The 56796-nt window shown below is 70.0% G+C and carries 57 protein-coding genes (2 of these 57 only partly in view); 19 read left to right on the plus strand and 38 right to left on the minus strand.

The window, feature by feature from the left end; genetic code table 11:
* A protein-coding gene (locus H4281_RS10985; protein WP_182890754.1) for a glycoside hydrolase family 18 protein crosses the window boundary here: on the minus strand, positions 1–49 show its 5' end (the start). Its footprint begins 1178 nt before the window's first position; the window shows 49 of its 1227 coding nt (coding positions 1–49); it begins with the start codon at positions 47–49; the stop codon falls past the left edge of the window.
* Between the two features lie 169 nt (positions 50–218).
* On the opposite strand from H4281_RS10985, the gene H4281_RS10990 reads away from it, so the two are divergent.
* Positions 219–521, plus strand: a complete 303-nt coding sequence (locus H4281_RS10990) for an ArsR/SmtB family transcription factor (RefSeq protein WP_182890918.1) — start codon at positions 219–221, stop codon at positions 519–521.
* A 10-nt stretch (positions 522–531) separates the two neighbouring features.
* Positions 532–1968 carry an aromatic amino acid ammonia-lyase gene (locus H4281_RS10995; protein ID WP_182890755.1) on the plus strand — a complete coding sequence of 479 codons (1437 nt, stop codon included), beginning with the start codon at positions 532–534 and terminating at the stop codon, positions 1966–1968.
* On the opposite strand, the gene H4281_RS11000 is transcribed toward H4281_RS10995, so the two are convergent.
* Together H4281_RS11000 and H4281_RS11005 are read right to left on the minus strand one after the other, a co-directional pair.
* Positions 1965–2528 carry a 3'-5' exonuclease gene (locus H4281_RS11000; protein WP_182890756.1) on the minus strand — a complete coding sequence of 188 codons (564 nt, stop codon included), beginning with the start codon at positions 2526–2528 and terminating at the stop codon, positions 1965–1967. The genes H4281_RS10995 and H4281_RS11000 overlap by 4 nt on opposite strands.
* Positions 2529–2606: 78 nt before the next feature.
* On the minus strand, positions 2607–5423 hold the full coding sequence (locus H4281_RS11005) for an ATP-binding protein (protein WP_182890757.1): 2817 nt from the start codon (positions 5421–5423) through the stop codon (positions 2607–2609).
* Between the two features lie 166 nt (positions 5424–5589).
* On the opposite strand from H4281_RS11005, the gene H4281_RS11010 reads away from it, so the two are divergent.
* Positions 5590–7335, plus strand: a complete 1746-nt coding sequence (locus H4281_RS11010; RefSeq protein WP_182890758.1) for a putative Ig domain-containing protein — start codon at positions 5590–5592, stop codon at positions 7333–7335.
* A gap of 48 nt (positions 7336–7383) precedes the next feature.
* On the opposite strand, the gene H4281_RS11015 is transcribed toward H4281_RS11010, so the two are convergent.
* From H4281_RS11015 to H4281_RS11025, 3 genes are all read right to left on the minus strand, one after another.
* Positions 7384–7818 carry a VOC family protein gene (locus tag H4281_RS11015; RefSeq protein WP_182890759.1) on the minus strand — a complete coding sequence of 145 codons (435 nt, stop codon included), beginning with the start codon at positions 7816–7818 and terminating at the stop codon, positions 7384–7386.
* A gap of 9 nt (positions 7819–7827) precedes the next feature.
* The gene (locus H4281_RS11020) at positions 7828–9102 is read right to left on the minus strand and encodes a S41 family peptidase (protein ID WP_312872089.1); all 1275 of its coding nucleotides are present in this window, start codon (positions 9100–9102) and stop codon (positions 7828–7830) included.
* A gap of 87 nt (positions 9103–9189) precedes the next feature.
* Positions 9190–10215, minus strand: a complete 1026-nt coding sequence (locus H4281_RS11025) for a 6-phosphofructokinase (RefSeq protein WP_182890760.1) — start codon at positions 10213–10215, stop codon at positions 9190–9192.
* Positions 10216–10506: 291 nt separating this feature from the next.
* Here H4281_RS11025 and H4281_RS11030 point away from each other — a divergent pair, with 291 nt between their 5' ends.
* Positions 10507–11601 carry a 3-deoxy-7-phosphoheptulonate synthase gene (locus tag H4281_RS11030; RefSeq protein ID WP_182890761.1) on the plus strand — a complete coding sequence of 365 codons (1095 nt, stop codon included), beginning with the start codon at positions 10507–10509 and terminating at the stop codon, positions 11599–11601.
* Positions 11602–11857: 256 nt separating this feature from the next.
* Here H4281_RS11030 and H4281_RS11035 read toward each other — a convergent pair whose 3' ends face one another.
* Positions 11858–12349, minus strand: a complete 492-nt coding sequence (locus tag H4281_RS11035) for a polyadenylate-specific 3'-exoribonuclease AS (RefSeq protein WP_182890762.1) — start codon at positions 12347–12349, stop codon at positions 11858–11860.
* Between the two features lie 20 nt (positions 12350–12369).
* Complete coding sequence (locus tag H4281_RS11040) at positions 12370–13131, minus strand: lysophospholipid acyltransferase family protein (protein WP_182890920.1); 762 nt, start codon at positions 13129–13131, stop codon at positions 12370–12372.
* Positions 13132–13349: 218 nt separating this feature from the next.
* Between H4281_RS11040 and H4281_RS11045 the strand changes: the two genes are divergently transcribed.
* The 4 genes from H4281_RS11045 to H4281_RS11060 are packed head-to-tail and all read left to right on the plus strand — an operon-like array spanning position 13350 to position 16298.
* Positions 13350–14117 carry an alpha/beta hydrolase gene (locus H4281_RS11045; RefSeq protein ID WP_182890763.1) on the plus strand — a complete coding sequence of 256 codons (768 nt, stop codon included), beginning with the start codon at positions 13350–13352 and terminating at the stop codon, positions 14115–14117.
* Positions 14114–14674 (plus strand): hypothetical protein, encoded by a 561-nt coding sequence (locus tag H4281_RS11050; RefSeq protein WP_182890764.1) that lies wholly within the window; start codon positions 14114–14116, stop codon positions 14672–14674. The genes H4281_RS11045 and H4281_RS11050 overlap by 4 nt, the downstream gene beginning before the upstream one ends.
* Positions 14675–14684: 10 nt before the next feature.
* Positions 14685–15824 carry a glutamate--cysteine ligase gene (locus H4281_RS11055; protein ID WP_182890765.1) on the plus strand — a complete coding sequence of 380 codons (1140 nt, stop codon included), beginning with the start codon at positions 14685–14687 and terminating at the stop codon, positions 15822–15824.
* A gap of 18 nt (positions 15825–15842) precedes the next feature.
* Positions 15843–16298 carry a YdeI/OmpD-associated family protein gene (locus H4281_RS11060; RefSeq protein ID WP_182890766.1) on the plus strand — a complete coding sequence of 152 codons (456 nt, stop codon included), beginning with the start codon at positions 15843–15845 and terminating at the stop codon, positions 16296–16298.
* On the opposite strand, the gene H4281_RS11065 is transcribed toward H4281_RS11060, so the two are convergent.
* Complete coding sequence (locus H4281_RS11065) at positions 16295–16861, minus strand: TetR/AcrR family transcriptional regulator (RefSeq protein ID WP_182890767.1); 567 nt, start codon at positions 16859–16861, stop codon at positions 16295–16297. The two genes, H4281_RS11060 and H4281_RS11065, sit on opposite strands and share 4 nt — an antisense overlap.
* A 106-nt stretch (positions 16862–16967) precedes the next feature.
* On the opposite strand from H4281_RS11065, the gene H4281_RS11070 reads away from it, so the two are divergent.
* Positions 16968–17756 (plus strand): SDR family oxidoreductase, encoded by a 789-nt coding sequence (locus H4281_RS11070; protein WP_182890768.1) that lies wholly within the window; start codon positions 16968–16970, stop codon positions 17754–17756.
* A gap of 430 nt (positions 17757–18186) precedes the next feature.
* On the opposite strand, the gene H4281_RS11075 is transcribed toward H4281_RS11070, so the two are convergent.
* From H4281_RS11075 to H4281_RS11105, 7 genes are all read right to left on the minus strand, one after another.
* Positions 18187–19056, minus strand: coding sequence for an NUDIX domain-containing protein (locus H4281_RS11075; RefSeq protein ID WP_182890769.1), 870 nt, complete (start codon positions 19054–19056; stop codon positions 18187–18189).
* A 61-nt stretch (positions 19057–19117) separates the two neighbouring features.
* Positions 19118–20044 carry an ROK family protein gene (locus H4281_RS11080; protein ID WP_182890921.1) on the minus strand — a complete coding sequence of 309 codons (927 nt, stop codon included), beginning with the start codon at positions 20042–20044 and terminating at the stop codon, positions 19118–19120.
* A gap of 15 nt (positions 20045–20059) precedes the next feature.
* Positions 20060–20524: a hypothetical protein gene (locus tag H4281_RS11085; RefSeq protein WP_182890770.1), complete on the minus strand. Its 465-nt coding sequence runs from the start codon at positions 20522–20524 to the stop codon at positions 20060–20062.
* Positions 20521–21678, minus strand: a complete 1158-nt coding sequence (locus H4281_RS11090) for an ArsA family ATPase (RefSeq protein WP_182890771.1) — start codon at positions 21676–21678, stop codon at positions 20521–20523. Before H4281_RS11090 ends, H4281_RS11085 begins: the two co-directional genes overlap by 4 nt.
* A complete protein-coding gene (locus tag H4281_RS11095; protein WP_182890772.1) occupies positions 21679–22116 on the minus strand; it encodes an SRPBCC family protein in 438 nt (145 codons plus the stop codon). It lies immediately after the preceding gene.
* A 27-nt stretch (positions 22117–22143) separates the two neighbouring features.
* Positions 22144–22938: a metallophosphoesterase family protein gene (locus H4281_RS11100; protein ID WP_182890773.1), complete on the minus strand. Its 795-nt coding sequence runs from the start codon at positions 22936–22938 to the stop codon at positions 22144–22146.
* Between the two features lie 9 nt (positions 22939–22947).
* Positions 22948–23358 (minus strand): hypothetical protein, encoded by a 411-nt coding sequence (locus tag H4281_RS11105; RefSeq protein WP_037809839.1) that lies wholly within the window; start codon positions 23356–23358, stop codon positions 22948–22950.
* Positions 23359–23470: 112 nt separating this feature from the next.
* Here H4281_RS11105 and H4281_RS11110 point away from each other — a divergent pair, with 112 nt between their 5' ends.
* On the plus strand, positions 23471–25267 hold the full coding sequence (locus H4281_RS11110; RefSeq protein ID WP_182890774.1) for an AMP-dependent synthetase/ligase: 1797 nt from the start codon (positions 23471–23473) through the stop codon (positions 25265–25267).
* A gap of 102 nt (positions 25268–25369) precedes the next feature.
* Here the strand turns inward: H4281_RS11110 and H4281_RS11115 are convergent, their stop codons facing one another.
* The 3 genes from H4281_RS11115 to H4281_RS11125 all read right to left on the minus strand — a co-directional run bounded on the left by H4281_RS11115 (position 25370) and on the right by H4281_RS11125 (position 28258).
* Positions 25370–25828: a YbjQ family protein gene (locus tag H4281_RS11115; RefSeq protein ID WP_182890775.1), complete on the minus strand. Its 459-nt coding sequence runs from the start codon at positions 25826–25828 to the stop codon at positions 25370–25372.
* A 27-nt stretch (positions 25829–25855) separates the two neighbouring features.
* Positions 25856–26950, minus strand: coding sequence for an FAD-dependent monooxygenase (locus H4281_RS11120; protein ID WP_182890776.1), 1095 nt, complete (start codon positions 26948–26950; stop codon positions 25856–25858).
* 69 nt (positions 26951–27019) lie between these two features.
* On the minus strand, positions 27020–28258 hold the full coding sequence (locus H4281_RS11125) for an aspartate aminotransferase type Ic (protein ID WP_182890777.1): 1239 nt from the start codon (positions 28256–28258) through the stop codon (positions 27020–27022).
* A gap of 71 nt (positions 28259–28329) precedes the next feature.
* Between H4281_RS11125 and H4281_RS11130 the strand changes: the two genes are divergently transcribed.
* From H4281_RS11130 to H4281_RS11140, 3 genes are read left to right on the plus strand one after another with little or no spacing between them, the layout of a single operon-like run.
* On the plus strand, positions 28330–28812 hold the full coding sequence (locus H4281_RS11130; protein WP_182890778.1) for a hypothetical protein: 483 nt from the start codon (positions 28330–28332) through the stop codon (positions 28810–28812).
* Positions 28813–28856: 44 nt separating this feature from the next.
* Positions 28857–30002, plus strand: coding sequence for a GDSL-type esterase/lipase family protein (locus H4281_RS11135; protein WP_182890779.1), 1146 nt, complete (start codon positions 28857–28859; stop codon positions 30000–30002).
* Positions 30003–30025: 23 nt separating this feature from the next.
* Positions 30026–30967, plus strand: coding sequence for a methylenetetrahydrofolate reductase (locus H4281_RS11140; RefSeq protein ID WP_182890780.1), 942 nt, complete (start codon positions 30026–30028; stop codon positions 30965–30967).
* On the opposite strand, the gene H4281_RS11145 is transcribed toward H4281_RS11140, so the two are convergent.
* The 13 genes from H4281_RS11145 to H4281_RS11205 all read right to left on the minus strand — a co-directional run bounded on the left by H4281_RS11145 (position 30945) and on the right by H4281_RS11205 (position 42776).
* On the minus strand, positions 30945–31433 hold the full coding sequence (locus H4281_RS11145; protein WP_237598683.1) for a hypothetical protein: 489 nt from the start codon (positions 31431–31433) through the stop codon (positions 30945–30947). The genes H4281_RS11140 and H4281_RS11145 overlap by 23 nt on opposite strands.
* Positions 31430–31960, minus strand: coding sequence for an Rv1363c family protein (locus H4281_RS11150; RefSeq protein WP_376771848.1), 531 nt, complete (start codon positions 31958–31960; stop codon positions 31430–31432). The genes H4281_RS11145 and H4281_RS11150 overlap by 4 nt, the downstream gene beginning before the upstream one ends.
* On the minus strand, positions 31960–33201 hold the full coding sequence (locus H4281_RS11155; RefSeq protein WP_182890781.1) for an MCE family protein: 1242 nt from the start codon (positions 33199–33201) through the stop codon (positions 31960–31962). The genes H4281_RS11150 and H4281_RS11155 overlap by 1 nt, the downstream gene beginning before the upstream one ends.
* On the minus strand, positions 33201–34391 hold the full coding sequence (locus H4281_RS11160; protein ID WP_182890782.1) for an MCE family protein: 1191 nt from the start codon (positions 34389–34391) through the stop codon (positions 33201–33203). Before H4281_RS11160 ends, H4281_RS11155 begins: the two co-directional genes overlap by 1 nt.
* On the minus strand, positions 34388–35584 hold the full coding sequence (locus H4281_RS11165; protein WP_182890783.1) for an MCE family protein: 1197 nt from the start codon (positions 35582–35584) through the stop codon (positions 34388–34390). The genes H4281_RS11160 and H4281_RS11165 overlap by 4 nt, the downstream gene beginning before the upstream one ends.
* Before the next feature lie 34 nt (positions 35585–35618).
* Positions 35619–36650 carry an MlaD family protein gene (locus H4281_RS11170; protein ID WP_182890784.1) on the minus strand — a complete coding sequence of 344 codons (1032 nt, stop codon included), beginning with the start codon at positions 36648–36650 and terminating at the stop codon, positions 35619–35621.
* The gene (locus H4281_RS11175; RefSeq protein ID WP_182890785.1) at positions 36647–37684 is read right to left on the minus strand and encodes an MCE family protein; all 1038 of its coding nucleotides are present in this window, start codon (positions 37682–37684) and stop codon (positions 36647–36649) included. Before H4281_RS11175 ends, H4281_RS11170 begins: the two co-directional genes overlap by 4 nt.
* Complete coding sequence (locus H4281_RS11180) at positions 37681–39036, minus strand: MCE family protein (RefSeq protein WP_182890786.1); 1356 nt, start codon at positions 39034–39036, stop codon at positions 37681–37683. Before H4281_RS11180 ends, H4281_RS11175 begins: the two co-directional genes overlap by 4 nt.
* Positions 39033–39893 (minus strand): MlaE family ABC transporter permease, encoded by an 861-nt coding sequence (locus H4281_RS11185; RefSeq protein ID WP_009075203.1) that lies wholly within the window; start codon positions 39891–39893, stop codon positions 39033–39035. The genes H4281_RS11180 and H4281_RS11185 overlap by 4 nt, the downstream gene beginning before the upstream one ends.
* Before the next feature lies 1 nt (position 39894).
* On the minus strand, positions 39895–40686 hold the full coding sequence (locus H4281_RS11190) for an MlaE family ABC transporter permease (RefSeq protein WP_037353718.1): 792 nt from the start codon (positions 40684–40686) through the stop codon (positions 39895–39897).
* 123 nt (positions 40687–40809) lie between these two features.
* A complete protein-coding gene (locus H4281_RS11195; protein WP_182890787.1) occupies positions 40810–41574 on the minus strand; it encodes a glucose 1-dehydrogenase in 765 nt (254 codons plus the stop codon).
* Positions 41575–41587: 13 nt separating this feature from the next.
* Positions 41588–42469, minus strand: coding sequence for a 3-oxoacyl-ACP reductase (locus tag H4281_RS11200; protein WP_182890788.1), 882 nt, complete (start codon positions 42467–42469; stop codon positions 41588–41590).
* 121 nt (positions 42470–42590) lie between these two features.
* Positions 42591–42776 (minus strand): ferredoxin, encoded by a 186-nt coding sequence (locus tag H4281_RS11205; protein WP_182890789.1) that lies wholly within the window; start codon positions 42774–42776, stop codon positions 42591–42593.
* Positions 42777–42879: 103 nt separating this feature from the next.
* Here H4281_RS11205 and H4281_RS11210 point away from each other — a divergent pair, with 103 nt between their 5' ends.
* Together H4281_RS11210 and H4281_RS11215 are read left to right on the plus strand one after the other, a co-directional pair.
* Positions 42880–44043, plus strand: a complete 1164-nt coding sequence (locus tag H4281_RS11210; RefSeq protein WP_182890790.1) for an acyl-CoA dehydrogenase family protein — start codon at positions 42880–42882, stop codon at positions 44041–44043.
* Between the two features lie 11 nt (positions 44044–44054).
* Positions 44055–45083, plus strand: a complete 1029-nt coding sequence (locus H4281_RS11215; RefSeq protein WP_182890791.1) for an acyl-CoA dehydrogenase family protein — start codon at positions 44055–44057, stop codon at positions 45081–45083.
* On the opposite strand, the gene H4281_RS11220 is transcribed toward H4281_RS11215, so the two are convergent.
* The 4 genes from H4281_RS11220 to H4281_RS11235 form a co-directional block, all read right to left on the minus strand.
* A complete protein-coding gene (locus tag H4281_RS11220; RefSeq protein ID WP_182890924.1) occupies positions 45067–47691 on the minus strand; it encodes a bifunctional acetate--CoA ligase family protein/GNAT family N-acetyltransferase in 2625 nt (874 codons plus the stop codon). The two genes, H4281_RS11215 and H4281_RS11220, sit on opposite strands and share 17 nt — an antisense overlap.
* Positions 47692–48155: 464 nt before the next feature.
* Entirely contained in the window at positions 48156–49328 is a 1173-nt protein-coding gene (locus H4281_RS11225; protein WP_182890792.1) for an acetoin utilization protein AcuC, read from the minus strand.
* Positions 49329–49385: 57 nt separating this feature from the next.
* Complete coding sequence (locus tag H4281_RS11230) at positions 49386–50087, minus strand: DJ-1/PfpI family protein (RefSeq protein ID WP_182890793.1); 702 nt, start codon at positions 50085–50087, stop codon at positions 49386–49388.
* A 72-nt stretch (positions 50088–50159) separates the two neighbouring features.
* The gene (locus H4281_RS11235) at positions 50160–50999 is read right to left on the minus strand and encodes a sulfurtransferase (RefSeq protein WP_182890794.1); all 840 of its coding nucleotides are present in this window, start codon (positions 50997–50999) and stop codon (positions 50160–50162) included.
* 110 nt (positions 51000–51109) lie between these two features.
* Between H4281_RS11235 and H4281_RS11240 the strand changes: the two genes are divergently transcribed.
* The 3 genes from H4281_RS11240 to galE all read left to right on the plus strand — a co-directional run bounded on the left by H4281_RS11240 (position 51110) and on the right by galE (position 54084).
* Positions 51110–51832, plus strand: coding sequence for an iron-dependent transcriptional repressor DtxR (locus H4281_RS11240; RefSeq protein WP_009075181.1), 723 nt, complete (start codon positions 51110–51112; stop codon positions 51830–51832).
* Positions 51829–53013: a galactokinase gene (gene galK / locus H4281_RS11245; RefSeq protein ID WP_182890795.1), complete on the plus strand. Its 1185-nt coding sequence runs from the start codon at positions 51829–51831 to the stop codon at positions 53011–53013. The genes H4281_RS11240 and galK overlap by 4 nt, the downstream gene beginning before the upstream one ends.
* 90 nt (positions 53014–53103) lie before the next feature.
* The gene (gene galE / locus H4281_RS11250) at positions 53104–54084 is read left to right on the plus strand and encodes a UDP-glucose 4-epimerase GalE (protein ID WP_182890796.1); all 981 of its coding nucleotides are present in this window, start codon (positions 53104–53106) and stop codon (positions 54082–54084) included.
* 312 nt (positions 54085–54396) lie between these two features.
* On the opposite strand, the gene H4281_RS11255 is transcribed toward galE, so the two are convergent.
* Both H4281_RS11255 and H4281_RS11260 read right to left on the minus strand, forming a co-directional pair.
* On the minus strand, positions 54397–55500 hold the full coding sequence (locus H4281_RS11255; protein WP_182890797.1) for a DUF4192 domain-containing protein: 1104 nt from the start codon (positions 55498–55500) through the stop codon (positions 54397–54399).
* A 202-nt stretch (positions 55501–55702) separates the two neighbouring features.
* Entirely contained in the window at positions 55703–56554 is an 852-nt protein-coding gene (locus tag H4281_RS11260) for a M23 family metallopeptidase (RefSeq protein WP_182890798.1), read from the minus strand.
* A gap of 91 nt (positions 56555–56645) precedes the next feature.
* On the opposite strand from H4281_RS11260, the gene H4281_RS11265 reads away from it, so the two are divergent.
* Positions 56646–56796 carry the start of a sensor histidine kinase gene (locus H4281_RS11265; protein WP_182890799.1) on the plus strand. 986 nt of this gene lie beyond the right edge of the window, so 151 of the gene's 1137 nt are visible here — the first part of the coding sequence; it begins with the start codon at positions 56646–56648; its stop codon lies off the right edge, out of view.

The raw sequence follows: 56796 nt of genomic DNA on the forward strand, positions 1-56796 counted from the left end.
TCGCCAGGCCGGCCAGTGCCAGCAGGCGTTTTCTGCGCAAGCGAAGCATCGTTGCTCCCTTCAGGAGTCACCGTCGGTGACGAAGCGGTAACGGTGGGGACGAATGCACCGTAAGTGGACTAGACCACCAGGTCAATGGTTTAGACCATAAAACGGACATTCGGCGGTACGCGCATTCCTTGACAGGCATATGCGCCGCGAGGCAGATTTCCGGGGTGATGCAGACCTTCGACGTGCTGGCCGAACCCCGCCGCCGCGCACTGCTCGACCTGCTGCTCGAGGGCGAGCGGTCGGTCGGCGAACTGGTGGCCGAACTGCGGCTCAGCCAGCCCGCCGTGTCCAAGCACCTGCGCGTCCTGCGCGAGGCCGGGCTGGTGACCGTGCGGGTGTCCGCGCAGCGCCGCTGCTACCGGCTGCGCGCCGAGCCGCTGGCCGAAGTGGACGCGTGGCTCGCGCCCTACCGGCAGTTCTGGGCGGACCGGCTCGACGCGCTCGAACAGCGGCTGGACGAAACCGAATGAGGAGCACGCCGTGATCCGAGTGGACGGCCGGACCCTGCGGTGCGCCGACGTGGTCACGGCGGCACACACCGACGGCCCGCTGGCGATCGACGTGTCCATCGCCGCGCTGCGCGCCGCCGAGCACTCGTGGAAGCTGGCCGAGGACCTGAGCACCCGGCGAGTGGTCTACGGCCGCACCACCGGCGTCGGCGCGAACAAGGACGACGCGGTGGACGAACCCGCCGAACACGGCCTTCGCTTGCTGCGCAGCCATGCGGGCGGGAGCGGCGACCTCCTGCCGGACGGCCAGATCCGCGCGATGCTGCTGATCCGGCTCAACCAGCTGCTGACCGGCCGGTCCGGAATCAGCCCGGAACTGATCGGCGCGCTCGCCGAAGCCGTGCGCACCGGAGCGCTGCCCGTAGTACACCGGCTGGGCGCGATCGGCACCGGCGACCTCGCTCCCCTCGCGGAAACCGCGCTCGCGTTGGCCGGGGAACGCGCGTGGTCGATCGGCTCGGTGCCACCGGTTCCGGTGCACGCGGGCGACGCGTTGGCGTTCATGAGCAGCAACGCCGCGACGCTCGCCGAAGCGACCCTCGCGGCGATGAGCCTGGACACGCTCACCCGCGCGAGCCACGCCGTCGCCGCGCTCACATACGTGGCCCTCGACGGCAACCCCGAGGCGTACGCGACGCCTGTGCACGAAGCACGTCCGCACGCCGGACAGGTGGCGTGCGCGGCTGAGATGCGTCGGCTGTTGGGCATGCACAGCACGCCAAGGCCGGGACGTCGGCTTCAGGATCCCTTCGGGCTGCGCGCTTTTCCTCAGGTGCAAGGTCCCGCCTTGGACGCGATCCACTATCTGCGCGACGTGCTCGCCGTGGAGATCAATGCCAGCACCGAAAACCCGATGATCTCCACGGTGCACGGCGATGCGTACCACCACGCGCACTTCCACACCGCGTACGTCTCGACCGCGCTCGACCAAGCCCGCGCGACGGTGCATCAGGTCGCGGAGCTGTCCGTGGCCCGGCTGGGGGACTTGGTGGAACCGGAATTCACCGGCTTGCGGCCGTTCCTCGCGGTCGGGCCGCCGGGGAGTTCCGGGGTGATGATCTTGGAGTACGTGGCACACGACGCGCTGACCGAACTGCGGCAGGCGGCATTGCCCGCGACGCTCGGGACCGCGGTGGTGTCGCGCGGGATCGAAGACCACGCGAGTTTCTCGACCCAGGCCGCACGGGCGGCTACCGCGGCCGCGGCCGCTTATCGGCAGGTACTCGCTTGCGAACTGGTGGCGGCGGTGCGGGCGTTGCGGATCCGGAAGGCGGAACTGGTGGATCTGCCGGTGCGGGCGGCGTTCGCGGCTGCGGTGGAGGTGTTGGATGAGCGGCTGGAGGACCGGCCGTTGACTGAGGACATCGCCAAGGCCGCTGGGGTGCTGGACGAATTGGCGCGGATCTAGGAACTCGGCCACGCTCCGCGCTTCGCGACGGCCAGCACCAGGGCGGCGATGTTCCACGAATCGTCGTCGCCACGATGGTGGCGACCCTCCAGCGGGAGGTCAGCGACGGCGAGTGCCTGTGCCATTCCAGGGCGACGACGCAGTTCGTAAGCCGCCGTGAAAGCGACCTTCGCGTTGGTATGCCGGCTGGTGAACGGGTACTCGGTTCCGGTGTGGCGGCATTGCCGGGCGAATTGGTTGCGGTCGTAGTCGCCCCAGCTGGCCCACGGCAACTCCGCGGTGCGGTGCCGCACCGCCAGCGTCCGGCAGGCGTCCCGGAACGACAGGCCGCCGGTCACCTCGGTCTGGGTCAGTCCGGTCAGCTCCGTGCAGAACGGGCTCACCTCGGACCGGGCCGGGCGAACCAGGATCCGGTGTTTCGCCACGCGCTCGCCCGCGCTCAGATCGACGACAGTGAGACCGATTTCGATGATTTCGCTGACCTGACCGGGCGGCGGCTGCTTCTCCCAGCAGGTCGCTTCGACATCGACCACGTTCAGGAGATCCGGGAAGCCGTCCATGTCCGAAAGTGTAAGAACCGAATGCTTCTGGAGCACCCCGTTTTCTCCGCGACTGAGCGTCCGGTGTGGACAGTCCGGTCAGTCCTCCGCCAAAGCGTCCCGCCGCAAAGCCGTGAACAGTTCCTCCGCTCGCTCCCGATCCCGTGCCGCGGCAACACTGTCGCCGCGGCATTCCGACAGACCAGCGTGCGCGGCGTGCACCCGGGCGAGCAAATACGGCGAAGCCATCCGTTCAGCCAACGCGTGCGCTTCCCCGAGGCTTTCCTCCGCCGAGGCAAGAGATCCGCGGCGCAGCGCGGCAAGGCCCTGCACCCGAAACGCATCTGTGCGGGCGAGGATATGGTCAATATGCTCAGTGCAGGCAACAGCTTCCGCAGCAGTCTCCCCGGCGGCAACCGGGTCCCCGGCCGCCAGTTGTGCTTCGGCGAGGAACGGCAGTGCGTCGGTCATCTGCCAGCTCCGCTCCCCTTGCAGCGCAAGCAACGGCAGCAACCGGCGCACCCCTTGCTCAGGTCGGCCCGCGCGTACGTCGTTCTCCGCCAGCTGAGCGGACGCGTTGCAGACGATATCGGCATTGTCGCTTTCTCGGCCCAGTCGAATCACTTGAGTCAGGTCGTCGGCTGCCGCGGCGAAGCGGCCACAGGCTGACCACAGGCCGCCTCGGCCGATCAGGGCCATCGCGCCGCACATCGGCGACCTGCCGTGCCCGGCCAGTTCCAGCGCCTGGCCGAATCGCCGCCGCGCGTCTCCCCAGCGGCCGACATAGATCGCGCTGGCTCCGACGTTGCAGACCGCCCGGCTGAGCAGTTCCCGGTCGCCGAGTTCCTCGGCCAGCCGGAGGATCCGCTCGAACTGCCGGTCCGCTCGGGCCAGTTCGCCGCGGTAGTGGTGCAGCACGGCGACCCCGGTCAGTGCGCGGACGACGATCTCCCGGTCGCCGCACAGTTCCGCGGTGGCCGCGGCGGTGTGCAGGTCGGCCAGTGCTTCCTCGTTGCGGCCGAGCAGGCGCAGCGCGAGTCCGCGGCGCAGATGCCCGCCCGCCAGTCCGTGCTCGTCCCCTGCCGACTCTGCCGCGACGATCGCGGCGGTGGAGACCTCGACGGATTCTCGGTAGCGGGTGCTCTGGTAGAGGTTCGCGGCACGTGCCAGCCGCAGCCGTACGGCCGATCCGCCGGGGCGGTCCTCGGTCAGCGTCGGCGCGATCCGGGCCAAGCCTTCGCGCGGGGTGCCGCGCTGGTAGTGCAGGTAGCCGATCCTGGCGATCACGAGGCGCTGCCGTTCCTCGTCGCCTTCCTTGCGGTACACCAAAAGCGCGCGTTCGGCGGCGGCGAGCGCGGCGTCGTACCGGCCGGCCGCGGCGAGCGCGTCCGCCCAGGCTTCAGCGGCTTCGGCGACGGCAGCCTGGGAACCGGTGCGGTCCAGCAGGTCGACCAGCGCGCCCAAGTGCTGAGCTGCCGTGTCGTGCGCGGCTTGTCTGCCGGCTTTTTCCGCGGCGTGCCGCAAAGTCTGCGCGGCGCGTTCAGTGTCCTGTGCGTGCGTGTAGTGGTAGGCCGCCGCCGCGCCGCCCAGAGCTTCGGCGAGTCTGCGGTGCAGCACATGCCGACGGCTCGGCGGCAGGTCTCCGTTCACTACTTCGGCGACCAGTTCGTGCGTGAGCCGGACGCCCTCGGCGTTCTCGTCCAGCAACCGCGCGGTGTGCGCGGGAGCCAGCACTTCGGACAATTCGGCCGGGTCCAGCCCGGCAGCCGCGGCCAGGACGTCGGGATCCATCCGCTGCTGCCCCACCGCCAGCAGGGTCAGCACTTCGGCCGTGCGTTCGGGCAGCGAACCGACCTGCCGCCGCACCGCGTGCGCGAGTCCCCAGGGCAGTTCCGCGGGCGGTTTGCCGGATCTGCCCAATACGTGCCCCAGTTGGACCAGGAACAACGGGAGTCCGCCGGCGAGCCGGAGCACCCGGTCGCGGGCGGACTGCCCGACCTCGGTTCCGGCGCTGTGGTGCAACAGCATCGTCGCGTCGTCGTCCGCCAGCGGGGCCAGCGAATGCTGTGTCACCAAGCCTTTCCGGTACAGGTCGAGCAGCGTGTCGGCCAACGGTTCGGCCGCGCCGATCTCGGTGTCGCGGTAGGCGGCGAGGAAGCGGACGCGGTCCGGCTGGACGTCCTGGACGAGCGACGCCAGCAGCGCGAGCCCGTCCGGACCGGCCCACTGCAGGTCGTCCAGGATCACGAGCACGCCGTGCCGCCGCGCCAGCGTGTCGAGAAACCGCGCTGCTTCGGCGAACATCAGCCAGCGGGCTGGAGCCGGTTCGGCGGTGCGTTGTTCGGGAAGCAGGAACGCCAGGCCGGATCCGGCGGAGTGCTCGGAAGAGTGCCGTGCGAACGCTTCGGAGAGCGGCGCGTACGGCTCTCCGCCATACCGCGAGCACGCCGTCGAAAGCACCACCGTTCCGCGGGATTCGGCCAGCGTCGCGGCTTCGGCGAGCAGGCGGGTCTTGCCGATTCCGGTTTGTCCCGCGAAGACCAGAAACGGCCTTCCTGTGCCGGAGATGTGTTTGTCCAGCAGGGCGTGTTCCTCGGTGCGGCCGATGAGGTCCGGCGCCGGACGAGGGGGCGGAACGGGGTGGTCCGGCGGACGTTGCCTGCCGCGCCGGGCGGCTGCGAGCAGTTCGGCCCGGCTGTCCTCGGGCAGCGCGAGACCGTCGGCGAGCAACTGCACGGTGACTCGCCGCGGATGTCGTTGCCCGCGTTCGAGATTCCCCACGCCGCGCGTGCTCAGCCCGCAGCGCTGCGCCAGTTGTTCCTGCGTCAGCCCGGCTGCCCGGCGCAACCGGACCAGCGTCCGGTCGAACGTTTCCGTCGCGCCGTCCGGCATGTCCCGCACCTCCCGCCAGTCCATCGTCGCTCGCCCCGGGGCGCGGGACATCCTCCGAAGGTCGGGTTCCTCCTCCCGGCACAACAGCCGGTTGTGCCGGTTGTTCCTGGTTCGGGCCGCCTCGGTGAAATCCAATGGCGGCACCGCTTTTCGCCCGTCTTCCGGGCAGCGGCGTACCAGGAAGGACGCGATGATGCGTGCAGGAATGACCTTGAGACGGCTGGCCGCCGCCGGTGCCGCGCTCGCTCTCGGAGCGGGGATGGCGGCGCTCAGCACCCCGATCGCCGACGCCAGCCCTCAGCTGAGCCCCGCGTCGTGCGCCAACGCACCCGCGGGCTACGCGAAATGCCAGGCCGTGCAACTGGTTTCGGCAGGTGCGCGACCGGCGAGCGCGATGAGCCCGGCCGACCTGCAGAAGGCCTACGGCGTCGCCGGGATGAAGAGCGGGGGCACCATCGTCGCGATCGTCGACGCCTTCGACGACCCGGGCATCGAGAAGGACCTGAACGACTACCGGTCGCACTGGAACCTCGGCTCCTGCACCAAGGCGAACGGCTGCCTGACCGTGGTCGGCCAGGACGGCACGAGCACGCTTCCGTCCAAGACCGACTCGGGCTGGGCGACCGAGATGGCCATCGACGTCGACGCGGTCAGCGCGCTCTGCCCGGACTGCAAGATCCTGCTGGTGGAGGGCAACAGCAACGAGGACAGCGACCTCGCGGCAGCGGTCGACAGCGCGGTCCGGCTCGGTGCGAAGATCGTGTCCAACAGCTACGCCGACCACGAAAGCGCGATCCCGTCGGACGCCGAGCAGCACTACAACCACCCCGGCGTCGCGATCCTCGGCGCCACCGGCGACTGGGGCAGCGAAAACGGTTCCCAGGCCGAATACCCGGCCACTTCGCCCGAGGTGGTCGCGGTCGGCGGCACCACGCTGACCGCGTCCGGCAGCGGCTACTCCGAAACCGCCTGGAGCAAGGCGGGCAGCGGCTGTTCGAGCAAGTTCAGCAAGCCCGCGTTCCAGAACGGGATCAGCACCGCGTGCGACAATCGGGCCACTTCGGACATTTCAGCCGACGCGGATCCCAACAGCGGCATCACGATCTACGTCAACGGCCAGCAGTCGCAGTACGGCGGCACCAGCCTCGCCACCCCGATCGTCGCCGGCATCTGGGCGCTCGCGGGCACGCCGAAGGACGGCGACAACGCGGCGACCTATCCGTACGCGCACACCGGCGACTTCAACGACGTCACCTCGGGCAGCAACGGCAGCTGCGGCACTGTCATTTGCAACGCGGGCACCGGCTGGGACGGCCCGACCGGCCTGGGCACCCCGCACGGCGTCACCGGCCTCACCCCCGGCGGCGGCACCAACGGCAAGCTGAGCGTCAGCAACCCGGGCAACCAGAACAGCGTGGTGGGCAAGGCGGTTTCGCTGAAGGTCACGGCCTCCGGCGGCACCTCGCCTTACACCTACTCGGCGGACGGCCTCCCGGCCGGGCTGGCCATCGACGGCAAGACCGGCTCGATCACCGGCACGCCGAGCACCGCGGGCACCAGCAACGTCACCGTGACGGCGACCGACTCCGCCGGGGCGACCGCGCAGGCTCCGTTCGCCTGGACCGTCACGACGGCTCCGGTGGGCAAGCTGACCGCGAAGTTCACCACGGACTACGACTACGGTTTCGGCGCCTTCGCGCACTTCACGATCACCAACGGCGGTTCGTCGGCGGCGAACGGCTGGACGCTGTCGTTCGACCTGGCTTCGAACGAGTCGCTGTCGACGACGAACCCGGGCACCGCTTCGGCGTCCACCGGGCACGTCGTGATCACCGGCCAGGACAGCATCCCGGCGGGCGGCAGCCTCACCGTTTCGCAGATCTACCAGGTCTCGGGCGGCACGTTCACCGCTCCGGCCAACGTTTCCGTTTCCTGACCCGGCAGCCGCCGTGCCGTCGCTTCGGGCGCGGCACGGCGGTTTCGGTCAGTCCAGGCAGAACTCGTTGCCCTCGACGTCCTGCATCGGAATGCAGGACTCGTTCACCTCGTCCGCGACCAGCACCTGCACGATGGACGCGCCCAGCGCGACCAGCCGGTCGGCCTCGGCCTTCAGGACCGCCAGCCGCTCCTCGCCGGCCAGACCGGCGCCCACGCGCACGTCGAGGTGCACCCGGTTCTTCACCACGCGGCCTTCGGGCACGCGCTGGAAGTACAGCCGAGGGCCGACGCCGTCCGGATCGACGCAGGCGAACGCCGCGCCCTGATGCTCGGCAGGCAGCGAACGGTCGAACTCCGCCCAATCGGCGAACCCTTCCGGCGGCGGCGGCACGACATACCCCAGCACCTCGCACCAGAAACGGGCGACGCGCTCGGGTTCCGCGCAATCGAAAGTGACCTGGACCTGCCTGACCGACCCCATGCGCTCACCTTACCGGCGGGCGGCGGCGAGCGCTGGGTCTTTTCCGGCGGCGAGGTCGTCCGGAGCGAAGACCGGGACCTGGAGGTCCGGGCTGATGCCGGTGCCGTCGTAGGTGCGGCCGCGCGGGTCGAGGTACTCCTCGTTCGGCAACGCCACCTTCCAGCCCGGCTTCGGCAGCGTCCGCTCCAGCATGTCCGAGAAAGCGCCCTGAGTGGACTGTCCGATCAGGACTGGTCGCGGCTGCCGGTTCAGCAGCGCTTGCAGGAACGTCTCCCCCGCTGAGACGTCCAGGCTGCCGGTCAGGACCGTCAGCGGGCCGGTGTAGCGCGGCGCTGCGGCGGGCTGCACGAAGAACGGTCGCGGCACGGTGAACCGCGTCGGATCTTCCGGATCGTTGCGGGCGCGTTTGGCGTAGGCGAAATGCGGGACCTCGGTCAGCCGGGCGGCGACTTGCAGTCCGAGCGGGTCGTCCCCGCCGCCGTTGACGCGCAGGTCGAGGATCAGGCCGCGCAGCGTGCGCACCCGGTCGGCGGTGAAGATCTCGTCCAGTGCTTTCGCCAGGACCTCGCTGCTGGCGGCGAAAGTGTCGGCGTAGTCGTGGAATCCGCTGATCCGCAGGTATCCACGGCCCTCCGGCAGGTCTGCGTAGGCGATGGCTCCGCCGGCCCAGCGCTGAATCGGCGCGCCGAGATTCGCGTCGGCCACGGCGATCGCGCGCGGGACGGTCGTCTTCAAATCCGGCGTGCCTGGCCTCGGGAACGAGCAGTGCTGTCCCGCCGCGAGCAAGCCGACATGAGCGTCGTGCAGCGGACGGATCAGTCCGCAAAGGACGTCGAAGAGCCGTTCCGGATGCGCGGCGATCTCGCGGCGGGCAGCGTCCCCTTGGGACTTCCAGTCGACGCCTTTCGCCCGGAAGAAGGGATAGTTCTCGGCAAAGGTGTGCCAGAAGACGTCGAACAAGTCCGCGGACGAAGCCCGGCACTCCGGCGGCAGCCCGCCGGGGACACGACGCAACCGCCGCACGCCGAGGTTGTCGTCGAAACTCATCCGGCCCGCCCGGATGGTGACGACCGAGCCTTCGTTCGTGGAAAACGTTGTGCCGTCGCCAGTTCCGGAAAGCGTGCCGGGCAGGCAGCTCACCTCGGTCTCGTCGTAAGTCGTCAGCTTGCCGCCGGACACGTGGACCAGCTGCCCGTACCCGTCGGTCCGCCACACACCGTCCACAGTGGAAGGAGGGGCCGCGGTCACCGAGAGAATCGCCAAGCCCGCCAGGAAGATTCGCACGAGCCGAGGGTAGAAAAAAGCCGGGGGCGCACGGAATACCGCACGCCCCCGGCACGGTGGTGGGGTTGCCCCTACCACGGGAGAACCTCAGCCGAAGAAGACTTCGGCTTCCTGGTACCGCTCCAGCGGAACGGTCTTCAGCTCGGCCGTCGCCTCGGACAGCTTCACGCGCACGATGTCGGTGCCCTTGAGCGCCACCATCACACCGAAGTCGCCGTCGGCGACCGCGTCCACCGCGTGCAGGCCGAAACGCGTCGCGAGGACCCGGTCGTAGGCGGTCGGGGTGCCGCCGCGCTGGACGTGGCCCAGCACGACCGCGCGCGATTCCTTGCCGGTGCGCTCGGAGATCTCGTCGGCCAGCCAGTTGCCGATGCCGCCGAGCCGGACGTGCCCGAAAGCGTCCTTCTCGCCGGTCAGCAGCTTCTCCTCGCCGCCCTCGGGCAGCGCGCCCTCGGCCACGACGATGATCGGCGCGTACTCCTTTTCGAAGCGGCGCTCGACCCACTGCACGACCTGGTCGACGGAGAACTGGCGCTCCGGGACCAGGATCACGCTCGCGCCGCCGGCGAGGCCGGAGTGCAGCGCGATCCAGCCCGCGTGCCGCCCCATGACCTCGATGACGAGGGCCCGGTGGTGCGATTCGGCCGTGGTGTGCAGCCGGTCGATCGCCTCGGTGGCGATGGAGACCGCGGTGTCGAAGCCGAACGTGTAGTCGGTGGCCCCGAGGTCGTTGTCGATCGTCTTGGGCACGCCGACGACGCCGATGCCGTCGTCGGTCAGCCGCTTGGCGACGCCGAGGGTGTCCTCGCCGCCGATCGCGATCAGCGCGTCGACCCCCTGGTCGGCGAGCACCTTGCGGATCTGGTCGACGCCGCCGTCGACCTTGTACGGGTTCGTCCGCGACGACCGCAGGATGGTGCCCCCGCGGGTGAGGATGTCCTCGACGTCGGCGAGGCCGAGCGGCCGGCTGTCGCCGGTCAGCGGGCCCTGCCAGCCGTTGCGGAAGCCGACGAACTCCCAGCCGTGCACCTCGACGCCCTTGCGGACCACCGCGCGGATCACCGCGTTCAGGCCGGGGCAGTCGCCGCCCCCCGTCAGCACACCGACACGCATCTGTTGCCTCCGTCTTTCCTCGCAGGGAGAGTGCAGTCACAGTCCGCGGACAGCGTAGCGGTTTTCATCTGGATCGGTGCAGGGCGGACCACCTGCCCAATCCGGTCCGGGCCGGGGCCGCTGGACGGTGTGTTACCTTGGGGCTGTGCAGCGCTATTTCTGGTTTACGAAGCCGGCCCCGGGTGGGCACGGCGGCGTGAACCTGCGCTGACCTCCACCCCGAGCCGGATCTCGAACCGGCTCGGCGAATCCCCCGCGGGTCGGTGTCCACCAGGAAGGAACCACCCGCACATGAGCACCCCCCTCGTCGCCGCCCCCGCCGACGCGAGCACGCTGGACAACCGCCGCACCACGTCGGTCAGTCCCCTCATCTCGCCCGCGCTGCTGCGCGAAGACCATCCCGTGGACGCCGCGGTCGCCAAAGTCGTGCAAAACGGCCGCACGGAAACCGTCGACATCCTCGACGGCCGCGACGACCGTCTGGCCGTGATCGTCGGCCCGTGCTCGGTCCACGACCCCGAAGCCGCCCTCGACTACGCCCGCCGCCTGGCCGCCAAGGCCGAGGCCCTGCGCGAAGACCTGCACATCGTGATGCGGGTGTACTTCGAAAAGCCGCGCACGACGCTGGGCTGGAAGGGCCTGATCAACGATCCCGACCTGGACGGCACGTTCGCCGTCAACAAGGGCCTGCGCCTGGCCCGGAAACTCCTGCTGGACGTCTCCGGACTGGGCCTCCCGGTCGGCTGCGAATTCCTCGACCCGATCACCCCGCAGTTCATCGCCGACATCGTCACCTGGGGCTCGATCGGCGCCCGCACCGCCGCCAGCCAGGTCCACCGCCAGCTGTGCAGCGCCCTGTCCATGCCGGTCGGCATCAAGAACTCGACCGAAGGCGACATCCAGGTAGCCGTGGACGCGACCCGCGCCGCCGCCGCCTCGCACGTCTTCCCCGGCATCAACGTGGACGGCCTCGCCGCCCTGGTGACGACCTCCGGAAACCCGGACTGCCACGTAATCCTCCGCGGCAGCTCCGCGGGCCCGAACTACGACCCGGCGTCCGTCGAGGAAACCCTCGCCCGCCTGGCGAAGTCCGGCCTCCCGGAGCGATTGGTGATCGACGCGAGCCACGGCAACAGCAACAAGGACCACGTCCGCCAGTCCGAGGTCGTCCGCGACCTGGCCGGCCGGATCTCCGCCGGAGAACGCGGAATCGCGGGCCTGATGCTGGAAAGCAACCTGGTCGCCGGACGCCAAGACCTGGTCCTGGGACAGTCGGAGAAGCTGACCTACGGCCAGTCCATCACCGACGCCTGCATGGACTGGGACACGACCGAAGACCTGCTGGACACCCTGGCGACCGCCGTCCGCGCCCGCCGCACCCGCTGACCCGCCCAGCCTGTCTCGAAGCGAGGGAACCCGCGAGGGTTCCCTCGCGCCCTAAAACCGCACCCGGTGCACCCAACGATCGAGGCACCCAGCCCCTCCCCCGCACCCCGATACGAAGCCTCCCTGCGGTTCGGGGGTGCTTGTCAAGGCATCTTTCCCGCCTTGACAAGCACCCCCAGACCGTCAGCACAATCAACCTTCGGGGTGCCCCACGCAACCCAAGACGGCCGATGTCGCCGCCAGGCGACGAGCCGAATCACCGCCCCCGGCGAAACGCCTCCTCGATAACCTCCCACCGCTGCAAGTTGTGCCGGGCGTCAGCCAACGCGTCGTGCTGATCCCCAGGCGCGGCAGGCAGCTTGGGCTTCCCCGCGTCCTCCCACCGCTGCCGGAGATCCCGGGTGAACCGAGGCAACTGCCGAGGCAACGCGGGCATCGGCCCCCACAACTGCGCCAACGCCACATGGTCGTACGCCGCGAACCAAGCCCACAGCTCGATCCCCCCGGGCGGCTTCCCGAAGAACTCCAGCAGATCCGCCCGGATCCGCTCGCGGCTCCGCCAAGCCGGATCCGCGGGCGAAGGCAGCTTGGGCAGCACGTTCTCCCGCACCCAAGCCCCGGCCCGCCCGGGGTCGAAGTCGGTGGACACGGCGTAGAACTCGCGTCCGCGCTCGTCAACGACACCGATCGACACGAGGTCAATCGTCACGCCGTCCTCAATAAACTCGGTGTCGTAGAAAAAACGCACCGGGGAACTCTAGTGGGGCCCTACCCGGCCTTCGTCTCCGGCACCCGATCGGCGTCCAGGGCCCTCGGCTGGACCGGCACCGCGGGCTTCACCCCGGCCGCCTCGGCGGCGAGCAGTTCCTTGGCCTTGGCCGCGTAAATGTCCACGTACTCCTGGCCGGAGAGCTCCATCAGCGCGTACATGATCTCGTCGGTGATGGAGCGTTCGATGAACCGGTCGCCTGCCAATCCCTCGTACCGGGAGAAGTCGAGCGGCTTGCCGAAGCGCACCTCGAGCCGCCGCGGCCACCACATCTTGGAACCGATCGGGTTGACCTTGTCCGTGCCGACCATCGCCACCGGGACCACCACGCCGCGCGATTCGAGCGCGATCCGGGCGACGCCGGTCTTGCCCTTGTACAGCCGTCCGTCCGGGGAGCGGGTGCCCTCGGGGTAGATGCCGAGCAGGTGCCCGTCCTTGACCAGCCGGATCGCGGTGTCGAGCGCGGCCTGCGCGGCGTTGCCGCCGGAGCGGTCGATGGGGAACTGGCCGACGCCGGTGAAGAACCACTTCTTGAGCAGGCCCTTGAACCCGGGCTCGGTGAAGTACTCCGACTTCGCCGGGAAGGTGACCTTGCGCTTGACCCGCAGCGGCATGAAGAACGAATCCGCGACCGCGAGGTGGTTGCCGGCGAGGATGGCGCCACCCGTCTCGGGGATGTTTTCGGCGCCGACGACTTTGGTGGGCCACAGCGTCTTCAGCAGCGGCCCGATGAACACCCACTTCATCAGCCAGTACAGCACCGGGTTCCAGTCCTTTCCTGCCCGCGCGGGCCCCGGCAGGTCAGGGTACGGAACAAGCACCGGCCCGCACAACGCGAGAGCGGGCGGTCACCCGGGGGCAGCGACCGATCTCACAGCGGGACCGGAAGGATCCCCGCTTCCGGAGTGGGCCCCACAACCCGGCTTCGGCGTGAGAGCATGGGAGGACTCCACCGCTTCGATTCGGAAGGGCGTTCGTGATGGGCGTGCTCGCCGGCGCGGAACCGTTCTCCCACCCGGGTTCCTCCGGGGCCGGCTTCCTGCTCTGCCACGGATTCACCGCGACGCCCGACGGCATGCGCGCCTGGGGCGCGCACCTGGCGGGCGAGGGCTTCGCGGTGCGCTGCCCGCTGCTGCCCGGCCACGGCACGCACTGGCGCGATCTGAACCGGACGACCTGGCAGGACTGGTACGCCACGGTGCGCGAGTCGCTGCTGGCGCTGCGCGCGGAGTGCGACCAGGTGTTCGTCGGCGGGATGTCGATGGGCGGGACGCTCACCCTCCGCCTCGCCGAGGAGTTCGGCGCGGACATCTCCGGCCTCGTGCTGGTCAACCCGTCGGTCACGCGGCTGAGCCTGGACGCCAAGGTGCTGCCGCTGCTGTCGCGAGTGGTCCCGTCGATCCGCGCGATCGGCAACGACATCGCCAAGCCCGGCGAGGTCGAACTGGCCTATCCGCGCACCCCGGTGCGGGCCGCGGCGAGCCTCGCCCGGCTGTGGAAGATCGTGCGCGCCGACCTGCCGAAGGTGTCTCAGCCGGTGCTGCTGCTGCACTCGCGGGTCGACCACGTCGTCGAACCCGAGAACTCGCAGATCGTTCTGGACGGCATCTCGAGCACGGACGTGACCGAGGTGGTGCTGGAGAACAGCTATCACGTCGCGACGCAGGACCACGACGCGGAACTGATCTTCAGCCGCAGTGTCGACTTCGCCCGGCAGTTGCGGGCGGGACAGGTGGGTGCCGGATGAACCGGGGGAAAGGCGCGGACGGACCCGAGGACGTCGACGCCACGTTCGCCGAGATCGTGGCCGATCTCCGGGCCGAGGGCGTGGGCGTGTTCCTGGACGAGGACCCGTTCTCCGGCGCCGGCCCCGCGTCCGCCGGAACCGACGCGTCCCCCGGAGCCGAACCCGAAACGGGCAAGGCCAAGCCGAAGCCCGCCGCGGACCCGCCTGCTCCGGCCGCCCCGCCGTCTTCGCCGCCGTCGTCTTCGGACGGCTGGCGCACCGGCGGCACCGACTGGGACACCACCATGTTCTCCGGCGACCCGGCCGAGGACGACGAGCACTACGTGCCCCCGGAGCCGCCGCCGCTGCCGCGCTGGCGCAAGGGCGCGTTCATCGTGCTGCTGTTCTTCGTCGTCGGGCTCCTGCTGCTGATCGTGCCGAACCTGATCGGGGTCGGCCCCGCGCTCGCCACGCCGCTCGGCATCCTTTCGCTCGCCACCGGCATCGCGCTGCTCCTGCTGCGCGTGCGCCAGGGCCCGCCGCCGGGAGCGGACCCCAGCAACGGCGCCCAGGTCTGACCGGGCGGGCATGCGGATCGACTTCCAGGCGTCCCGGCGTTCCACCGTCGGCGCGGAATGGGAACTCGCGCTGGTGGACCGGCGCAGCGGCGAACTGCGGTCGGTCGCGGAGGAACTCCTCGCCGCGGTCCGCCCGGAAGGGGCCGCCGAACATCCCCGGATCAAACAGGAACTGCTGCTCAACACGATCGAGGTGGTCAGCGGCGTCTGCCGCACGGTCGGCGAGGTGAAACACGACCTCGCCGAAGCGCTCGACGAGGTGCACCGGGTCGCCGACCCGCTGGGCGTCGAGCTGTTCTCTGCGGGCTCGCACCCGTTTTCCTCGTGGTACCGGCAGAAGGTGACCGACAAGGAGCGCTACGCCAAGCTGATCGACCGCACCCAGTGGTGGGGCAGGCAGATGCTGATCTACGGCGTGCACGTCCACGTCGGGCTCGACCACCGGGACAAGGTGCTGCCGGTGCTCGACGGGCTGCTGCGCTACGCGCCGCATCTGCAGGCGCTGTCCGCGTCGTCGCCGTACTGGTCCGGCGAGGACACCGGGTACGCCTCGAACCGGGCGCTGATGTTCCAGCAGCTGCCGACCGCCGGGCTGCCGTTCCAGTTCCGCGAATGGGCGGAGCTGGAGGGCTACGTCGAGGACATGTTCACCACCGGCGTGATCGACCACTTCTCCGAGATCCGCTGGGACATCCGCCCGGCCCCGCATTTCGGCACCATCGAGATGCGCGTGTGCGACGGACTGCCGACGCTGCAGGAGGTCGGCGCGATTTCGGCGCTCACCCAGTGCCTGGTGGACGACTTCAGCGCCCGCCTCGACAAGGGCGAGACGCTGCCGGTGCTGCCGCCGTGGCACGTCCAGGAGAACAAGTGGCGCGCCGCCCGCTACGGCCTCGACGCGATCGTCATCCTCGACGCCGCCGGCCGCGAACGGCTCGTCACCGAAGACCTCGCCGAGCTGCTGGACCGGCTGGAACCGGTCGCCAAGCGGCTGGACTGCGCCCGCGAGCTGCGCGATGTCGAGAACATTCTCCGGGTCGGCGCGAGCTATCAGCGGCAGCGGGCGGTCGCGAAGCAGTACAACGGATCCTTGAAGGCCGTGGTCGCCGCGCTGGTCACCGAGATGCGCGACGGCGTCCCGCACGCTTAGCTGGTCTGGGAGGCAGCGATGTCGCATACGTTCAGCACGCTCGTCGAGCTCAACGGCAAAACCGCCACCGGTTTCCGGGTCCCGGCCGAGGTCGTCGAGGCGCTCGGCCAGGGGCGGCGGCCGAAGGTGCGGGTGACGATCGGCCCGCACACCTACCGCAGCACGGTCGCGGTCTATTCGGGCGAGTTCATGCTGCCGCTCAGCGCGGCGAACCGGGAGGCGGCCGGGGTCGCCGCCGGGGAGACGGTCGAGGTCACGCTCGAAGCCGACCTCGCCGAGCGGACCGTCGAGATGCCGGACGATCTGGCTTCGGCGCTGGCGGAACGAACCGGCGCACGGGCGGCGTTCGACAAGCTTTCCTTTACCGCCCAACGGGAACGGACTGAAGCTGTCGCCTCGGCCAAGCGCGCCGAAACCCGGGAGCGGCGGATCGCGAAGATCGTCGCCGAACTAGCCGGGGACGGGCTCCCCTAGCCCATCGTCACGCCGGGTTTGCCGAACCCGCCGAGCACGGTGTCGACGACGCGGGTGGCCAGCGCGTCCGGATCGGCGGAGTCCTGGTCCTGCGCTGCTTCGTGGATGAGCGCACAGTAGACGCGCCGCGCCCAGACCAGGTCGACGCCGGGCCGCAGCGCGCCGCTTTCCTCCAGCCGCCGGAAGAAGACGTCGCACTGGGCGAGCACGTCCGGGGTGAGGACGCCTTCTTCCGCCGGGTGCGCGTTCATCGCGAAGCCCCACCGGAGCTTGACGCTCAGCACCTTCGCGGTCACCTGGTAAAGCGCGACCAGCGGCGGCGTGACGTCGGGCCGGACGCTGGCGAGCGCGTTGTGGAACTGCTGCGTCGCCCACAGGGTCATCGCGTCGACCAGCGCGTCCCGGCTGGCGAACCGGCGGTGCACAGTCGTCCGCGAGACGCCGGCGGCCTCGGCGATCTGCTCCATGGTCGCCGCCGGGTTGTCGCTGAGCACCCGTTCGGCCGCCTCGAGGATCGCCTGGGCCGTCCGTTCCGAGTCCGCGCGCAGGGCCCGTTTCTCCATGCCGATCAGTTTACGCCATGGTTGCCACTCGATTATTAGTTGCGACACTTCTGTTGCAACTGCTAGCTTAACTGCATCGCTAGTGACCCGACTTGGGGGGATTTCGATGGACCTGCAGCTGACCGGCAAGACCGCGGCAGTGACCGGAGCGAGCCGGGGAATCGGCCTGGCCACGGTTTCCGCGCTGATCGGCGAGGGGATGCGCGTGGTGGCCGCGGCCCGGACGATCACGCCGGAACTGAAGCAAACCGGCGCGGTGCCGATCGCGGTGGACCTCTCCGCTCCCGACGGTCCCGGACGGGTGATCGACCAAGCCGTCGCGGAATTCGGCGGCTTGGACGTCCTGGTGAACAACGTCGGCGGCGGCGACAGTGCCAGCGGGCAAGCCGGCGGTTTCCTGTCTCTCGCGGATCAGCAGTGGACGGATTTGCTGGAGCTGAATTTCCTCGCCGCGGTGCGGGCTTCCCGTGCGGCACTGCCACATCTGATCGAACGGCGGGGCGCGATCGTCACGGTGTCCTCGAATGGTGCGCGGATGCCGCATTCGGGCCCGATCGCTTACACCACCGCGAAAGCCGCGTTGACCGCTTTCGGGAAGGCATTGGCGGAGGAGTTCGGGCCGCGGGGCGTTCGGGTCAATACTGTTTCGCCCGGACCGGTTCGTACCGCGCTGTGGGAAGGCCCGGACAGTTACGGCGCCGAACTGGCTTCGTCGATGGGGTTGTCGCACGAGGATTTGCTGGCTGCACTGCCCGCCGGTGCGGGGATGCTGACCGGACGGCTGATCGAACCGGATGAGGTGGCTACGTTGATCGCATATCTGGCGTCACCGCTGGCGGCGAGCATCACCGGGACGGACCACCTTGTGGACGCGGGTTCGGTGAAGACCGTGTGACGGCTGCCGGGGAGCGTTGGCCGGGCGGGACAGCGGCTCGCGATCTGTCGCCGCCACCACGACACGGGCCCGGCTACGCACGCGGGAAGGCAGCGGCTCTTGGCCAACTGCTCGGTGCCTCGCGAGGGCGCTGGGTTCCCTCGCCGAGCGGTTCCCGGTCGGCTGCCACCGGTACGAGCGCGCGGGGCGCTGCCGGGCAGCGGCTTAAGTCGAGCGCCGCTCGCTCGACCGCCACCACGGACGTGGCCCCCGAAGCGGTATCGGGCTGCGTCCGAGACCGCGCGAAATCCGCTCAGCTCCCGCAACGACGTCCCCGGCCCAGCACCCGCGCGCCGAGATCCCCGACCCGGCCGCGCGACCCACGACCAGTCACCATGACGGAGGTGCCCCTAGCCCTGCCGAAGAGCAGCCGCGACCACGCGACCACCCCTCACCCGCCCAGCTCCCGCAACAACGTCCCCGGCCCGAGCACCGACGCGCCGAGATCCCCGACCCGGCCGCGCAGTTCGCGGTCGGCCGTCACCACCACGACGTGGTCGTGCGGGCGTCGACGGGCGGCGGCGGTCACCTCGACGATCTTCGAATCGCCGTCGGTCTCCGCCGCGACGACCTCGACGCCCGGGATCGATTCCACTCCCCTGGCTTTGCCCTCGACGACCAGCACCACCCGGGGCCACCAGGACCACGCCGCGCCCGCGCCGATGCCGGTCACGGCGTCGCGCAGGCCTTGTTCGGCTGGGGTGGTCAGCTGGTCGCGCAGGCGTTCCGCGGCGCCGTGGCGGTCGCGCCACCAGCCGTCGGGGCGGGAGCCCATCACGTTCGCCGCGTCGACCACCAGCACCAGTTCGCGGCCCAGTTGCTCGCGCAAGACCGGCCAGGCGGCGGCGAAATCGCGGTGGAGGTCCAGTGCGGCCACCTCGTCCGGCGGGACCCAGCGCATCTCGGCGCTTTCCTCGTTCGCGACCTGGGCCTGCAGCGCGCTGTCGGCCAGGCCGAGGACCGTCGTGTACTGCCATTCGCCGTGGTCCAGCACCGAAGCGGACATCGCGCGGAAGGCGGACGCGGGGATGGCTGCTTCTTCCCACGCCTCCCGGGCAGCGGCCTCGTGCACGGTCTCGCCGACCTCGAGCGCGCCGCCGGGCAAGGCCCACGTGCCGCCGTTGTGCACCCACGACGCGCGCTGCTGCAACAGCACGCCGCGGCGGGGATCGCACAACAACAAGCCGGCCGCGCCGAACGCGCCCCAGTGCTGCCTGCCGCACGAGCACCGCACGAAGCGGTTGGCGGTCATCGGCGTCACCCGGCCCAGCCTTCCACAGAACCTCGTGCGTGTTAATCCCGGCAAGAACCGTGATCAGCACTCACAACGTGTCCATCGCCAGCGCCGCCGCCCCGACGATCGCCGTGTCGTCCCCGAGATGCGCCGTCCGGATCCGGGCCAGCGGACGGTGCCGCGCACCGGTGATCGCGCCGGCGTAGTGCTCGCGGGCCTCGTCCAGGAACAGCGGCGCGGACTCCGACACTCCGCCGCCGATCACGATGATCTCCGGGTCGAAGACGTCCGCCACCAAGGCCAGGCCCTCGCCGAGCCATTTCGCCAGTTCCGCCATGGCGCGCAAGGCGATCGGGTCGCCGTCGCGGGCCGCGCGGGCCACTCGGCGGCCGGTGACCGAACCGGGGTCGCCGGCGATTTCGCGGGACAGCACGGTGGAACGGCCGGGGTACCGGGCGAGCAGCTCGACGGCGGTCGCGGCCAGCGCGGTGCCGCTGCAGTAGCGCTCCCAGCAGCCGTACTTGCCGCACGGGCAGGCGCGGCCGTCGCGCACCACCGTGAGGTGGCCGAGTTCCGGCGCGACCCCGTGGGCTCCACGGTAAATCTCGCCGTCCAGCAGCAAACCCGCGCCGATCCCGGTGCCCAGCGCGACCAGCGCGGCCACCCCCGCACCCCGCGCGGCGCCGAAGCGGTGTTCGGCGACGACCGCCGAGTTGACGTCGTGCTCCAGCGTCACCGAGAGGCCGACGCGTTTCGCGATCCGGTCCGCCACCGGGGCGTTGCGCCAGGCGAGATGCGGCGCGAACATCACCGAACGCCGGTCTCGGGTCACGAAACCGGCCACGGCAAGGCCGACCGCGGCGACGTCGTGCCGGTTGCGCAGGTTTTCGACGACCCCGGCGATGGCGTCTTCGAGCGCGTTCTCCTCGCTCGGCGTCCCGACGCGCGCCGTGTCGAGCAGCGAACCGCGCTCGTCCACGACGCCGGCGCGCACGCTGGTGCCGCCGACGTCCACCCCTACGGTCAGCAATCAGTTCTCCCGCTCCGGCTGCCAGTCCGCGCGCTTGCGGACGACGATGTGCTGGACCCGCGACGACGGCTCCGCCGAGGACGCGGTCGCGGACGCGTGCGCGGCGGGCCGGAAGCCGGGCATGTGCACGCCTTCCTCCGGCTCCCACCGGTCCGCGAGCACCGCCCGCAGCAGCGCGACGAGCTGAGCGGCCTGTTCGAGGACCCTCGCCACGAACTCCGGCCGCTCGCCGCGCACGACGGCGACGATCGCACACAGCGGGCACCAGCCGCATCCGGAAGTGCTGTCCTCCACACCCGGGTCGCCCGATCCGCCCGGTTCCTCCGGAGCGCCGCCGTGCCCGGCGGCCATGACGCCTTCCAGCCACGGCGCGGCGCGTTCGATCACCATCTCGACCAGCAGCCGGATCTCCTCGGCCAGCTTCAGGCCGTCCGAAAAAGACCCCGCCTCGTGTTCTTCGCTCATCCGGATCCCCGGTTCCCGGCCAGGCTGACCACCAGGCCGTCGGCGTCGGATTCCGCGCCGGTGATCCGGCACGGGCGCAGCGTCTCGGGCAGTGCGACCAGGCGGCGGAACCCGTCCACGGTGATCGCCAGGTCGTCGTCCACGCGGGCGAGGTCGACTGCCGAATCCCGGTTCAGCGGGAGCGCGACCCGCAGCCGGAAACCGGCCCCGTCGGCGGCCACCGACAACAGCGGCGTGACCGGTTTTCCGTTGCCGGCCAACGGATCCCGGCTGCCGTACAGTTCGCGGGCCAGTTCGGCGAGAGCCTCGGCGCCCACGGGTTCGCTCGCCCGGTGCTCGACGCGGGCCAGCTCGCCCGGGCCGAATCCGGCCTCGGCCAGTTCCGCCAGCACCGCGTCCTGCTGGTCGCGGCGGGTGCGCAGCCACTTCGCCGCCGAACCGCGCCAGAATCCGGGCGCGGGCATGAGCCGGTTGGCGATCAGGCCGTCGACCGCGATGCCGCGCAGCGCCAGCGACGTCAGCGTGCGCCGCGCCTCGGCGACCACCACTCGTTCCGGTGTCAGCACCAGCCGCACCGTCGTCACGCGCGGATCGGTGAGCAATTCGCGCAGCGCGTCGAGATGCGCGCCGAGCTGCCGCACCGAAGCCGCGACGCGCCGGTTGCCGAATACCCGGCCCAAGTAGCCCGAAACGGCTTCCGGCAGGGAAAGCAAGCGCAGCGTTTCAGCGGTCGGACCGCAGTCGACCACCACGGTGTCCCACGGCCCCTGCGAAGCCAGTCGCCGCACCTCGCTCAGCGCGAGCAGTTCGTCGACGCCGGGCAGCACGGTCAGCTCTTCCGCGTCCAGGACGTCCAGACCGGCTCCGGCCAGCACTTTCCGCAGTTCGCCGCGCAGCTCGTGCCAGGTGCGGTCGGCCAGCGCCCGCGAGTCGACCTGCGCCGCCCAGAGACCGGCCGGCGCGCCGTCGCGGCGGATGTCCACTTCGGAGGGTTCGGCGCCGAGCGAAGTGCCGAACGCGTCGCCGAGCGAATGCGCCGGGTCGGTGGACACGACGAGCGTCTTCCTGCCGCGGCCGGCCAGCGCGGCAGCGGTAGCCGCGGCGAGCGTCGTCTTCCCGACACCCCCCTTGCCGGTGAACAGCAGGATGCGCATCTAGCCCTCTGCCCTGCGCTTGAGCTCCTTGAGCGCGGTGTCCATGACCATCTTCTCCGCCTTGCGCCGGAGCAGCCCGATCATCGGCAGCGCGAGCTCGACCGACAGGGTGTAGGTGACGCGGGTGCGCCCGCCGCCGAGCGGTTCGAGCGCGTACCGGCCGTTCTGCGCCTTCTGCATCTGGCCCTTGACCAGGTGCCAGCTGACGCCGAGACCGGAATCGTCCCAGTCGTATTCGAGCGTGTACACGTCCTTGATCGGCCCGGCGTCGAGGGTGAGCTTCACCTGTTTCGCCCTGCCCTCGTCGTCGGTCGCGAGCACCTCGGTCTCGCGGACCGCCTTGGCCCACTCCGGGTACGCGGGGAAATCGGAGATCACCGACATGACCCGCGCGGGCTCGGCGTCGACCTCGATGGACTGCGTGGACTGCTCGGCCATGGGACGAAGCGTAGCCGGACAGCACAGTCACCAGCGCAGCACGTAGGGCTGCCCGGTCTCCTTGAAGTGACCCACGTTACGGCACTCGGTGTGCCCGACCCGGCGTCGCGCGGCCAGCGGCTGGTGCACGTGCCCGAAGACGGACCAGCGCGGACGCTGCCGCCGGATCAGGTCCAGCAGCGCCCGCGAACCGAGTTCGGCGCGGCGGGCGACCACGTCGTAGGTCAGTTCGGGCACCGCGGGCGGGATGTGCGTGCAGAGCACGTCGACCTCGTCCAGCAGCGAAACCGCCGCGTCGAACTCCTCGCGGGCCCGCAGGTACGGCCGCCACGCCGCACCCTTGCGCGGACGCGGGAGCACGCCGTCCGGCAGCACCGCACCGCCGGCGAAACCGAACCGCAGGCCGCCGATGCTGACGACCTCTCCGTCGGCCAGATGCACGCCCTCGCCGGCGAACTCCGGCCACGCCGACGGCGCGTCGACATTGCCGGGGATCGCGTACGTCGGCGCGGTCATCGAAGCGAACAACGTGGAGTACTGCTCCCTGACCGCCTCGTCGACCGCGGCGGCCGGGTCGTCCAGGGTGGCCCACAGCGTGCGCGAGTAGGCGACCGTCTCGTCCCTGGTGCCTTCGCGGCGCAGGCGGGCGAATTCGCCGACCTTCTCCGCGCCGAACAGCACGCCCATGATGCCTTTGTCGTGGTCGTGGTAGTCGACGAAGTCGAGCAGGTCGCCGAGCACGACCAGCGCGTCCGCCCCGTCCCCCGCCCGCTTCAGCGCGTCGGCGTTGCCGTGCACGTCCGAAACGACGTGAACCCGCACAAGAGCCTCCTACTCGACGGGCCGGGGCGGAATCCCCGGCTCGCGCCCGTCCTCGAGGATCTCCTTCAATCCCAGCGCCACGTCCTTCGCCGCGCGCGCCCGCCGGTCGAATTCGCGGCGCAGTTCGCGCGGGCTCAGCTCGCGCGGCACGCCGCCGGGACCGGCAGGCGTGGCCCGGAGGAAGTAGTGCAGCACCGTGCCGTCGAGAACAGGTTCCAGCCAGACCTCCATGGTACCGATCAAGGCGCCCGTGACGGTCCAGCGCAGGCCCTTGTCCCCCCGGTCGGTGTAGACCTGCAACTCCAGGTCGGGCCAGTAGCGCCGCCACGAGCGCGGGTCGGCGAAGGCGGCCGCGACGGTCGACGGGGGCACGACGAGGAAGGTCTCGTCGACAAGATCGAGAGCTGGCGGTTCGTGCACCCGGACACGATGTCACGACCTCGCCGCGCGCCCCGTGCCAGCATGGTCTTAAGGTCTACGGCACGCTAAGTTGACTGGCGGGTAACCGCACGCGTCGAACACGGAGGTCCACGTGCGCGAATACAGCGCCCCCGCCGGGAAGCCGGTGACCGACGACGAGAACCTGGCCGATGTCGTCTGGGCGAACGCGGAGCGGTTCTCCGACGTGGTCAGCTTCCGGCGGCAGGTCGAGGGCACCTGGCTCGACGTCACCGCGAAGGACTTCGCCGACCAGGTCGCGGCCGTGGCCAAGGGCCTGATCGCGGCGGGCGTCGGGCACGGCGACCGCGTCGCGCTGATGTCGAAGACCCGCTACGAGTGGACGCTGGTCGACTTCGCGATCTGGGCCGCGGGCGCGGTCACCGTTCCGATCTACGAAACGTCGTCGCCCGAACAGGTGTACTGGATCCTCTCCGATTCCGCGGCCAAGGCCGTCGTCGTGGAGACCGGCGCGCACCGGAAAGCGGTCGACGAGATCAGCGGGCGGCTCAGCACGCTCGAGCACACCTGGCAGATCGAGGGCGACGCCCCCGCGGTCGACGAGCTGACCGCGCTGGGCGCCGAGGTCTCCGACGAGGACCTGCACACCCGCCGCCGCGGCGTCACCGCGAACGAGACGGCCACCATCGTCTACACGTCGGGCACCACCGGCCGGCCCAAGGGCGTCGAGCTGACCCACCGGAACCTGCTCGCCGAGATCCGCGCGGACATCGAGGCCTTCCCGGAGCTGATGGAGCAGGGCAACTCGCTGCTGTGCTTCCTGCCGCTGGCGCACATCCTCGCCCGCGCGATCGCCATCACCGCGCTCACCGCCCGGGTCACCCTCGGCCACACGCCGGACGTGAAGAACCTGGTCCCGGACCTCGGCACCTTCCGGCCGACGTTCGTCGTCGCCGTGCCGCGCGTGTTCGAGAAGGTCTACAACACCGCGAAGCAGAAGGCACACGCCGACGGCAAGGGCAAGATCTTCGACGCCGCCGAGGCCACCGCGGTCGCGTACAGCGAGGCGCAAGAAAAGGGCGGTGCCTCGCTCGGCCTGCGCGCGAAGCACCTGGTGTTCGACAAGCTGGTGTACGGCAAGCTCCGCGCCGCTCTGGGCGGCCGCTGCATCGCCGCGGTGTCCGGCGGAGCGCCGCTGGGCGCGCGGCTGGCGCACTTCTTCCGCGGCATCGGCGTGCCGGTGTTCGAGGGCTACGGCCTCACCGAAACGTCCGCCGCGGCGAACGTGAACACCAGCGCGGCGTTCCGCGTCGGCACTGTCGGGCGTCCGGTCGCGGGCACCTCGGTGCGCATCGCGGAAGACGGCGAGGTCCTGCTCAAGGGCGACGTCGTGTTCGGCCGGTACTACAACAACCCGGAGGCGAGCGCGGAAGCCCTCACCGACGGCTGGTTCCACACCGGCGACCTCGGCGAGCTGGACGCGGAAGGCTTCCTCAAGATCACCGGCCGCAAGAAGGAGATCATCGTGACGGCGGGCGGCAAGAACGTCGCCCCGTCCGGGCTCGAGGACACCATCAAGGCCGCGCCGCTGGTGAGCCAGGTGATGGTGGTCGGCGACCAGCGGCCGTTCATCGCCGCGCTGGTGACGATCGACGAGGAGTACTTCCCGGCCTGGAAGTCCCAGCACGGCAAGCCGGAAGCGGCGACGGTGTCGGAACTGGCCGAGGACGCGGACCTGCGCGCGGAGATCCAGGCGGCGGTCGACGAGGCCAACAAGCAGGTGTCGCACGCGGAGTCGATCAAGAAGTTCACCGTGCTGGCGAACGACTTCACCGAGGCGGGCGGCGAGATCACGCCGAGTCTGAAGCTGAAGCGGAACGTGGTGAACAAGAACTACGCGTCCGACATCGAGGCGCTGTACCGGAAGTGACCCCGGCGAAAAGACGGGCCCGCACCTTTTGCCGGTGCGGGCCCGTTTTCGTCCGTCACGGCCGCCGGGCGGCTCGACGCACGGGCAAGCCGGGCACGGGGCTCAGGCCTGCGGCGGCTGAGCCTGGTATTGCTGCTGCGGCGCCTGCGCGTACTGCTGCTGCGGGGCGGCCTGCTGCTGTTGCGGGGCCTGCTGTTGCTGCTGGGCGCCGTCCGGGACCACGTACACCGCGGTGCCGTACGCGGCGATCTCGCTGGCCGTGCCCGCGATCTCGTTGCAGTCGAAGCGCAGCGCGAGCACGGCGTTGGCCCCGTGCTGCATGGCCTCCTGGCAGAGCCGGAAGAGGGCTTCGTGGCGCGAGTCGGACAGCAGCTTGGTGAGGCCCTTGAGCTCGCCGCCTCCCATCGCCTTGAACCCGGAACCGATGTTGGAGAACATGTTGCGGCTGCGGACGGTGAGCCCGAAGACCTCGCCGAACACGCGGACTACGCGGTACCCGGGCAGATCGTTCATGGTCGACAGCAGGATCGGGAACTGCTGAGGTGGCGCGGCTTGAGTCATGCGCGGATCGTATCGTCGGCGAGCCGCTCACGCTGTGATTCGCGCGGTCCAGTCCAGATGATGCCGGTATGCCCATCCTCGCTCGCCGCCGACGTCGTTGCCCGCGCTGGCGGCCACGAGCTTCTCGACGCGGGCGCGGCGCAGCCGGTCGTAGGCCGCGAACGCGGCGGGCGCGTCCGGCAGATCGCGCAGGCACTGGCCGAGGACCACGGCGTCTTCCAGCGCCATCGACGCGCCCTGTCCGGCCGCCGGGGACGCTGCGTGCGCTGCGTCGCCGGCCAGCACCATCGACGGCGTCGACCACACGCGGGTGGTCGGCAGGTCGTAGGAGTGTCCGCCGTGCACGTCGTCGCCGGTCGCGGCCACGATCGCGGCGCACGGCAGCGGGTCGTCCGCGAAGGCGGCGCGGGCGAACTCTCGCCAGCCTTCCGGAGGGACGGCGGCGATCTCGGCCCGCGAGCGTTCGGAGTCGGGGACGCGGGCGAACCAGAACGTCGCGCCGCCGGGGTCGGTGGTGTAGCCGAACGCGGCACGGCTGCCGCGGAACATCCGGTAGATGCCTTGCGCGGCAGGAAGTCCTTCGGCGCGGGTGTAGCCGTAGACCACAGTGAGGCCGGTGAAGCGCGGCGGCTCGGCCTGCGGATCGATGAGCGTGCGGACCACAGAATGCAGGCCGTCCGCGCCGACGAGCACATCGCCGGACGCGGTGGTGCCGTCCTGGAAAGTCGCGGTGACGCCCTCCGCAGCGGAGACGAGGCGTTTGCCGTGGACGATCTCGACGCCGCGGCGTTCCGCTTCCTGTTGCAGCGCACGGTAAAGCGCGGCGCGAGTGAGGGTGCGCGGGCCGTCGAGTTCGCGGTCGAACTCGTGCGCGCCGAGTGTGGTTCCGTCCGGGCCGACGAGTTCCATGCCGGTCGAGGCGAAGGACGCCTCGATCACTGGACGGTCGGCGTCGATCGCGCGCAAGGCGTTCATGCCGTTGTGCATCACGACGAGGAACGCGCCCGCGTCCGCTCCCCCGCTGGGATGCGCCTCGTAGACGACCGGCTCGTGCCCGGCGAGTTGCAAGGCCATCGCCGTGACTGTGCCCGCGACTCCGCCGCCCGCGATCAGAACCCGCATCGTGCCCCCCCCTGGAAACGACTGTGCCGCCGCCACCGTAGCGGGTGGCGGCGGCACAGACCGGTCGATCTAGGCGCGCTGGGCGACCGCGAGCCGCACGCAGACGGCGAGGGCGCGAACGGCCTCCTCCACCTCGGCGAGCTCGGGGAAGGTCGGTGCGATGCGGATGACCGCGTCGGCCGGGTCGTCGCCGTGCGGGTGGGTGGCCCCGGCGGGGGTCAGCGCGACGCCCGCCTCCTTGGCCAGCCGCACGACCTCCTTCGCGGTGCCCTCGGGCACGGTCAGCGAGATGAAGTACCCGCCGGTCGGCTTGGTCCAGGTCGCCAGGTCGCTCAGTTCCTCGGCGAGGATGCGCTCGACGGCGGCGAACTTGGGCGCGATCAGCTCGGCGTGCTTGCGCATCAGCGCGCGGACGCCGTCGGCGTCCTTCAGGAACATCGCGTGGCGCAGCTGGTTGACCTTGTCCGGGCCGATGGTGCGCTTGCTCAGCACGCTCTGCCACCAGGCGAGGTTCGCCTCGGACGCGCCGAAGAACCCGACGCCCGCCCCGGCGAAGGTGATCTTCGAGGTGGAGCCGAACACGAACGCGCGGTCCGGGTTCCCGGCCTCGGCGCAGAGGGCGAGGATGTCGGCCAGCTCCGGCTCGTCCTCGGTGAGGTGGTGCACCGCGTACGCGTTGTCCCAGATGATCCGGAAGTCCGGCGCGGCGGCGGGCATCGCGGCGAGCCGGCCCGCGACCTCGGCGCTGAAGGTGACGCCGGTCGGGTTGGAGTACTTCGGCACGCACCAGATGCCCTTGACCGCGGCGTCCTCGGCGACGAGGCGCTCGACGACGTCCATGTCCGGGCCGGTCTCGGTCATCGGCACCGGGATCAGCTCGATGCCGAACCGCTCGGCGAGCGCGAAGTGCCGGTCGTAGCCGGGCACCGGGCACAGCATCGCGATCCGGGGCTCGTCGGCCCAGCGGCGCGCGGCGCCCGGCAGGGTGCTCAGCATCGCCTGCGCGATGGTGTCGTGCATCAGCTCCAGGCTGGAGTTGCCCGCGGCGAACAACTGCTCGACCGGCACCTGCAGCGCGCCGGCGAAGATGCGGCGCAGCTCCGGCAGCCCCTTGAGCCCGCCGTAGTTGCGGGTGTCGGTGCCGTCCTCGGCCTTGTACTGGCCGTTCGGCAGCGTCAGGAGATCCGCGGAGAGGTCGAGCTGCCGGGGCGACGGCTTGCCGCGGGTGATGTCCAGGGACAGTCCGCGCTCGACCAGCGCGGCGTAGTCGCGACGGGCAGTGTCGACATCGACAGGAGCTGTGGTCATACCACCACGCTAAACCGCTCGCGCAAGCCAGTTCGGGTGACCCCCGGCTCTCGTGGGCTAGCGTGGGTCCCGTGCGGTACCTGGTGCATGCCGAGCAACGGCAGTTCTCCTTGCGGGACAAGGACGCCTGGCGTCCCGGCGACGGCGGATGGACCGACGAGGCGGTCTCCGCGCACCGCGTCGCGGTAGAGCCGTCGTCGCTCTCCGTGGCGACCGCGCGCTCCGACTGGGTCGAGGTCGACGTGTCGGTCGGCGCATCCGCGCCGCCGGTGCTGCCGGACGCGTCGCACGTGGTGGAAGCCGATCTCGACGTCCCCGGCGGCGAGGCGACGCTGGCCGGTCCCGCCGGTTACGCCCGCCAGGAACACCGGATCGCGGTGCCGCCAGGGCGGTACCGGGTCCGAGTGTCCTATGTGGAGAGCGGCCCGCCGGACGCGGAATGGCACGACCACGAGTTCGGGGAGCATTTCCGGTACGTGCTGGACCTGTGGCCGTCCGCCGGGGCCGCCCCGGTCGCCGTGCTGCGCGAGGGCCCCGGGGTCTGGGACGGCTGATATCCCGTTGGCGGCGCACGGCCGCGGACGGCACACTCGGCGGCATGCAGTGGATCACCACCGAGATCGGCGAAGAGTTCGTCCGCGGCGCACTTGAGCTCGAACGCACGCCGCGGGGCTTGCTGCCGCACCGGCTGACCGCGCGGGCGCGGACGCAGAACACCGACAGCAGGCTCGCGATGGCGGAGACCCAGCCGTCCGGCGTGCGCCTGGCGTTCCGCACCGAGTCGACGGCGATCGAACTGGACACCCACCGCACGAAGGTCGGCTACGTGGGCGTGCCGCCGCTGCCGGACGGCGGCTACGACCTGATGCTGAACGGGCGTCCGGGCGGCTCCGCCACGGTGTCGGGCGGCGACGAACTGATCCTCGACATGATGACCGGCGAGGGCGAAACCCGCCCCGGCCCGCCCGGCACGGTCCGGTTCTCCGACCTGCCTTCGGGTGTCAAGGACGTCGAGATCTGGTTGCCGTACAACGAAACCACCCGGCTGGTCACGTTGCGCACCACTGCCCCGATCTCCCCGCTGCCGCCCGCCCGCCGGGTCTGGCTGCACCACGGCAGCTCGATCAGCCACGGCACCGGCGCGGCAGGCCCGTCCCAGACGTGGCCCGCGCTGGCCGCCGCTGCCGCCGGGGTCGACCTGATCAACCTCGGCTTCAGCGGAAGCGCGCTGCTGGACCCGTTCACCGCGCGGGCCATTCGCGACACTCCCGCCGATCTGATCAGCGTGAAGCTGGGAATCAACGTGGTGAACGCGGACCTGATGCGGCTGCGCGCCTTCGGCCCGGCCGTGCACGGGTTCCTGGACACGATCCGGGAGGGGCATCCGGACGTTCCGCTGGCGGTGGTCTCGCCCTGGCTGTGCCCGATCCACGAGGACACGCCGGGTCCGGGAGCACCGGATTTCAGCACCGGGACGCTCCGCTTCAAGGCGACGGGCGATCCCGCCGCCGTCGCGGAGGGGAAGCTGACGCTGAAGGTGATCCGGGAGGAACTGGCGCGGATCGTCCGGGATCGGAAGGATCCGGCGTTGTCCTGCGTGGACGGGCTTTCGCTGTACGGAGAAGCGGATTTCGCCGAGCACCCGCTGCCGGACGCGCTGCACCCGGACGCGGCGACGCACCGGTCGGCCGGGGAACGGTTCGCCAAGCAGGTGTTCGGACCAGGCGGTCCCTTCGCGGGATGAGGAGCGCTGCTAGTTTTCGAGCCATGGCGGACCACACTCTCCGGGCGAAGCTGACCGACTCCGGCAGCGGCGTCCTGCTGTTCGGCATCACCCCGCCTCGCCTCAGCAACACTCCCGAGCGGATCCGGGAGATCACCGCCGCCACGCTGGCGCGGCTGAGCGACCTCGACGTCGACGGCCTCGCCCTCTACGACATCGACGACGAGAGCGACCGCAACCCCGAGGAGCGGCCGTTCCCCTACCTGCCGACCCTCGACCCGGCCAGCTACCACGCGGACTATCTCAGCGGGTGGGACCGTCCGGCGGTCATCTACCGGTGCGTCGGCAAGTACCCCGAGGGCGAGCTGCGCGATTGGCTGCGGACCGCCGACACCGACCGCGTGCTGTCCGTCTTCGTCGGGGCCTCCTCGAAGGGCAAGGAGGTGCACACCCGGCTGTCCGAAGCGCAGGCATTGCGCCGGGAGGTGCGCCCCGACCTGCTGCTCGGCGGCGTCGCGATCACCGAGCGGCCCGACGAGCACCTGCGGCTGATCGCCAAACAGCAGGCCGGCTGCGCGTACTTCATCTCGCAGGTGATCTACAGCGCCGATGCGGCCAAGAGCATGGTCTCCGACTACTTCTACGCTTGCCGCGAGCAGCAGCTCGAACCCAAGCCGGTCCTGTTCACCCTCTCGGTCTGTGGTTCGGCGAAAACGCTGGCGTTCCTCAAGTGGCTCGGCGTCCACGTCCCGCGCTGGCTGGAGAATTCCCTGCGCCACGCGGACGACACGCTGGCCGAATCCTACGAGCAGTGCCTGGCGAACGCCCGCGAGCTGGCCGCTTTCTGCCAGAAGCTCGGGATGCCGTTCGGGTTCCTCGTGGAGAGCGTGTCGATCCGGAAGGTCGAGATCGAGGCGTCGGTGGCTCTCGCACGTGAAGTGAGCGGGCTGCTCGGCCGGGCGGTCACAGCGGATCCAGCGCGGTGATCTTCCACTGTCCGTCGGTGCGATGCGCGGTCACAGAAAGCTGGCCGACCGACGATTGAGGCGCTCCGCCGCCGGGCAGGATCGTTTGCTGGTCCAGGAAAAGCAGCAGGCTCGCGTCGTCGCCGTGCAGGGAGCGGACCCCGATCGCGCGCACTGTGGTTGTCCGGACGAGCTTTTCGTTCGCCGCGCGCTGACGGGCCGCGGTGAACTGGGCCTGGTACTGCCCCACGGCCGAGCCGGTCAAGACATCGGCCGCCGCACGAGCGGTGCGGTCCAGGTTCGCATAGTCGTAGGAAAAAACCGCCTTCACCGCAGCGCTCACCTGATCGGTGACCTGCGACGTCGCCTCGGTGTCGACCATCGCCTCGTCGTCCTCGGGTTGCAGCAGCGACGCCTGCACCCCGAACCACACCGCGCAGGCCAGCGCGACAGCCGCCACGGCCGCGGCAATCGTCCGCCGGTTCACGAGCCCACCGCCTGGACGCCGCCGATCTTCCACGTGTCGCCGTCTTGCGCGAAGTCCACGGCCAAGCGCGCCTGTTTCGCCGAAGGCGCGCCGTCGCCGGTGCTCACGCGGACGTTCAGGACCGCGATCAGCCGCGCGGTTCCTGCCGAAGGGTTCAGTTCGGTGACCGCGGCCTGCACCAGGGAAGCCGTCGACACGGTTTTGGTGCGTTTGGCGCGGTCGATCTGCAACTGCCGGTCGCCGGAGAGGTCTTTGCCGTACTGCCCGGTCGTCGCGGCGATCCAGCGGTCCACGTCGACCGCGCTCGTGCGGTAGTCGATCGTGTTCAGCGTGACCAGTTCCGTGCTCGCGGCGGCCAGCACCGCGTCCCGGGCGCGGCCGCGGGCGAGGCTGTCGTCCTGCGCCGCGCTCCACCATGACCAGCCGAACCACGCGGCGGCCAGCACCGCGACTACGGCCAGCACGGTCAGCACCCGTCCATTCAGGAAGGGCTGCTCCGCAACAACCTCCTCGCTTTCCTCAGCCATCACGAACCGCCCAGCAACGCCCCGAGCCCGCCCTTCAGCGGTGCGGTCAGCTGCCCCAGCAGACCCGGCAGCTGCTGCTGCGAACCCTGGTCCGAAGGCGCGGAAGCCTTGGGCGCGGCCGGAATCGCGGGCGGCTTCCCCGCGTACGGCGCGTTCTGCGCACCGCGCACCTCGGTCGGGCTGCCCGGCGGCTCCGCGCAGTAAGCGTTCATGTTGACCGGCGCTTCGCTCGTGTCATTGGCCGGACGCTGTTTCGTGCCTTCGTACCCCTTCGTGCACGAATGCGGATCGAAGAAGTTGAACACCACGCCCAGATGCCCGGTGCCGTCCGGCGAGGTCGACGGCGAGAACGCCGAGATCACCGGATAAGCCACCAGCAGCTCCTCGATCGCGTCCTTCCGCATCGAGGTGACCTGCGCGGTGGTGAGCGAGTTCGCGAACAGCACCCCGAGGTCGGTCCCGGACGTCGCGAGCACGTCGCTGATCTGGCGGCTCAGCTGCGGAGCCTCGTCGATCACCTTGCGCACAGCCGGATCCGACGACTTCAACTGTCCCGCGATCGTCTTCAGCCCGGACGCGAACGCCGTGATGTTCTGCGCCTGCCGCTCCTGGGTCGCGAAAACGGTGCGCGAATTCGCCAGCAACCCCTGCGTGTCCGGGACGTACTGGGCGGCCGTCGCGGTGAGCGAACTGGTGCTGTCCAGCAGTTTCTGCAGCTGCGGACCGGAACCGGCGAACGCGTCGTACGTCTCGTCCACCACCGTCTTCAGCGATTCCGGATGGACGCTCGCGACCAGGCCGTCGAGATGGGTCAGCACGGAATCCGGCGTCGCGGGCAGCGACGTGCGATCCTGCGCGATGACCGCGCCGTCCTCCAGGTACGGCCCGGATTCGCGGTCCGGCAGCAGGTCCACGAACTGCTCCCCCACCGCCGACCGGTTCGCGACCTGCGCGTGCAGCGCGGACGGGATGTCCGGGCCGCCGGAGTCGATGTCGAGCCGGACGTCGATGCCCTGCGGGGTGAGCGTCATGGCCCCGACCCGGCCGACCGTCACGCCGCGGTAAGCGACCTCGGAGTTCACGAAAACCCCGCCGGAGTCGGGCAGTTTGAGCGTGACGTGGTAGCCGCGGTTGCCGAAGATCCGGTCGAGACCGGCGTAATGCCCGCCCGCGTAGGCCACCGAAACGACGGCGATCGCGAAGAACACCAGCAGCTGGATCCGGACTTTGCGCGTGTTCATCAGCCGCCTCCCAGCAGACCGCCGAGCAACCCGCCCAGGCCCGGTTTCGCTCCGCCCGTAGCCGGGGTGTTGGGCAGCGGCAACGGCAACTGCGGCAGCTGCGACGTCCCTTGCCCGGCGGCAGGCGGCGTGGCCGCGGTCGAGGGCGGCGTCGGCAGCTGGAACGGCGGCTGCGACGAGTTCGTGAAGTTCTGCACCAGCTTGTCGAGATCGAGGTTGATCCGCGCGTCGACGTTCGCGTAGTCGCCCTTGATCACGTTGCCCGCGTAGTCCGGGAACGGGTAGGTCAGCAGGATCCGCAGCGCGTTCGGCAGATCCTTGCCCGCCGCGCTGAGCTGGCGCAGCGTCGGCTCCAGCGCCTTGAGGTTAGCGACGAGCTGGTCCCGGCTGCGGTTCACCGTGTCGACCGCGACGCCGGACAGCTTGTTCAGCGCGTTCAGCATCCCCACCAGCTGGTCGCGCTGGTCGGCGACGATCTTCAGCCCCGGCGCGAGTTTGTCCAGCGCGGTGGCGATGTTCTGCTTCTGCCCGGCGAGCGTCGTGGACAGCTTGTCCAGTCCGTCGATGGCGCGCAGGATCTCGCCCTTGTGCCCGTCGAGCTGGGTAGCGAGTTCGTCCACTCGGGACAGCAGCGCGCGCATCTGCGGTTCGTTGCCCGACAGCGCGTCGTTGAGTTCGCGGCTGATGTTCTGCAACTGGTCGACGCCGCCGCCGTTGAGCAGCAGCGACAACGCGCCCAGCACCTCTTCGATCTCCGGATTGCGGTTCGTGCGCCCGAGCGGGATCTGCGCCCCGTCGGCGAGCTTGCCCGCGGGCTTCTCCGCGGCCGGCGCGCTCAGCTGCACGAACTTCTCGCCGAGCAGGCTGGACTGGCGCAGTTCGGCCCGCGCGTTGGCGGGCAGCTGGACGTCGCCGTTCACCGTCATCGACACGAGCGCGGACCGGGTGTCCGGGGTGAGCGCGATCCGGTCGATCCGGCCGACCGCGACGTCGTTCACCTTCACGTTCGCCTGCGGCACCAGGTCGAGCACGTCGGTGAACAACGCGGTGACGTGGTACGGGTGGTCGCCGACGTCCGGGCCGCCGGGCAACGGCGTCGAGTACAGCCCGTTGAACCCGCCGTCGCTGCACCCGGCGAGCACCAGCACCCCGGCGAGCACGCCCGCCAGCCGTTTGCGGAGGCGTTTCACTTGGCGCCTCCGGGTTTCTGCGTCAGCACGTCCGACAGCGGCAGCGGCAACGGCGGCAGCTGGCCGTTCTGCAGCGAGTTCAGCGCCTGCGGGATGGACGGCAGCTTCAACGTGCCGTCGAGCACTGGCGCGAGCTTCTTGCAGATGTTGCCGAGCGTGTCCGGAAGCGGTTTCGGCGTGCCCGCGCTGATCAATCGGCAGATCGTGAGGATCGGCGGATTGGTGATCTCGTTCAGGTTGTCCCGCACCGCGATCGTGCCGGACGCCGCGTCGTAGGTGTTGATGAAGTTCGTCGCCCCGGTCGGCGCGATGTCGAGCACCTCGGCGAGCGCGGCCCGCTGGTCCACCAGCACCTTGGTCAGCGACGCCAGTTTGGCCACATTGGACGAAAGCCCGTTCTTGTTGTCCGCCACGAACTGTTTCACGTCCTGCAGCGACGTCGACAGCGAATCGAGCGCGGCCCCGACGTCGTGCGAATCGTCGGCGAGGAAGCCGCTGACGTCCGCGAGCCGCTGGTAGAACTCGTTCAGCTGACTGTCGCTTTGGGACAGTGCGGAGGTGAAGGAGTTCAGGTTCTTCACCGTGGAGAACAGGTCGTCCTTCGAATCGTCGAGCGTGCCCGCCAGTTCGGCGAGCCTGCTGACGGTCGAGTTCAGGTCCTTGCCGTTGCCCTTGAGGTTGGCCGCGGCGGTGTCCAGCAGATCGGAGAACGCGCCGTTTTTGTTGGCTCCGTTGGGTCCGAGCGCGGTGGACAGCTTGTCGAGGCTCGCGTAGAGGTCGTCCAGTTCGACGGGCGTCGCGGTCTTGTCGCGCGGCAGCACGGTTCCGCTCGCGAGCGTCGGGCCGCTGTCGTAGGCCGGGGTCAGCTGGACGTACCGGTCGCTCACCAGGCTCGGCGAAACGACGACCGCGCCGACGTCCTTCGGGACCGGGACGTCGTCGTTCACCTTCATGTCCACGCGCACCGCCTGGCCTTGCGGCGTCACCGCGGTGACCTCGCCGACCGCCACGCCCAGCACTCGCACCGACGAACCGGCGTACAGGCCGACGGTTTTGCCGAAGTAGGCCGAGATTTTGGTGCCGCCCGTATCGCGCAGCACGAGGTAAATGCCCGCCGTGAGCAAAAGCGCTGCCACACAAGCAAAGCCAAGCCAGGTGACCAGATTCCGTCCGGCACGAGTTTCGACCGTCATGACGCCTCCGCGGGAAAAATTACGTCGGCGGTAGTCATCGTCCACCCACCCCCTGGTCCGGCGCGGAGATCGGCGGCGTGCAGCCCTCCGGGTTGATCGACAGCCCGCCCGCCGTGATCGTCGGCGGCAGCAGACCGCACAGATACCCCTCGAACCAGCGCCCGTTGCCGGTCGCGTTCGCGCCGACCCGGGCGAACGGGGCCATCAGCTGCAAGCTCCGGTCGAGGTTGCCCTGGTTGCGCTGCAACACGTCGGTCACCTTCCCGAGCGCGGCGAGCGTCGGCCCGATCTGCGTGCGGTTGTCCGCGACCAGCCCGGACAGCTGCTTCGAAATCTCCTGCGTGCCCTTGAGCAGCGTGCTGATCTGTTCGCGGCGCTGCTGCAGTTCGGTCAGCAGCAGGTTGCCGTCGCCGATCAACTGCTGCAGCTGCGCGTTCCGGTCGGACAGCGTCTTCGAGATCTTGCTCGTGTTGGACAGCAGCGTGTGCAGGTCGGCGTCGCGCGAGGACACCGTCTTCGACAACGCCGACAGCCCGGACAGCGTGTCCTTCAGGTACTTCGGACTGTCCTTGAGGGAATCCGACAGCGCGGTGAAGCTCTGCGCGAGCTGCTGCGTGTCGATGTCGCCGACCGTGGTGGACAGCTGGTTGAACGCGTCCTGCAACTGGAACGGCGTCCGCGTGCGCTGCACCGGAATCGTGTCGCCGGGCGTCTGCGTGCCGCCGCCTTTCGTGTCCAGCGCGAGGTACTTCTCCCCCAGCAGCGTCTTGATCTCGATCGACGCCGTGGACGCGTCGCCGACCCGGACGCCCTTCACCCGGAACTTCACGAGCACCTGCTTGTGCCCCAGCTCCACCGACGTCACCTGCCCGACCTTGACGCCGGCCACCTGGACCTCGTTGTCCGGCGCGAGCCCGGCGGACTCGGCGAACGCCGCGGTGTAGGTGGTGCCGTTGCCGAACATCGGGATGCTGTCGGAAAAGTACGTCACCGCGGTCACCAGCACGATGAGCACGAGCGTCACCGCGCCGACGCTCGCCTGGTTCCGGTCCTTCAGTCGTTTCACGGGCCACACCTCGGCGCGCGTTCGGTGCCGGGGATCGGCACGATCGGCAGCGTCACGTCCAGCGAGGAAATGCCGATGGTGCCTTCGATCCCGCACAGGTAGTAGTTGAACCAGCTGCCATAGCTCAGGGTCCGGGTGAACTTCTCCAGGTTGCCCGGCAGCACTTGCAGCAGATGCTCGATGAGCGGCTGCGAATCGTTGAGGTTGTTCGCCAGCTTCCCGAGCTGGGTCACGTCCTGCTGCACCGCGGGACGGGCGTCGGCGAGCAGACCCGCGGTCGCGTTGGTCAGGTCGCCGAGCGCGCCCACCGCGTCGCCGATCGGCTTGCGCTGCTCGGCGAGGCCGCTCACCAGCCGCTGCGTCTGGTCGACGAGGTCGCCCAGCTGCGGGCCGCGCGCGTTGACCGTGCTGAGCACCTGGTTGAGATTGTCGATGACCTGCCCGATCACCTTGTCTTTGCCCGCGATCGACGTCGTGATCGACGCGGTGTGCGAGAGCAGGCTGGTGATCGTGCCGCCCTCTCCCTGGAACACCTGCACGATCTCGGCGGAGAGCTGGTTGACCTCCTTCGGGTCCAGCGCCTTGAACAGCGGTTTGAACCCGTTGAACAGCACGGTCAGGTTCAGCGCCGGTTTCGTGCGCTCCGGCGGGATGGTGTCGCCGGGAGACAGCGTGTCGCCGCCGCTGACGTCGGTGCCGAGCGAGAGGTAGCGCTGGCCGACGAGGTTGCGGTACTTGATCGTCGCGGTGGCGAGCGAGGGCAGCTTGTACGCCGATTCGACGAGGAACCGCACCTCGGCGTAGTTCTGCTCGCCCTGGTCGACGCCGATCGTCTCGACCTGGCCGACCTTCACGCCGGAGATCCGCACGTCGTCGCCGGCCTGCAGCCCGGACGCGTCGGTGAACTTCGCGACGTAGGACGCGGTGTTGCCGAAGTTCGTGTTCGCGATCGTGGTGGCGAGGACGCCGGTGAGCAGCACCGTGACCACGGCGAAGATGCCGATCTTGATCAGCGCGGGAACGAACGACCTCATTTCAGCTCCACCTCCGCCCCCCGGTACAGCGGCCCGACCAGCAGCGACGACCAGCCCGGCACGTTGTCCGGCGTGGTGTTCAGCGTCGGCGAGGCGAGCAGGTCGAGCAGTTTCTGCTCGTCGGCCGACCCGGCGATGCTCGGCGCGCCGCCGGTCGACCCGGACCCGCCGGGCAGCGGGCCGTTCGTGAAATCGCCGGGCAGCGTGCCGTCCGGATCGTGCGGCGGAGCGGGCTTGGTCGCCCCGTCCTTCACCGCGCCGTCCGGCGGGTACTGCGGCCAGCGCCCGGGTTTCGGCACCTGCAGATAGCAGCGCGGGCCGCGTTTGTCGTCGTACTTCGGCTCGTCGACGCCAGGCAGGTACTTGCCGCGGCTCGCCGAGAACTCGATCGTCACGCGGCTGACCTCCGGATGCGCGGTGCCCTTGCCGAACGCCAGCTCCGCGTTCGGCACCGTCCCGGCCAGCTGCTTGAGCAGGCACGGGTATTCCGGCGCGTACTTCGCGAGCACGTCGAGCGTGGGCTGCACGGCGGTGGTGAGGCGGATGATGTTGTCCTTGTTGACTTCCAGGAAGCGCGTCAGGTCGGTGGCGGTGCCGGTGACCGAGGAGTACAGATCGGTCAGGCCGCGCTGTTTCTCCACAATGGTCTGCGTGGTCGTGGTGAGGTCCGACAGCGCCTGCAACGCGTCCGGCGCGGCCTTGTCGTAGATGCCGGACACGTTGGCCAGCCCGGTGATGTCCGCCTTGAGATCGGGCAGCGACGGGTTGAGCTTGCCGAGGTAGTCCGAAAGCCGGGTCAGCGTCTCGCCGAGCTTCTTGCCGCGTCCGTCGAGCGCGGTGGACACGGCGTTGAGCGTGCTGGACAGCTTTTCCGGCTGCACCGCCCGCAACAGCGGCATGACGTGGTTGAGCACCTGCTCCAGTTCGATCGCGGTGCTGCTGCGGTCCTGCGGGATCACGTCGCCCGCCTTGATCGGCCGCTGCGCCCGCTCGGGCAGCTGGAGCGCGACGTACCGTTCGCCGAACAGGGTCTTCGGCAGCAGCCGCGCCGAAACATTCGACGGGATCACGTCGGTCTTGTCCGGCTGCAGCGCCAGTTCCAGCTCCGCGTGGTCGCCGACCGGCCGCACGTCGCGGATCTCGCCGACGAGCATGCCGCGTACCTTCACGTCCCCGCCGACGCGCAGCTGGCTGCCGACGTGGTCGGTCTCCAGCTTCACCAGCGTCACCGGCGTGAACGCCTTGCGGTACGCGGCGATCGTCGTGGTGAAGAACAACGCCGCCACGACCAGGAACACCAGCCCCAGCAGCTGGTACTGGAGCCGTTTGCGCAACTCTCGACGGGTACTCATCCGGATATCCGCACTGTCGTGTTCGCGCCCCAGATCGCGAGGCTCAGGAAGAAGTCCAGCACCGAGATCAGCACGATCGACGTGCGGACCGCGCGGCCCACCGCGATGCCCACCCCGGCCGGCCCGCCGGACGCGGTATAGCCGTAGTAGCAATGGGAAAGGATCACCAGCACGCTGAACACGATCACCTTGGCGAACGACCACAGCACGTCTTCGGGCGGGAGGAACAGCGTGAAGTAATGGTCGTACGTGCCCGCGGACTGGCCGTAGAGCCAGATGGTGATCTGCCGCGACGCGAGATACGAGGACAGCAGGCCCACCGCGTACAGCGGGATCACCGCGGTCACCCCGGCGAGCACGCGCGTGGTGACCAGGTAGGGCATGCTCGGCACGGCCATCACTTCGAGCGCGTCGATCTCCTCGGAGATCCGCATCGCGCCGAGCTGCGCGGTGAACCCGCAGCCGACGGTCGCCGACAGCGCGAGCCCGGCCGAGAGCGGAGCGACCTCGCGGGTGTTGAAGTAGGCGGAAATGAACCCGGTGAGCGCGGCCGTGCCGAGCTGGTTCAGCGCCGAATACCCCTGCAAGCCCACGATGAGCCCGGTGAACAGGGTCATGCCGATCATCACGCCGAGCGTCCCGCCGATCACCGCGAGGCCGCCGGTGCCGAAGCAGACCTCGGTGAGCAGCCGCGTGGTTTCGCGGCCGTAGCGGCGGATCGTGCGCGGCGACCAGGCGAGCGCCCGGCCGTAGAAGGACAACTGCTTCCCGAGTCCTTCGAGGCTCGCGCCGGGGCGCGCGATGATCTCGAGCGTCCGGTCGGACGCGCGCGTCTGCTCGATCGGTTCGGCCGTCATGTCACAACGCCTTCGGGGGCACGACTTTGAGGTACACGGCGGTCAGCACGACGTTGATCAGGAACAGCAGCAGGAAGGTGATCACCACCGCCTGGTTCACCGCGTCGCCGACGCCCTTCGGCCCGCCCGCCGGGTTCAGCCCGCGGAACGCGGCGACCACGCCCGCGACGAAGCCGTACAGGAACGCCTTGATCTCGCTGATCCAGAGGTCCGGCACCTGCGCGAGGGCGTTGAAGCTGGCCAGGTACGCTCCGGGCGTGCCGCCTTGCAGGACCACGTTGAAGAAGTAGCCGCCGAGCACGCCGACCACGCTGACCAGGCCGTTGAGCAGCACCGACACCACGATCGCGGCGAGCACCCTCGGCACCACGATGCGCTGCACCGGGTTGACGCCGAGGACTTCCATCGCGTCGATCTCTTCCCGGATCTTGCGCGCGCCGATATCGGCACAGACCGCGCTTCCCCCGGCCCCGGCCACCAGCAGCGCCGTGATCAGCGGGCTCGCCTGCTGCACGATGGCGAGCGCGCTGGCCGCGCCGGTGAAGGACTGCGCGCCGATCTGCGTGGTCAGCGATCCGAGCTGCAGGGCGATGACCGCGCCGAACGGGATCGCGACCAGAGCCGTCGGAAGAATGGTCACGCTCGCGAAGAACCAGCACTGCTGGATCCATTCGCGGAACTGGAACGGGCGCTTGAAGATCGCCCGCAGGACCTCCCAGGACAGCGTGGCGAGCCTGCCGACCTGGGTCAGCGCCGCGGTGCCCGGGAGAGTGACCGAGCCGCTTCCGCCCACCGCACCTCCCAGTAGTCACCCCCGAGTCTTGCCCATCCCCGCCCGCCGATTTCGGTTAGCGGTGTTCACTCCCGTCCCTTCGGCCCCCAGCGGTCACCCTAGGCGCACCAGCACCCGGCGACCTCACAATTTCAGCGCGTGCGTGGCCGTAGCGCCGCCGTCGGCGACGAACTCGCCGCCGGTGCAATACGAACTCTCGTCGCTGCCGAGGAACACCAGCAGCGGCGCGATCTCGTCGGCGCGGCCCACCCGGCCGAGCGCGACCTTCTTGCCCACCCAGGACACGTCCACGTCCGCGCCCGCCGCGTCGGAAACCATCTTCGTGTCGATCATGCCCGGATGCACCGAATTGACCCGGATCCCGCGCGCGCCCAGCTCCAGCGCGGCGACCTTGGTCATCCCGCGGATCGCGAACTTGGTCGCGGTGTAGGCGACGAGGAACGGCATCCCGGCCAGACCCTCCACAGAGGACACGTTGACGATGGAGCCGCCGCCGGCCCCTGCCATCGGTTCAACGACCGAGCGCATGCCGAGAAACGCCCCGATCTGGTTGATCCGCACGACGCGTTCGTATTCGGCGAGCGGCGTCTTCGCGAGTTCCGAAAAGTACAGCACCCCGGCGTTGTTGACCAGCACCGTCGGCGGCCCGAATTCGGCCGCCGTGGTCTCGACCGCGGCGGTCCAGCCGTCCTCGTCGCTCACGTCGAGGTGGCAGAACACCGCGGCTTCGCCGAGTTCCGCGGCGAGCGCTTTGCCTTCGTCGTCGAGAACGTCGGCGATCACCACTTTCGCGCCTTGCGCGACGAACGCGCGCGCAGCGGCCGCGCCCTGTCCGCGCGCTGCTCCGGTGATCAGGGCGACTTTGCCGGCCAACCGGTCCTCGGTCATGCGTCCTCCGGGTTCAGGGCAGCGAAAGCAGATCGGTCGCGGCGAACATCCGCTCCGGGTCTCGATCGGCGAAGTGCGCGCCGACGGTCGCGGCGAGTTCGCCGGTGGTCCAGGCGCCGTTCGCGGTGTCGAACCGCTCCTCCACCGACGGCGGCTTCAGCAACGCGACCATGCCGCCGTGGACGACGAAAACCTGACCGTTGACGGCGTCCGCGTCCGGCGACGCGAGGAATGCGACAAACGGAGCAACGTGCTCTACCGACAACGGATCGAGTCCGTCCTTGGGCGCTTCGCCGAAGACATCCGCGGTCATCGCGGTGCGGGCGCGCGGGCAGATCGTGTTGGCGCGCACGCCGTACTTCGCCAGCCCGCGCGCCGCGGACATGGTGAGCGCCGCGATGCCCGCTTTCGCCGCCGAGTAGTTGGGCTGCCCCGGCGAACCGACCAGGAACGCCTCCGAAGCGGTGTTCACCAACCGGCCGTACACCGGCTGTCCCTCCATTTTGGAGCGATCGCGCCAGTACGCGGCGGCGTTGCGGGACAGCAGGAAATGCCCGCGCAGGTGCACCGCGATGACCTTGTCCCAGTCCTCGTCGGACATGGAGAACAGCATCCGGTCGCGGAGCACGCCCGCGTTGTTCACGACGATGTCGAGGCTGCCGAAGTGGTCGACCGCGGCCGACAGCAGTTCCTTCGCGGTTTCGGCCGCCGAGACGTCCCCGGCGACCGCGAGCGCTTTGCCGCCCCGCTGTTCGATCTCGGCCACGACGTCTTTCGCCTCGCCGATGTCGTTGACTACGACGGACGCGCCTTCGCGGGCCAGCGCGAGCGCTTCGGCCCGGCCCAGCCCGGCTCCGGCCCCGGTGACGACAGCGACTTTGCCCTCGAGCGTCATCGAACCGCCCCAGCCTGGCCGTTCGTCTTCCCTACGGACGGTTCCACCCGCGAGCCTCCTCGTCGAAGCCTGCCTGACGCAGCACAGACTAGAATCTGTTCTCGCATTGAGCAAGCCCCGATCAACTGGTCGTGAACAGGGCGTTCTTTGGGCAATTGGTCACCGCTTGCGAAACACGTTCTACTTCTTCCTCCGGAACCGGTCCGATCACCAGGTTCTCGTCGTCGTCGAGATCGAAGACCTCCGGCGCGAACCCGACGCAGACCGCGTTCGCCTCGCACAGCTCCCGGTCGACACTGACCTCCATGCTTCCTCCCGCTCGCCGCTCCTGGTACAACTAGAACAGGTTCTAGCTTACCGCCGGGGCCCGGTACGACACCACAACGAGACCGGCGGGGTGGAGGTGACGGGTGCGGATCGACTACACGCCGCAGCAGCGGGCACTGGCCGCTGAGCTGCGGGAGTACTTCGCCGAGCTGATGACGCCCGCGCGGCGGGAAAGCCTCGCCGCGCCGGGCGGCGAGTACGGCGACGGCTTGGCGTACAAGGAAATCGTGCGGCAGCTCGGCAAGGACGGCTGGCTCGCGCTCGGCTGGCCGCGCGAGTACGGCGGCCAGGACCGCAGCATGCTCGACCAGCTGATTTTCACCGACGAGGCGGCGGTCGCCGGGGTGCCGGTGCCGTTCCTGACGGTGAACACGATCGGCCCGACGATCATGCGGTTCGGCACTCCGGACCAGAAGGCGTTCTACCTGCCGAAGATCGCCGCCGGCGAACTGCATTTCGCGATCGGCTACTCCGAACCGGGCGCGGGCACCGACCTCGCCTCGCTGCGCACGCGGGCAACCCGCGACGACGACGAGTACGTGGTCAACGGGCAGAAAATGTGGACCAGCCTGATCGAGTACGCCGACTACGTGTGGCTCGCCGCGCGCACCGATCCGGAGGCGCGCAAGCACAAGGGCCTGTCGATCCTGATCGTCCCGACCTCCGCGCCGGGTTTCTCCTGGACGAAGGTGCACACCGTCGCCGGGCCCGGCACCAGCGCGACCTACTACGACGACATCCGCGTTCCGGTCACGTCGCGGGTCGCCGAGGAGAACGCGGGCTGGCCGCTGATCACCAACCAGCTCAACCACGAACGCGTCGCGCTGACGTCAGCCGCACCGGTGCGCAAAGCGCTGGCCGACGTCGTGGAATGGGCCCGCGCGGAGTCGCTGACCGACCGCGAATGGGTCCGGACGCACCTCGCGCGCGTGCACGCCTGCGCGGAGTACCTGAAGCTGCGGAACTGGAAAATCGCCTGGGCCGCCGCGGCCAGCGAACTCGGCCCGGCGGAGGCGTCGGCGACCAAGGTGTACGGCACCGAGATGGCGATCGAGGCGTACCGGCTGCTGATGGAGGTGGTCGGCGCGGCCGCCGTGGTGCGCGACGGCTCCCCCGGCGCGGTGCTCGCGGGACGGCTGGAACGGCTGCACCGCTCGGCGTTGATCCTCACTTTCGGCGGCGGCACCAACGAGGTGCAGCGCGACATCGTCGCCGCCACCGCCCTCGGCCAGCCCGTGACGCGTTAGGAGTTCTCCCGGTGGACTTCTCTTTCACCGAAGCACAAACCGACCTCTCCGCCCTGACCCGGCGCATTCTCACCGATCAGGTCACCGCGGAATCACTGGGCGCGCACGGGTCCGGTGGTTTCGATGCTCCACTGTGGACTGTTCTGGCCCGTTCCGGCGTCCTCGACGCCGCCTTGCCTTCGACAGTCGGCGGCGGCGGTTTCGGTTTGCTGGAACAGTGTTCTGTCTTGATCGAGATCGGCCGCGCGGTCGCCCCGGTCCCCTACCTGTCCTCGGTCGTTCAGGCTGGCTCGGTGCTCACCGACCCGTTGCTGGCTGAGCGATGGCTGCTGCCCGTTTCGCGCGGTAAAGCTGTCCTCGCGGTCGCTTTGGGCGGTTCCTTCGTCGCTTCAAACGGACGCCTCACCGGTACACAGACCGCGGTCCCCTTCGCAGCCTTCGCGGACGCCTTACTCGTCGAAGCTGCCAACGGCGTGTACATCGTCGAGAAGGACGCTGCTGGGGTCTCGATCGAAGCGCAGTCCACCACTGACCATGCCGACGCTGGTTTGGTGACACTGTCAGACACCCCCGGAGTCGCTCTCGGCGATGTCGGCGAACAGTTGCGCCTTCGCGGCACTCTAGGCGCTTGCGCACAACAGTTGGGTGTGCTGGAACGCGCGCTCGAACTGACAGCTGCGTACACGCGTGAACGCAAGCAATTCGACAAGGTGCTGGGCAGCTTCCAAGCCGTCCGACACCGTCTCGCCGACGCGTACATCGACGTCGAGGCCGTACGGCTAACGCTGTGGCAGGCAGCCTGGAAGCTCTCCGAAGGCCTGCCCGCTGCCGCTGACGTGGCCACCGCGAAGTTCTGGGCCGCCGAAGCCGGACACCGTGTCGCGCACACCGCAGTGCACCTGCACGGCGGCGTCGGCATCGATGTCGAGCACCCCGTCCACCGCTACTTCGCAGCCGCGAAGCGCCTGGAATTCACCAGCGGCGGCGCTACGGAACAACTGCTCGGTCTCGGCGACTTGGTGGTCAGTCCAACGGCGTGATGTGCCGCAGCCGACGCGGTCCAGTATCCGGCCGCGTCGGCGGTGCACCCACCACCAACCGTGCGTTGGCGACAAACGCCCCGTCCGGCGACGCGAGGATCGGATCCAACGCCAAGGACCGCACCTCCGGGTTGTCCTCCGCGAGCGCCGCGACGCGCAACACCATGTCCTGCAACGCCGCGAGGTCCGCAGGCTCGTCACCGCGATACCCGGTCAACAAGGGCGACGTACGCGGCTCTCGGATCAGCGTCGCCGCGTCAACGTCCGTCAACGGCACCGCCCGGTACGCACGGTCGCCGAGCAGCGTGCTCACCAACCCGGACAGCCCGAACGAGACGAGCGTGCCGAACGACGGATCGTCCTGCAGTCCAATGGCGCACGACAGCCCCTTCGGCGCCATCTGTTGCACGTACACTTCTTCGTCGCCGGACACCGCGCGCAGGTCTCGGTACGCACCGCGTACGGAGTCTTCGGACATCAGGTCAAGCCGTACGCCAGCGAAGTCCGGCCGTCCGCGCAACCGCTCGTCGACCGCTTTCAGCGTGACCGGATACCCCAGCTCCGCCGCCGCGGCCACCGCCTTGCTTTCACTGGCCGCCACCCGGAACGGCACTACGTCCACGCCGTAACAGCTGAGCAACCGCACCACGTCGTCATCAGACAGCAGCGTCGAACTGCCGTCCTCCGGCAACAACTCTCGCACGATCTCCTGCGCCTGCTCGACGTGCAGACCGCTAGGCCGCACCAACGTCCCCTGCGGCCGTTGCCGCCACGCGGCGTACCGCACCACTCTCGCCAACGCGTTCACTGCACGCTCGGGGCTCGAATACGACGGAATCGACCCACGCGTCGGCACCCCGTCGTCCGAAAGCACCGCCAACTCGTCCGGCACGCCTTCCGCAGCGAGGAACGTCGAGACGATCGGCTTCGACTGCTTCATCTCCGACACCGCTTCGCGCAACGCTCGCGCGTACGCAGCCCCAGGAATCGCCACCGGCGGCGCAAACACCGCTATCAACGCGTCGGTATCCGGCGAATCCAACGCCTCCCGAACCGCCGTAGCGAACTCGTCCGGCCCAGCCTGCGGCCCGATGTCGACCGGATCGAACGCCAGCCGCAGCCCCTCCGCACGAGCGGTATCCGCCGCCAGCAACCCGATCGCACTGGAGTTCCCGACGATCCCGATCCTCGGCCCCGCCGGCAACGGCTGATGCGCGAACACGAGCGCCGTGTCGAACAGTTGCGCCAGCGACTCGACGCGTACGACGCCAGCCTGCTCGAACAACGCCTGCACACTGGCCTCGTCGACTTCCGCCGACGTCGCCGCGAGCTGCGGCCGCACCGCATGCCGCCCCGACTTCACCGCGACGATCGGCTTCGACCGCGCCAACCTCCGCGCCAGCCGCGCGAACTTGCGCGGATTGCCGAACGACTCCAGATACAGCAACACCAAATCGGTGTCCGGATCCGTTTCCCAGTACTGCAACAGGTCATTGCCGGACACATCCGCCCGGTTGCCCGCCGACACGAACGTCGACAACCCCAGCCCGCGCGACCCCGCGTCGGCCAGAATCGCCGTCCCCAGCGCACCGGACTGACAGAAGAACCCGGTCCGTCCGCGCTTCGGCAACCGCGGCGCGAGCGTCGCATTGAGCCGAACGTCCTTCGCGGTGTTCAGCACACCCAGCGCATTCGGCCCGACCACGCGCATCCCGTGCGCCCGCGCCTCGCCGACCAGCCGCAATTCCGCGTGCAACCCCAGCGGCCCCGACTCCGCGAATCCGCCGGACACGATCACCAGCGTCTTGACGCCCTTGGCCAGGCAAGCGTCCAGCACCGATTCGACGGCCTCCGCCGGAACCGCCACCAACGCCAGGTCAACCGGATCCGGAATGTCCAGCACGGACGGATACGCCCGCACCCCGCGAACCGACCGATGCTCCGGATTGACCGGATACACCGCCCCCGCGAAGTCCGCCGCGAGCAGGTTGGCGAACGCGACATGCCCGACCTTGGTGGGATCCGCGGACGCCCCGATCACCGCCACCGTGCCGGGATGGAGCAGATTGTGCACGCTCCGCGCCTCGGCCGCCTGCTCCCTCGATCGCGCGACCGCGAGCGATTCCTCGGTCGGGTCGATGTCGAACTCGAGATGCAGCACGCCTTCCTCGATCGCACGACTGACCTGGTAGCCCGCGTCGCGGAACACACGCACCATCGCCGCGTTCTCGCTCAGCACTTCGGCGACAAACCGCCGCAACCCGCACTCCGACGCCGCCGCGGCAAGATGCTCCAGCAGAATCGACCCGAGCCCGCGCCCCTGATGCTTGTCGTCGACGACGAACGCGACCTCCGCCGAAGGCCCCTGATCGAGCCGCTCGTAGCGCCCCACCGCGACCACGTCGTCCCCGAGCAAGGCCACGAACGCGACCCGATCGTGGTGGTCCACAGTAGAAAACCGCTCCAAATCCCGCGGCGGGATCCGCGGGTAGGCGCCGAAGTACCGGAAATACCGGGTGCGGTCGGACAGCCTGCTGTGGAGGGCTACGAGACCGTCGGCGTCACTGGGCACGACCGGTCGCAAGTGGACAGTGCCGCCGTCGGACAGGACTACGTCGGCTTCCCAATCGCGGGGGTAGTCGTAGGGATCACGCTTCCCGCCGTCTGCGGCGGGGTTCGCTGGCTGCTCCGACGCGCTGCGCCCGCCTGCCGCGCCCGGCGCCGCCTTGCCGCCTGCCGCAACGGAACCTGCCGCGGAGCCAGGCCGTTCCGACGCCGCGGCACCCGCTGCCGGGTCCGTGCCGGACTCGCTCTGAACAGGTCCGCCCGCCGGACCGCTTCCTCCGTGCCTGTTCTCCGCAGCCGATGCAGCCGCTCCGGAGGAAACGCCGCCGGGCTTCGGGTCTCCGGCCGCACTGGGTCCTCCCGCCGCATAACGGGCGTCGCGTCCGGAGGAGCCCCCGGGAGCCGGTGCATCGGTTCCGCCGAAACCGCTCGTCGGGTGCGTGTCGCGAGCGGGATCGCCCGGGCCGGGGTTGCCGGTGCCGGGGCGGCGAGGTTGGTCGGGCATGGTCAGTCCCTCGGATCGTCCGGGTCGAGGCCGTGCAGGGGGAAGATCGCGCGGCGGGTGTCGCGGATCGCGATGTCCACCGGGTCGTCCGCGTCGTCGCCCCAGGGTTTGAAGGCGGTGTCCTTGCCGTCGGTCATCGCGGCGGGGAGGTCGGCGGCCGGGGCGGCGTGGCGGACCGTCGAGACCCAGCCGGGCGGCAAGGGCGTTTCCGGCGGGACGTCGCGGTCCAGCACGGTCGCCATCAGGTGCGTCCACGAGCGCGGCACGACGCGGATCAGCTGGTATCCCCCGCCGCCGACGGCGAGCCAGCGGCCGTTCGCATAGCGTTCGGCGAGGTCGCGCAGCGTGGCGTAGATGGTGCGGTGTCCGTCGACCGACAGGGACATGTCGGCCATCGGGTCTTCCTCGTGCGAATCCACTCCGCACTGGGTGACCAGCAGTTGCGGCTGGAACTCTCGCAGCACAGCCGGAACCACCGCGTCGAACGCCCGCAGCCACCCGGGGTCCTGCGTATGCGGCGGCAGCGGGACGTTCACCGCCGTACCGGCTGCCTTGCCCTTGCCGACCTCGGCGGAGTAGCCGGTACCGGGCCAGAGCGTGAACGGGTGCTGGTGCATCGAAACGGTGAGCACGCGCGGGTCGTCGTAAAACGCGGCCTGGACGCCGTCGCCGTGGTGCACGTCGGTGTCGACGTACGCGATGCGGTCGAAGCCGTGGTCGAGCAGCCACGAGATGGCGATCGCACAGTCGTTGTAGATGCAGAAGCCGGACGCGTGATCGCGCATCGCGTGGTGCAGCCCGCCCGCGATGTTGACTGCCCGCCGCACCTCGCCGTCGGCGATCTTGCGCGCGGCGAGCAGCGTCGAGCCGACGACCAGTGCGGTCGCGTCGTGCATCCCGGGGAACACGGGGTTGTCGTCGGTCCCGAGCCCGTGCCCGACGTCCCAGCCCACGTTCGGCGCTTCCCGCACCGCGGCCAAGTACTCGGGCACGTGGACGCGCAGCAGTTCCTCGTCGCCCGCCGCAGTGGGCACGAGCAGGTCGACGCCGTCGAGCACGCCCAGCTCAGTGGCGAGCCGCACGGTGAGGTCGAGCCGGACGGGGTTGAACGGATGCTGCCCGCCCAGGTCGTACTTCAGCAGCGACGGATCCCAGACAACTGCAGGCGACGACATGCACCGCACTGTACTTCCCCGCCGCACCCCGAGCCGGATTTCGCGGCGGGGCAAGACTCAGCCGCGCGTCCAGACGACGCCGCGCGCTTCGTACTCGAGCATCTCTTCCAGCCCGACCGCCGCGTCGGAGCCGAGTTCACGCTTCACCAGCCACAAGGCCAGGTCCAGCCCGCTCGTGATGCCGCCTGAGGTGACTACGTCGCCGTCGTCGACCACGCGGGCTTTCTTGAGCACGCCGCCCTGTTGGACGAGCGTTTCGACCGCGCCGTGGTGCGTCGTGCACGGACGTCCGCGCACGAGTCCGGCTGCGCCGAGCAGCAGTGTGCCCGTGCAGAGCGACGCGAGGGTCAGCCCTTTGCGCGGCGCGGCCGCGAGCGCGTCCGGCAGGACCTTGCGGTCGATTTCCGCCCAGATGCCCGGGCCTTTCCGCTTCCCGTAACCGCCGCCCGGCACCACGATGATGTCGGCGTCCTGCGGCGACCAGCCGCGCTCGACCTCCACCTTCGTCCCGTACGCCGCGCGCACGACGCCCGGCCCGTCCACGCGCACGTACGAAACGTCCGTGCCGCGTTTGGCGTGCATGCCGGCTGCGGAGAACACCTCGTACGGACCGGCGAAGTCCTGCTCCTCGACGCCGTCGAACAACACGACCTGGACGCGCAACGGCCGACGCCCGGTCGCCGCCCCGGCCTCGGCCGGCAACGCCGCCATCGCCGCTCCGGCCGCCGCCGACCCGCGCAGGAATGTTCTTCGCTCCATGAACGCCGCCTCTCGCCTGGAAAAGCCTTCCGGACGAGAAGTCGGCGCGCGGCGCGGAAAGTTCCGGCGGATTCAGCCGCGTTCGGGCCCGGTGGCAGCGGGACGCTCCGGATCGCGCGACCAGTGCGACCAGGAACCCGCGTACAGCGCGGCCTGCTCCGGATGCCCGGCGACCTCCAGCGCGAGCACCACCGACGACGCCGTGACGCCCGAACCGCAGTAGGCGCCGACCGCAACCCCGTCCGCCAAGCCCAGCGAAGCGAACCGCTCGGCAAGCTCGGCCGGCGACTTCCAGCGCCCGTCCGCGCCGGCGTGCTCGGACGACGGCGCGCTGACCGCGCCCGGGATGTGCCCGGCCCGCGGGTCGACGGGTTCCGTCTCGCCTGTGTAGCGGACGTGCGCACGCGCGTCGAACAGCACGCCTTCGCGCGCGAGCGCCGCCGCCTCGTCCGCCGACAAGACCGGCATCGCGCCCGGCCGGACCTCGATGTCGCCGGGCTCCGGCGAAGGCACGTCGGTCGTCACTTCCCGCCCTTCGGCCAGCCACGCTGCGTAACCGCCGTCGAGCACCGCGACCTCCGGATGACCCGCCCAGCGCAGCAGCCACCAGGCGCGCGCGGCGACCGAACCGTCGGCGTCGTCGTAGACGACCACCGGACGCCCCTCCCCTACCCCGGCTTTCCGCAGCTCACGCTGCAGCGCGGCCGGTTCGGGCAGCGGATGGCGGCCGCCCTCGCCGGGCGGCGCGGCCAGCGCCGTGTCGAGGTCGGCGAACACCGCCCCGGGCAGGTGTCCCTCCTGGTAGGACTCCGCTCCGGACGGTCCGCCGAGCCGCCAGCGGACGTCCAGCACGACGGGACGCTCGGGGCCGGGGAACGCGGCGAGCTCGGCGGGCGTGATCAACGGTCGCATGGGCCCCATCTTGCAGGTCCGGACGCGGTTCGCGCATCAGGGCAGGACTTTTCGCGGAGGCCGGGCCGTTACGCCGAGGCGAGCCGTCGCTGTCGGGGCCAACGACTACGATGAGCTACGCGGACGAAGGGGACAGCGTGAACGATCTCATCGACACCACCGAGATGTACCTGCGTACCATCTACGAGCTCGAAGAGGAAGGGGTCGTCCCGCTGCGGGCCCGGATCGCGGAACGCCTGCAGCAGAGCGGGCCCACCGTGAGCCAGACCGTGGCCAGGATGGAGCGCGACGGGCTGGTCGTCGTCGCGGACGACCGGCACCTGCAGCTCACCGACCACGGCCACGACCTCGCCGTCGCGGTCATGCGCAAGCACCGGCTCGCCGAACGCCTCCTCGTCGACGTCATCGGCCTCGAATGGGAGCACGTGCACAACGAGGCGTGCCGCTGGGAGCACGTGATGAGCGAGGCCGTCGAGCGCAAGCTGGTGAAGCTGCTCGACCACCCGACCACGTCGCCGTACGGCAATCCGATCCCCGGCCTCGACAAGCTCGGCGACGGCGATCCCGCGCCGCGCGCCGAGGACGGCCTGGTGCGCCTCGACGAGTTCGCCCGCACCGGCGGCGGCGAGGTGGAGATCCGCCGCATCGCCGAGCACGTGCAGCTCGACGAGTCGCTGCTCACCGAGCTGCGGACGGTCGGGATCGTGCCCGGCGGCCTCGTCACGGTCGGCAAGGCTTCCGGCGGAAGCGCCACCGTCGAGGTCAAGGGCACCGAAACCACGGCACAGGTGTCCACCGCGGCGCTGCACGCCGTGCTGGCGCTCGCCAAGTGACCCCGGCGGCCGACGCGGCGCGCGCGTTCCAGGACGTCCACGGGCGGGCCCCGGCAGGCGTGTGGTCCGCGCCGGGCCGGGTGAACCTGATCGGCGAGCACACCGACTACAACGACGGGTTCGTGCTGCCCTTCGCGCTGCCGCACCGGCTGGCCGCGGCCGCGTCCCCGCGCGAGGACGGCAAGCTGCGGGTCGCCACCCTCGGCGACGACGGACAGCTGCAGCACTCCGGGCCGCACGACATCGCCGCGCTCGAACCGGGATCGGTCGAGGGATGGGCCGCGTATCCCGCCGGGGTGGCGTGGGTGCTGCGCGACCAGGGCTACGCGGGCGGCGCCGACCTGGTCATCGCCGGCGACGTGCCGTCCGGGGCGGGGCTTTCCTCCTCTCACGCGCTGGAATGCGCGGTTTCGCTGGCGTTGCTGGGCGTGGCCGGGGTCGAGCTCGAGGACGGCGGAGCGGGGACTCCCGCGCGCCCGGAGATCGCGCGCTGGGTGCAGCGGTCGGAAAACGACTTCGTCGGCGCGCCCACCGGGCTGCTCGACCAGACGGCGTCGCTGTGCTGCGAGGACTCGCGGGTCCTGTTCCTCGACGTCCGCTCGGGCGAGATGGAGCAGGTGCCGTTCCCGCTCGGCGAGGCCGGGCTCCGGGTGCTGATCATGGACACCCGCACCAAGCATTCCCACACCGACGGCGGCTACGGCGCACGGCGGCGCGGCACCGAGCGAGCGGCGGAACTGCTTGGCGTGAAAGCGCTGCGCGACGTCACGCTCGACGGGCTCGACGAGGCCCTCGCGCAGCTTCCCGAGGATCTGGTCCCGCTGGTGCGCCACGTGGTCACCGAGAATCAGCGGGTGCTCGACGTGGTCGCGTTGCTGCGCGAGAAGAAGCTCGCCGAGATCGGGCCGTACCTCGACGCCTCGCACGTGAGCATGCGCGACGACTACCGCATCTCGACGCCGGAACTGGACCTCGTGGTCGATTCGGCCCGCTCGGCCGGCGCGCTGGGCGCGCGGATGACCGGCGGCGGGTTCGGCGGCTCGGCGATCGCGCTGGTCCGCGACGACGATCTGGACGGAGTGCGCACCGCGGTCGAAACCGCCTGCGAGCAGGCCGGGTTCCGCCGTCCGCGGATGTTCACGGCGGTGCCGTCGCGCGGCGCGGGCCGCGACGAAGCCTGATTTCCGGAGCAACCCCCGGAGGGTCCGTCGCGTCGCACTGAGGGGAGACTGTGCCGCAGAGTCGCCACCCCTCAGCAGAAAGGCCTTGACGTGACGGACCAGCAAAGCCCCCTGAAGCTCATCGTGACGGGCGGCGCGGGGTACGTGGGCAGCGTGTGCGCCGCCCGCCTCATCGAAGCGGGTCACCAGGTCACCGTGGTGGACGACCTGTCGACCGGGCACGCGGACGCGGTGCACCCGCAGGCCCGCTTCGTCGAGGGCGACGCCGCCGAGGTCGCCGCGGACCTGCTCGGCGAAGGTTTCGACGGCGTGCTGCATTTCGCCGCGAAGTCGCTGGTGGGCGAGTCGATGGCCGATCCGGCGAAGTACTGGGAAGGCAACGTGGTGACCTCGCTGCGGCTGCTGGAGGCGATGAAGAAGCACGGCACGCCGCGCCTGGTGTTCTCCTCCACGGCTGCGACCTACGGCGAGCCTGACGTGTCGCCGATCCCGGAAACGGCCCCGGCGCAGCCGACCAACACCTATGGCGCGTCGAAGCTCGCCATCGACCACGCGATCACCAGCTTCGCCCGCGCCCACGGCCTCGCCGCGGTCAGCCTGCGCTACTTCAACGTGGCAGGCGCGTACGGCGCGTTCGGCGAACGGCACACCACCGAAACCCATCTCATCCCTCTCGTCCTCCAGGTCGCGACCGGCGACCGCGACCACATCTCCATCTACGGCGACGACTACCCGACGCCCGACAAAACGGCCGTCCGCGACTACATCCACGTGGTCGATCTCGCCGACGCCCACCTCCTCGCCCTGCGCCACGCCACCGGCGGCGAGCACCGCATCTACAACCTCGGCAGCGGCACCGGGTTCTCGGTGCTGGAGGTCGTGGAAGCCTGCCGCCGGGTCACCGGGCACGCGATCCCCGCCGTGGTGGCCCCGCGCCGTGCGGGCGACCCGTCGGTGCTGGTCGCGTCGAGCGACAAGGCCAACGGCGAACTCGGGTGGACGCCCAAGCTGACGGATCTCGACGGGATCGTGTCGGACGCTTGGCAGTTCACCCAGTCGCGTCGTTCCTGACGGCGGATCCCGGCCAGACCTCGGGCACCGCGTACCGGGTCTGGTTCGGACGTGGTTTTCGGTGCGGGGCGGGGATTCGGATGAGTCCCCGCCCCGGCATCGTTGTGGCGAGCACCGTTCGGGCGCGGCCAGGCAGTGGGATTCCACTTAGGACTTGCCGGTGTGACAGCAACGCGGGCGCCGCGGACGGAATCCCTCTCAAGCAAAGCCATTCCGGCGCATCGCCATGCAACCGCATTCCATCACTGTGGCGGTGACACCATGGCTCACGTCCGCCCGCCGCTCGCGCTACCAGCTCCGGCAGCCGTCATCTCATCCCCTCGGCGGCCCCGATCTTCGCCCCGCACCCGGCTCCTCCTTGCCCGGCTCCGGCGGCGGGGACAACCCGAGGTCTGCCGCCGTGCTGAGATCGGCGAGGCCGGTCAGCTTGACCGGGTCCGTGCCGATGTTCCAGGCGGTCTGCAGCAACTGCGCCACCAAATGCTCCGGATCGGCTTCCACGGCGTTCGCCAGCGCCATCCCGGCGAGCGCGCCTTCCCCGCGCATCAAAGCGGTATAGCCGAGATACAGTGCGGCTTCTGCCCGGTGCGGCGGAGGCAGTTCGCGGACCAGCGTCAGCCACACTTCCTCCGCCTCGCGGGTCAGCGACGTGTGCGGTGGGACTGCGAGAGCCAGGCACGCGTCGCGGATGGGGGTGAGCATCAGTGCGTGGGCTAGCCGGACAGCTTGGTCGTCGTCGGGAGGGCCCTCGCCTCGGCGGTGGCGGAGGAACGCGGCGCGGAGTTCGGTGACCGCGGCGTCCAGGACATCGCTCGCTGACCTGCCTGGGCCGCACAACGGTTCCGGGGCGGACTCCAGCAAGGCAGCACGGCGGGCGATCGCTTCCGGGGAGCGGGGTTCCAGCACCGCAGCCAGTTCTTCACGGCTGCGGAAGACCACGAAGCCGGCCTCGGTGGTCGCGGCGGCGAGGACGGTTTCCCGCGGGTCGGGCAGAACACCGCAGCAGTCCGGGTCCCGGTAGCACGACCATGGCGCACCGCGTTCGACCTCTGGGGTCCACAGTCCGTGGAACAGGCGGAGGTTGTGCCGCGCCAGGCAGCGTTCCAGCTCGGCTGCGAGTGTTCGGTGGGGTGGGCCGTGTTCGTCCGCTGAACCGCCGACGATGACGGCGGTGACACCGTTGTGCTCGGGGTCGTCGAAGCGCGGGATCAGCGCTTCCGCTTGCTGTGCTTGGAGTTCTCGCGGCGGAAGGTCGGCGCGCAGCATCAGGCCGATCGTCGTGCCGGGCACGCGGTGGCCCAGCAGCACGAGAGATTCCTCGGGGCGGAAACCGAGCAGGTACGGGAGCGAGGCGATGAGGTCGGCCGGGTTGCTGAGGGTGGCCCGGGAGATGCCGGGCGGCGTCGAGGTGGTCACGCCTCCACTGTGCGCCGCGATCAAGCGAATCGGGGCCGGCGCGGCAAATCTGTGGACGGGAGCAGGCGGTTGTGGACAGTCCCGCGACCAGGCAAGAGAAGCGCCGGAAAATGTCGGTGGTGTGTGCATCGGCGGCAACGGTCCACAATAGACAAATGCTGCCGGAGCCGATCAGGCCCCGGCAGCATCGTCGGGAAACGCGTCAGCCGCAGTGTTCGAACGGGCTTTCGTACGCGGACGAGCCGACCGAACCGCCCCACTTGACGCACGTGGAGCCGGCGCTCTTCTTCACCGGGCCCGCGTAGTAGGTGAAGCTCCCGGAATCCGTCGCCCTGGTCGAGCCCTGCACCTCCAGGAACGCCGAAACCGGGCTGGCCGTCCCGAGGGAGACCGCCTTCAGGGTGGTCACGCAGTTCTCTTTGGAGGACGAGTTGTACAGCAGGTACGCGGTGCCCGCCGTCCCCAGCGCCTGCTGGTCGATCACCGAGAAGCCCGACCCGCACACCTGCGTCGCCGAGTACGGGTTGCCGCCGCATCCGTTCTTGCTCGTGAAGTCCTTCTTGCCGTAGTACGGCACCGCGACGCCGTTCAGCACGGCCTTCTGCGTCACGCCGTTCAGGTTCTCTTCGAAATGCAGATGCGGACCGGTCACTCCGCCGGTCGCGCCCGCTTTGCCGATCTCCTTGCCCTGCCCGACGCTCTGGCCCACCGAGACTTCCTGCTCGGACAGGTGCGCGTACCGGGTCCGCCAGCCGCCGCCGTGGTCCAGTTCGATCCAGCGGCCGTAACTGGTGCTGCCCTCGTTCGCGACGCGCGTGACCGTCCCCGGCGCGGCCGCGAGGACCGGCATGCCGGTGATGCCGGACTTCTGGAAGTCGACCGAGTTGGCCGGGTTGTGGCCGCTGAAGGTCGCCGCGGTGACCGTGACGCCGCACTTGAACGGCACCTGGAAGTTGGGGGCCGCGGACGCCGTCGACTGGGCGGCGAGCGTCAGGCCGCACGCGGGCAAGGCCACCGCGGCCGCGACCGCCGCGAACCGTCTCAATCTGGACATGGGGCGTACCTCCTGGTGGGGGAAATGTCCGACGCCCTCCAGCCAAGCCCGAGCCAGTACATTTTCCGTACAAGACGACTCGGGAGGGCCCATGGGCACACCGGCGGCCTCGCTCGCGAAGGCGCGGCGGCGGTTCGAGGGCGCCGACTGGGTGCGCTGGGGCGTGCTCGCCGTGCCCACCCTCTTCGCGATCCCCAACGCGAGGCCCTGGACGTGGCCGCTGATCGGGGCCCTTCTCGTCT

It is taken from the genome of Amycolatopsis dendrobii, from assembly GCF_014145675.1.
Taxonomy (GTDB): Bacteria; Actinomycetota; Actinomycetes; order Mycobacteriales; family Pseudonocardiaceae; genus Amycolatopsis; species Amycolatopsis dendrobii.

Coding starts and splice junctions, on each gene's coding strand:
- H4281_RS10990 (WP_182890918.1), top strand. CDS start 219: ATGCAGACCTTCGACGTGCTGGCCGAACCCCGCCGCCGCGCACTGCTC.
- H4281_RS11000 (WP_182890756.1), bottom strand. CDS start 2,528: ATGGACGGCTTCCCGGATCTCCTGAACGTGGTCGATGTCGAAGCGACC.
- H4281_RS11005 (WP_182890757.1), bottom strand. CDS start 5,423: ATGGACTGGCGGGAGGTGCGGGACATGCCGGACGGCGCGACGGAAACG.
- H4281_RS11010 (WP_182890758.1), top strand. CDS start 5,590: ATGATGCGTGCAGGAATGACCTTGAGACGGCTGGCCGCCGCCGGTGCC.
- H4281_RS11015 (WP_182890759.1), bottom strand. CDS start 7,818: ATGGGGTCGGTCAGGCAGGTCCAGGTCACTTTCGATTGCGCGGAACCC.
- H4281_RS11025 (WP_182890760.1), bottom strand. CDS start 10,215: ATGCGTGTCGGTGTGCTGACGGGGGGCGGCGACTGCCCCGGCCTGAAC.
- H4281_RS11030 (WP_182890761.1), top strand. CDS start 10,507: ATGAGCACCCCCCTCGTCGCCGCCCCCGCCGACGCGAGCACGCTGGAC.
- H4281_RS11045 (WP_182890763.1), top strand. CDS start 13,350: ATGGGCGTGCTCGCCGGCGCGGAACCGTTCTCCCACCCGGGTTCCTCC.
- H4281_RS11050 (WP_182890764.1), top strand. CDS start 14,114: ATGAACCGGGGGAAAGGCGCGGACGGACCCGAGGACGTCGACGCCACG.
- H4281_RS11055 (WP_182890765.1), top strand. CDS start 14,685: ATGCGGATCGACTTCCAGGCGTCCCGGCGTTCCACCGTCGGCGCGGAA.
- H4281_RS11060 (WP_182890766.1), top strand. CDS start 15,843: ATGTCGCATACGTTCAGCACGCTCGTCGAGCTCAACGGCAAAACCGCC.
- H4281_RS11065 (WP_182890767.1), bottom strand. CDS start 16,861: ATGGAGAAACGGGCCCTGCGCGCGGACTCGGAACGGACGGCCCAGGCG.
- H4281_RS11070 (WP_182890768.1), top strand. CDS start 16,968: ATGGACCTGCAGCTGACCGGCAAGACCGCGGCAGTGACCGGAGCGAGC.
- H4281_RS11085 (WP_182890770.1), bottom strand. CDS start 20,524: ATGAGCGAAGAACACGAGGCGGGGTCTTTTTCGGACGGCCTGAAGCTG.
- H4281_RS11090 (WP_182890771.1), bottom strand. CDS start 21,678: ATGCGCATCCTGCTGTTCACCGGCAAGGGGGGTGTCGGGAAGACGACG.
- H4281_RS11095 (WP_182890772.1), bottom strand. CDS start 22,116: ATGGCCGAGCAGTCCACGCAGTCCATCGAGGTCGACGCCGAGCCCGCG.
- H4281_RS11115 (WP_182890775.1), bottom strand. CDS start 25,828: ATGACTCAAGCCGCGCCACCTCAGCAGTTCCCGATCCTGCTGTCGACC.
- H4281_RS11120 (WP_182890776.1), bottom strand. CDS start 26,950: ATGCGGGTTCTGATCGCGGGCGGCGGAGTCGCGGGCACAGTCACGGCG.
- H4281_RS11125 (WP_182890777.1), bottom strand. CDS start 28,258: ATGACCACAGCTCCTGTCGATGTCGACACTGCCCGTCGCGACTACGCC.
- H4281_RS11135 (WP_182890779.1), top strand. CDS start 28,857: ATGCAGTGGATCACCACCGAGATCGGCGAAGAGTTCGTCCGCGGCGCA.
- H4281_RS11140 (WP_182890780.1), top strand. CDS start 30,026: ATGGCGGACCACACTCTCCGGGCGAAGCTGACCGACTCCGGCAGCGGC.
- H4281_RS11150 (WP_376771848.1), bottom strand. CDS start 31,960: ATGGCTGAGGAAAGCGAGGAGGTTGTTGCGGAGCAGCCCTTCCTGAAT.
- H4281_RS11155 (WP_182890781.1), bottom strand. CDS start 33,201: ATGAACACGCGCAAAGTCCGGATCCAGCTGCTGGTGTTCTTCGCGATC.
- H4281_RS11165 (WP_182890783.1), bottom strand. CDS start 35,584: ATGACGGTCGAAACTCGTGCCGGACGGAATCTGGTCACCTGGCTTGGC.
- H4281_RS11175 (WP_182890785.1), bottom strand. CDS start 37,684: ATGAGGTCGTTCGTTCCCGCGCTGATCAAGATCGGCATCTTCGCCGTG.
- H4281_RS11180 (WP_182890786.1), bottom strand. CDS start 39,036: ATGAGTACCCGTCGAGAGTTGCGCAAACGGCTCCAGTACCAGCTGCTG.
- H4281_RS11185 (WP_009075203.1), bottom strand. CDS start 39,893: ATGACGGCCGAACCGATCGAGCAGACGCGCGCGTCCGACCGGACGCTC.
- H4281_RS11195 (WP_182890787.1), bottom strand. CDS start 41,574: ATGACCGAGGACCGGTTGGCCGGCAAAGTCGCCCTGATCACCGGAGCA.
- H4281_RS11200 (WP_182890788.1), bottom strand. CDS start 42,469: ATGACGCTCGAGGGCAAAGTCGCTGTCGTCACCGGGGCCGGAGCCGGG.
- H4281_RS11205 (WP_182890789.1), bottom strand. CDS start 42,776: ATGGAGGTCAGTGTCGACCGGGAGCTGTGCGAGGCGAACGCGGTCTGC.
- H4281_RS11225 (WP_182890792.1), bottom strand. CDS start 49,328: ATGTCGTCGCCTGCAGTTGTCTGGGATCCGTCGCTGCTGAAGTACGAC.
- H4281_RS11230 (WP_182890793.1), bottom strand. CDS start 50,087: ATGGAGCGAAGAACATTCCTGCGCGGGTCGGCGGCGGCCGGAGCGGCG.
- H4281_RS11235 (WP_182890794.1), bottom strand. CDS start 50,999: ATGCGACCGTTGATCACGCCCGCCGAGCTCGCCGCGTTCCCCGGCCCC.
- H4281_RS11240 (WP_009075181.1), top strand. CDS start 51,110: ATGAGCTACGCGGACGAAGGGGACAGCGTGAACGATCTCATCGACACC.
- H4281_RS11260 (WP_182890798.1), bottom strand. CDS start 56,554: ATGTCCAGATTGAGACGGTTCGCGGCGGTCGCGGCCGCGGTGGCCTTG.